This is a genomic window from Natronoarchaeum sp. GCM10025321 (genome assembly GCF_042663585.1).
Classification (GTDB): domain Archaea; phylum Halobacteriota; class Halobacteria; order Halobacteriales; family Natronoarchaeaceae; genus Natranaeroarchaeum.
On the sequence record NZ_JBHTAN010000001.1, the window covers coordinates 57,672 to 115,342 of the forward strand.

At 59.2% G+C, this 57,671-nt stretch carries 48 protein-coding genes (1 of these 48 only partly in view); 23 read left to right on the forward strand and 25 right to left on the reverse strand.

What is annotated here, in order from left to right:
• The 3 genes from ACFQL3_RS00290 to ACFQL3_RS00300 all read left to right on the forward strand — a co-directional run.
• Positions 1-281, forward strand: partial view of a DUF7344 domain-containing protein gene (locus ACFQL3_RS00290; protein WP_377050339.1) — the 3' portion only. 79 nt of this gene lie to the left of the window's left edge; only the last 281 of its 360 coding nucleotides appear in the window; the start codon falls outside the window, past its left edge; its stop codon occupies positions 279-281.
• A 187-nt stretch (positions 282-468) separates the two neighbouring features.
• Positions 469-1,911, forward strand: a complete 1,443-nt coding sequence (locus ACFQL3_RS00295) for a carotenoid oxygenase family protein (RefSeq protein WP_377050341.1) — start codon at positions 469-471, stop codon at positions 1,909-1,911.
• A 153-nt stretch (positions 1,912-2,064) separates the two neighbouring features.
• Positions 2,065-3,150 (forward strand): guanosine monophosphate reductase, encoded by a 1,086-nt coding sequence (locus ACFQL3_RS00300; RefSeq protein ID WP_377050343.1) that lies wholly within the window; start codon positions 2,065-2,067, stop codon positions 3,148-3,150.
• 56 nt (positions 3,151-3,206) lie between these two features.
• Here the strand turns inward: ACFQL3_RS00300 and ACFQL3_RS00305 are convergent, their stop codons facing one another.
• Positions 3,207-4,511 carry a PQQ-dependent sugar dehydrogenase gene (locus ACFQL3_RS00305; protein WP_377050345.1) on the reverse strand — a complete coding sequence of 435 codons (1,305 nt, stop codon included), beginning with the start codon at positions 4,509-4,511 and terminating at the stop codon, positions 3,207-3,209.
• A 221-nt stretch (positions 4,512-4,732) separates the two neighbouring features.
• On the opposite strand from ACFQL3_RS00305, the gene ACFQL3_RS00310 reads away from it, so the two are divergent.
• The gene (locus ACFQL3_RS00310; protein ID WP_377050347.1) at positions 4,733-6,016 is read left to right on the forward strand and encodes an MFS transporter; all 1,284 of its coding nucleotides are present in this window, start codon (positions 4,733-4,735) and stop codon (positions 6,014-6,016) included.
• Between the two features lie 152 nt (positions 6,017-6,168).
• Here the strand turns inward: ACFQL3_RS00310 and ACFQL3_RS00315 are convergent, their stop codons facing one another.
• From ACFQL3_RS00315 to ACFQL3_RS00335, 5 genes are all read right to left on the reverse strand, one after another.
• Positions 6,169-7,506 carry an RNase J family beta-CASP ribonuclease gene (locus ACFQL3_RS00315; protein ID WP_377050349.1) on the reverse strand — a complete coding sequence of 446 codons (1,338 nt, stop codon included), beginning with the start codon at positions 7,504-7,506 and terminating at the stop codon, positions 6,169-6,171.
• An 820-nt stretch (positions 7,507-8,326) separates the two neighbouring features.
• Entirely contained in the window at positions 8,327-10,477 is a 2,151-nt protein-coding gene (locus ACFQL3_RS00320) for a plastocyanin/azurin family copper-binding protein (protein ID WP_377050351.1), read from the reverse strand.
• A 296-nt stretch (positions 10,478-10,773) separates the two neighbouring features.
• Positions 10,774-12,000 (reverse strand): Tm-1-like ATP-binding domain-containing protein, encoded by a 1,227-nt coding sequence (locus ACFQL3_RS00325; protein ID WP_377050353.1) that lies wholly within the window; start codon positions 11,998-12,000, stop codon positions 10,774-10,776.
• On the reverse strand, positions 11,997-12,428 hold the full coding sequence (locus ACFQL3_RS00330) for a cupin domain-containing protein (protein WP_377050355.1): 432 nt from the start codon (positions 12,426-12,428) through the stop codon (positions 11,997-11,999). The genes ACFQL3_RS00325 and ACFQL3_RS00330 overlap by 4 nt, the downstream gene beginning before the upstream one ends.
• A complete protein-coding gene (locus ACFQL3_RS00335) occupies positions 12,428-13,261 on the reverse strand; it encodes a phosphoenolpyruvate hydrolase family protein (RefSeq protein ID WP_377050357.1) in 834 nt (277 codons plus the stop codon). Before ACFQL3_RS00335 ends, ACFQL3_RS00330 begins: the two co-directional genes overlap by 1 nt.
• Positions 13,262-13,379: 118 nt before the next feature.
• On the opposite strand from ACFQL3_RS00335, the gene ACFQL3_RS00340 reads away from it, so the two are divergent.
• On the forward strand, positions 13,380-14,018 hold the full coding sequence (locus ACFQL3_RS00340) for a histidine phosphatase family protein (protein WP_377050359.1): 639 nt from the start codon (positions 13,380-13,382) through the stop codon (positions 14,016-14,018).
• An 861-nt stretch (positions 14,019-14,879) separates the two neighbouring features.
• Here ACFQL3_RS00340 and ACFQL3_RS00345 read toward each other — a convergent pair.
• Complete coding sequence (locus ACFQL3_RS00345; RefSeq protein ID WP_377050361.1) at positions 14,880-15,122, reverse strand: hypothetical protein; 243 nt, start codon at positions 15,120-15,122, stop codon at positions 14,880-14,882.
• A gap of 1,832 nt (positions 15,123-16,954) precedes the next feature.
• Between ACFQL3_RS00345 and ACFQL3_RS00350 the strand changes: the two genes are divergently transcribed.
• Positions 16,955-18,217 (forward strand): RNA-guided endonuclease InsQ/TnpB family protein, encoded by a 1,263-nt coding sequence (locus ACFQL3_RS00350; RefSeq protein ID WP_377050363.1) that lies wholly within the window; start codon positions 16,955-16,957, stop codon positions 18,215-18,217.
• A 47-nt stretch (positions 18,218-18,264) separates the two neighbouring features.
• On the opposite strand, the gene ACFQL3_RS00355 is transcribed toward ACFQL3_RS00350, so the two are convergent.
• Positions 18,265-18,687 carry a hypothetical protein gene (locus ACFQL3_RS00355; RefSeq protein WP_377050365.1) on the reverse strand — a complete coding sequence of 141 codons (423 nt, stop codon included), beginning with the start codon at positions 18,685-18,687 and terminating at the stop codon, positions 18,265-18,267.
• Positions 18,688-19,036: 349 nt separating this feature from the next.
• Between ACFQL3_RS00355 and ACFQL3_RS00360 the strand changes: the two genes are divergently transcribed.
• From ACFQL3_RS00360 to ACFQL3_RS00375, 4 genes are all read left to right on the forward strand, one after another.
• On the forward strand, positions 19,037-19,507 hold the full coding sequence (locus tag ACFQL3_RS00360; protein ID WP_377050367.1) for a hypothetical protein: 471 nt from the start codon (positions 19,037-19,039) through the stop codon (positions 19,505-19,507).
• Between the two features lie 142 nt (positions 19,508-19,649).
• On the forward strand, positions 19,650-19,865 hold the full coding sequence (locus ACFQL3_RS00365; RefSeq protein ID WP_377050369.1) for a hypothetical protein: 216 nt from the start codon (positions 19,650-19,652) through the stop codon (positions 19,863-19,865).
• A 41-nt stretch (positions 19,866-19,906) separates the two neighbouring features.
• Positions 19,907-20,239: a DUF5789 family protein gene (locus tag ACFQL3_RS00370; RefSeq protein ID WP_377050371.1), complete on the forward strand. Its 333-nt coding sequence runs from the start codon at positions 19,907-19,909 to the stop codon at positions 20,237-20,239.
• Positions 20,240-20,497: 258 nt separating this feature from the next.
• Entirely contained in the window at positions 20,498-21,901 is a 1,404-nt protein-coding gene (locus ACFQL3_RS00375) for a transposase (protein WP_377050373.1), read from the forward strand.
• Here the strand turns inward: ACFQL3_RS00375 and ACFQL3_RS00380 are convergent.
• From ACFQL3_RS00380 to ACFQL3_RS00390, 3 genes are all read right to left on the reverse strand, one after another.
• A complete protein-coding gene (locus ACFQL3_RS00380; protein WP_377050375.1) occupies positions 21,825-22,463 on the reverse strand; it encodes an IS6 family transposase in 639 nt (212 codons plus the stop codon). The genes ACFQL3_RS00375 and ACFQL3_RS00380 overlap by 77 nt on opposite strands.
• Positions 22,464-22,636: 173 nt before the next feature.
• Positions 22,637-23,662 carry a PrsW family intramembrane metalloprotease gene (locus ACFQL3_RS00385; RefSeq protein WP_377050377.1) on the reverse strand — a complete coding sequence of 342 codons (1,026 nt, stop codon included), beginning with the start codon at positions 23,660-23,662 and terminating at the stop codon, positions 22,637-22,639.
• Between the two features lie 101 nt (positions 23,663-23,763).
• Positions 23,764-23,982, reverse strand: a complete 219-nt coding sequence (locus ACFQL3_RS00390) for a hypothetical protein (protein WP_377050379.1) — start codon at positions 23,980-23,982, stop codon at positions 23,764-23,766.
• Between the two features lie 313 nt (positions 23,983-24,295).
• Between ACFQL3_RS00390 and ACFQL3_RS00395 the strand changes: the two genes are divergently transcribed.
• Positions 24,296-25,159 (forward strand): DUF2250 domain-containing protein, encoded by an 864-nt coding sequence (locus ACFQL3_RS00395; RefSeq protein ID WP_377050381.1) that lies wholly within the window; start codon positions 24,296-24,298, stop codon positions 25,157-25,159.
• A 565-nt stretch (positions 25,160-25,724) separates the two neighbouring features.
• Here the strand turns inward: ACFQL3_RS00395 and ACFQL3_RS00400 are convergent.
• Together ACFQL3_RS00400 and ACFQL3_RS00405 are read right to left on the reverse strand one after the other, a co-directional pair.
• Entirely contained in the window at positions 25,725-26,303 is a 579-nt protein-coding gene (locus tag ACFQL3_RS00400) for a hypothetical protein (protein WP_377050383.1), read from the reverse strand.
• An 86-nt stretch (positions 26,304-26,389) separates the two neighbouring features.
• Positions 26,390-26,545 carry a hypothetical protein gene (locus ACFQL3_RS00405; RefSeq protein WP_377050385.1) on the reverse strand — a complete coding sequence of 52 codons (156 nt, stop codon included), beginning with the start codon at positions 26,543-26,545 and terminating at the stop codon, positions 26,390-26,392.
• A 137-nt stretch (positions 26,546-26,682) separates the two neighbouring features.
• On the opposite strand from ACFQL3_RS00405, the gene msrB reads away from it, so the two are divergent.
• Together msrB and ACFQL3_RS00415 are read left to right on the forward strand one after the other, a co-directional pair.
• Complete coding sequence (msrB, locus tag ACFQL3_RS00410; protein WP_377050387.1) at positions 26,683-27,117, forward strand: peptide-methionine (R)-S-oxide reductase MsrB; 435 nt, start codon at positions 26,683-26,685, stop codon at positions 27,115-27,117.
• Positions 27,114-27,332: a YgaP-like transmembrane domain gene (locus tag ACFQL3_RS00415; protein WP_377050389.1), complete on the forward strand. Its 219-nt coding sequence runs from the start codon at positions 27,114-27,116 to the stop codon at positions 27,330-27,332. Before msrB ends, ACFQL3_RS00415 begins: the two co-directional genes overlap by 4 nt.
• Before the next feature lie 17 nt (positions 27,333-27,349).
• Here ACFQL3_RS00415 and ACFQL3_RS00420 read toward each other — a convergent pair whose 3' ends face one another.
• From ACFQL3_RS00420 to ACFQL3_RS00430, 3 genes are all read right to left on the reverse strand, one after another.
• The gene (locus ACFQL3_RS00420; protein WP_377050391.1) at positions 27,350-28,618 is read right to left on the reverse strand and encodes a saccharopine dehydrogenase family protein; all 1,269 of its coding nucleotides are present in this window, start codon (positions 28,616-28,618) and stop codon (positions 27,350-27,352) included.
• A 118-nt stretch (positions 28,619-28,736) separates the two neighbouring features.
• Entirely contained in the window at positions 28,737-29,669 is a 933-nt protein-coding gene (locus ACFQL3_RS00425; protein ID WP_377050393.1) for an NAD-dependent epimerase/dehydratase family protein, read from the reverse strand.
• A 73-nt stretch (positions 29,670-29,742) separates the two neighbouring features.
• Positions 29,743-31,353: an ABC transporter permease gene (locus tag ACFQL3_RS00430; protein WP_377050395.1), complete on the reverse strand. Its 1,611-nt coding sequence runs from the start codon at positions 31,351-31,353 to the stop codon at positions 29,743-29,745.
• Between the two features lie 115 nt (positions 31,354-31,468).
• Between ACFQL3_RS00430 and ACFQL3_RS00435 the strand changes: the two genes are divergently transcribed.
• The 3 genes from ACFQL3_RS00435 to ACFQL3_RS00445 all read left to right on the forward strand — a co-directional run bounded on the left by ACFQL3_RS00435 (position 31,469) and on the right by ACFQL3_RS00445 (position 34,538).
• Positions 31,469-32,017, forward strand: a complete 549-nt coding sequence (locus ACFQL3_RS00435; protein WP_377050397.1) for a gluconate 2-dehydrogenase subunit 3 family protein — start codon at positions 31,469-31,471, stop codon at positions 32,015-32,017.
• 11 nt (positions 32,018-32,028) lie between these two features.
• Positions 32,029-33,672, forward strand: a complete 1,644-nt coding sequence (locus tag ACFQL3_RS00440) for a GMC family oxidoreductase (protein WP_377050837.1) — start codon at positions 32,029-32,031, stop codon at positions 33,670-33,672.
• A gap of 173 nt (positions 33,673-33,845) precedes the next feature.
• The gene (locus ACFQL3_RS00445) at positions 33,846-34,538 is read left to right on the forward strand and encodes a dolichyl-phosphate hexose transferase (RefSeq protein WP_377050839.1); all 693 of its coding nucleotides are present in this window, start codon (positions 33,846-33,848) and stop codon (positions 34,536-34,538) included.
• A gap of 75 nt (positions 34,539-34,613) precedes the next feature.
• Here the strand turns inward: ACFQL3_RS00445 and ACFQL3_RS00450 are convergent, their stop codons facing one another.
• From ACFQL3_RS00450 to ACFQL3_RS00475, 6 genes are all read right to left on the reverse strand, one after another.
• Positions 34,614-36,896: an ArnT family glycosyltransferase gene (locus tag ACFQL3_RS00450; RefSeq protein WP_377050399.1), complete on the reverse strand. Its 2,283-nt coding sequence runs from the start codon at positions 36,894-36,896 to the stop codon at positions 34,614-34,616.
• Between the two features lie 19 nt (positions 36,897-36,915).
• On the reverse strand, positions 36,916-38,037 hold the full coding sequence (locus ACFQL3_RS00455) for an extracellular solute-binding protein (RefSeq protein ID WP_377050401.1): 1,122 nt from the start codon (positions 38,035-38,037) through the stop codon (positions 36,916-36,918).
• 39 nt (positions 38,038-38,076) lie between these two features.
• Positions 38,077-39,258: an alpha-1 4-glucan-protein synthase gene (locus tag ACFQL3_RS00460; protein ID WP_377050403.1), complete on the reverse strand. Its 1,182-nt coding sequence runs from the start codon at positions 39,256-39,258 to the stop codon at positions 38,077-38,079.
• Positions 39,259-39,280: 22 nt separating this feature from the next.
• Complete coding sequence (locus ACFQL3_RS00465; protein ID WP_377050405.1) at positions 39,281-40,399, reverse strand: lysylphosphatidylglycerol synthase transmembrane domain-containing protein; 1,119 nt, start codon at positions 40,397-40,399, stop codon at positions 39,281-39,283.
• 367 nt (positions 40,400-40,766) lie between these two features.
• A complete protein-coding gene (locus tag ACFQL3_RS00470; RefSeq protein ID WP_377050407.1) occupies positions 40,767-42,500 on the reverse strand; it encodes an RNA-guided endonuclease InsQ/TnpB family protein in 1,734 nt (577 codons plus the stop codon).
• On the reverse strand, positions 42,500-42,658 hold the full coding sequence (locus ACFQL3_RS00475) for a DUF2080 family transposase-associated protein (protein ID WP_377050409.1): 159 nt from the start codon (positions 42,656-42,658) through the stop codon (positions 42,500-42,502). Before ACFQL3_RS00475 ends, ACFQL3_RS00470 begins: the two co-directional genes overlap by 1 nt.
• Before the next feature lie 205 nt (positions 42,659-42,863).
• Here ACFQL3_RS00475 and ACFQL3_RS00480 point away from each other — a divergent pair, with 205 nt between their 5' ends.
• Positions 42,864-43,814, forward strand: a complete 951-nt coding sequence (locus ACFQL3_RS00480) for an AAA family ATPase (protein WP_377050411.1) — start codon at positions 42,864-42,866, stop codon at positions 43,812-43,814.
• Here the strand turns inward: ACFQL3_RS00480 and ACFQL3_RS00485 are convergent.
• The 3 genes from ACFQL3_RS00485 to ACFQL3_RS00495 are packed head-to-tail and all read right to left on the reverse strand — an operon-like array spanning position 43,811 to position 47,168.
• Positions 43,811-44,305 (reverse strand): DUF7519 family protein, encoded by a 495-nt coding sequence (locus ACFQL3_RS00485; protein WP_377050413.1) that lies wholly within the window; start codon positions 44,303-44,305, stop codon positions 43,811-43,813. The two genes, ACFQL3_RS00480 and ACFQL3_RS00485, sit on opposite strands and share 4 nt — an antisense overlap.
• Positions 44,302-46,263, reverse strand: coding sequence for a DUF58 domain-containing protein (locus ACFQL3_RS00490; RefSeq protein WP_377050415.1), 1,962 nt, complete (start codon positions 46,261-46,263; stop codon positions 44,302-44,304). The genes ACFQL3_RS00485 and ACFQL3_RS00490 overlap by 4 nt, the downstream gene beginning before the upstream one ends.
• Positions 46,260-47,168 carry a DUF4129 domain-containing protein gene (locus ACFQL3_RS00495; protein WP_377050417.1) on the reverse strand — a complete coding sequence of 303 codons (909 nt, stop codon included), beginning with the start codon at positions 47,166-47,168 and terminating at the stop codon, positions 46,260-46,262. Before ACFQL3_RS00495 ends, ACFQL3_RS00490 begins: the two co-directional genes overlap by 4 nt.
• Positions 47,169-47,538: 370 nt before the next feature.
• Between ACFQL3_RS00495 and ACFQL3_RS00500 the strand changes: the two genes are divergently transcribed.
• From ACFQL3_RS00500 to ACFQL3_RS00525, 6 genes are all read left to right on the forward strand, one after another.
• Positions 47,539-51,507, forward strand: a complete 3,969-nt coding sequence (locus ACFQL3_RS00500; RefSeq protein WP_377050419.1) for a PAS domain S-box protein — start codon at positions 47,539-47,541, stop codon at positions 51,505-51,507.
• 61 nt (positions 51,508-51,568) lie between these two features.
• Positions 51,569-52,411: an ion transporter gene (locus ACFQL3_RS00505; protein ID WP_377050421.1), complete on the forward strand. Its 843-nt coding sequence runs from the start codon at positions 51,569-51,571 to the stop codon at positions 52,409-52,411.
• Positions 52,412-52,811: 400 nt separating this feature from the next.
• Positions 52,812-53,528, forward strand: coding sequence for a DUF5518 domain-containing protein (locus ACFQL3_RS00510; protein WP_377050423.1), 717 nt, complete (start codon positions 52,812-52,814; stop codon positions 53,526-53,528).
• A gap of 123 nt (positions 53,529-53,651) precedes the next feature.
• The gene (locus ACFQL3_RS00515) at positions 53,652-54,056 is read left to right on the forward strand and encodes a DUF5518 domain-containing protein (RefSeq protein ID WP_377050425.1); all 405 of its coding nucleotides are present in this window, start codon (positions 53,652-53,654) and stop codon (positions 54,054-54,056) included.
• 1,804 nt (positions 54,057-55,860) lie between these two features.
• Complete coding sequence (locus ACFQL3_RS00520; protein WP_377050427.1) at positions 55,861-56,298, forward strand: ArsR/SmtB family transcription factor; 438 nt, start codon at positions 55,861-55,863, stop codon at positions 56,296-56,298.
• A gap of 188 nt (positions 56,299-56,486) precedes the next feature.
• A complete protein-coding gene (locus ACFQL3_RS00525; RefSeq protein ID WP_377050429.1) occupies positions 56,487-56,861 on the forward strand; it encodes a winged helix-turn-helix domain-containing protein in 375 nt (124 codons plus the stop codon).
• Positions 56,862-57,671: the final 810 nt, after the last annotated feature.

Sequence of the window (57,671 nt, forward strand, 5' to 3'; positions counted from 1 at the left end):
ATCATCTGCGAACCCAGGCCGGGGAAGTTAGCATCGAGGCGCTTGCAGCCGCAATCGCCAATTGGGACGAGGCACACTCAGGGAAGGAAAAGCCTCTCAGTACCGACGATATCAAAACAATGCTGCATCACAACCACATCCCGAAGCTTGCGGACGCCGGCTTGATCACTGTTGGGCCTGCCATGGATTCCATTGGCCTCGCAGGAACGGACGGACTTGACCGTTTTCTCGTCGACGCGGCCCCTATTGACGGACCCGACCAGGTCACCGCTGACGACTGACCGACAGTACCTGGATTGAGTACAATCCATTATGCTCTAGCTATTGTCCATACTGACCGATCCTGATTGGTCGAAGACAGGTCTGTGAACTATTGAATGACACCCTTATCCCAAAACGAACTGCCCAATCACTGCTAGCTACTGCCGGGACCAATGGTAACACAGCCATGCAGGCCCAATTATACTTATGACTCTGTCCGCCGATTACCGCGCAGGGTTCCGCACACAGACCGAGGAAGTGGTGAACGCCCAGCTACCCGTCGAAGGATCGTTCCCGGACTGGCTCCGGGGCGACCTCATCGGGAACGGCCCCGGCCAGTTTGAGGCCGGTGAGACGCAGTTGCGTCACTGGTTTGATCCGCTGGCGATGCTTCGCCGGTTCCGAATCGACGACGGGGCGGTGACGTACGCGAACCGGTTTATCAGAAGTCGAGATTACGAGTATGCGGCGGGCGGTGGTGGCGTCCGGACCCCGTTCCCCGGCACGCCACCGGACCGTCCTGTTTGGACGCGACTCGCACAGGCCCTCGGCGGGACCTTCCCGGACAATCCGGTCATCGGCATTCAGCAGTTTGGCGAGGACGTTGCGGCGGTGACGGAGTCGCCAACCGCGCTGTTGTTCGACCCCGACACTCTAGAAACGACGGGGCGAACGGACCTCACTGCGGGCCTCGATAGTGATCTCACGCTCGCTCACGTTCATTACGATCATGACGAAGCGGCGTTTTTCAACCTCGGCGTCTCATACGGCCGGGACACGACGTACACGCTGTTCCGCCGGCCAGCCAACGGTGGAGCGCCAACCCCGCTGACGCGACTCCGCTTCGACGAGGCACCGTATATCCACTCGTTCGCGCTGACTGAGCAGTACGCCGTCGTCACGGTGAACGCGTTCGGTCTCGACATCGCGAGACTACTCCGTGGTGCGGTTACGCGAGAGACGTTCCTGGATGCGTTCCAGGCGCTGGACGCACCTACGCGGTTCATCGTTCTCGACCGCCAGACGGGCGAACACGAGACGACAGTTACTGCCCCGCCCGCGTTTGTCTACCACCACGCGAATGCGTACGAGCGTGATGACGAACTCGTGGTCGACCTGGTGGCCTTCGAGGACGAACGGGCAGTCACCGGGCTAGCACTGTCGAACCTCCGGAGCGAGGATCCCGACCTGCCGGTGGGCGACCTCTACCGATATCGGCTCCCGCTGTCCGGCGGTGAAGCGGATCGGGAATGCCTCCACCGGGGTCCCGTCGAGTTCCCGATGGTGAACTACCGGCAGGTGAACGGTGAGCGACACCGATACGTCTATCTCGCGGAGACGGATACCGGATCGAGTCTCCCGACGGACCTCACGAAGGTCGACGTCGAGAGCGGGACTGTTCGGCGGTGGCGCGAATCGGGAACTCACCCGGGAGAGCCGGTGTTCGTGTCAGCGCCGGACTCCGCGGCCGAGGACGATGGCGTCCTCCTCTCGATAGTTCTGAATCCGGAGGCCGATCGGTCCGAGTTGGTCTGTCTCGATGCTGAAACGCTCAGAGAGTGTGGTCGTGCTCGCCTTCCTCACCGCCTCCCATACGGGTTCCACGGCCAGTTCTATGGCCCGTCGTCGCCGGGTCAAAGCATGGCCTGACCCGCCCGCCCGGGATCAGCTACCCATCGTCAAATCGGTGGCTTCCGCGCTGGCGCCGCTCTCGAGCGTCTCTTCTCTCTCCCTGCGATTGATGCTGTTCCTGAGTACGAACCAAGGGATTTATGTTTTGGACTGGCCTGTTGTATTTCGGTTATGAACGATATACGTACGGGTCTGAGCTACGGCGACGTATTGCTCGTGCCACAGCGCTCGCAGGTCGACAGTCGGAGCGATGTCGACATCTCGACGCATCTGACGCCCAGTATCGAACTCGATACCCCGCTTGTATCTGCCGCGATGGACACCGTCACCGAGGCTGACCTCGCTATCGCGCTCGGCAAGGCCGGCGGTGTCGGGACGATTCACCGTTTCCTTACCGTCGAAGATCAGGCCGAGGAGGTGGCGGCAGTCGCCGACGCCGGGGTTCCGGCCACGGCTGCGGTGGGTATCGATGAGGACTATCTCGCCCGGACAGCCGCCCTTGTGGACGCTGGTGTCGACGCTGTCGTCGTGGACGTAGCCCACGGCCACATGGAACTGACACTCGACGCAGTCTCGGACCTCCGCGAGGCGTACCCGGACCTCGATATCGTCGCCGGTAATATCGCGACTCCGGCGGGTGTCGAGGACCTCGCGGCAGTCGGAGCCGATTGTGTGAAGGTCGGCATCGGCCCGGGATCACACTGTACGACACGGAAAGTCGCCGGGGCGGGCGTCCCGCAGTTGACTGCTGTCGACGACTGTGCCGATGCGGCGGCGGATCTCGATGTAACGATCTGTGCTGACGGCGGTATCCGGACCTCCGGCGACGCGGTCAAGGCGCTGATGGCTGGGGCGGATACAGTAATGATGGGCAGTCTCTTCGCAGGGACGGCCGAAGCCCCCGGCGATGTGGTGGAGGCCGACGGGATGCGCTACAAGCGCTCACGCGGGATGGCGACGACGGCGGCCGCCGAAGAGCGCTCGGATAAGCCAGCGGACGTAACTACGGACGAAGGCGTCGAAGGGCTGACCCCATACAAAGGAGCCGTTGCAGATGTCGTGGGGGAGTTCTGTGCAGGTATCCGCTCAGGGCTGTCCTACTGTGGTGGCCACGATATCGAAGCGGCTCGCGAGAAAGCAACGTTCATCGGCGTCGCAGCCAGCGCCAAGAAGCGTGAAGGTGCCCACTCCGACAGCGAGTGGGAGACAGTCAGCGTCGATAGCACGACACACGCCGAAGCCAACGCGGACGACTGATTCGATTCGCCCCGAAGTCGAACCACGGTGATTCAGAGCGAAGACAGTGGGGACGTTCACGTCTCCGGATCGAGTCGGAGTATGATGTCGTCTTGCTCCGTCGGCTCAGCCCTTCCGCCCCGATTCGAGGTCAGCAGGTAGATTGCTCCCTCCGGCCCCTGAGCAACGTGGCGGATACGACCGTACTCTTCGACCAGTAGCTCGTGTCGAACCGCGAGATACCGATCATCGTACCAGTCCTCGCCGTAGACGGCAGTCGCGTCGTCCGGTGGCTCGGTTTCCTGGTCCAACAGGGTGAGGACGTGCAACTGCCTCGACCGGAGGCCACCGAACAGAAACCGGTTCCGGAGGTATGGGAGGGCATCGTCACCGTACCAGGACCCTCCTGAGGGTGCCCAGGTTACCTCGGTTCCGGAGGATGCGATCGGCGGCGCGAACTCCGGGGTCTCCCCGTAGGCGCCGTACTCGGAATCGTCAGGCCCGCCGCGGGCTGTCGGCCAGCCGTAGTTGTTGCCCGGCGAGAGGAGTTGCACCTCGTCCCGTGCATCGGGTCCGTGCTCGGTTGCGATCGGCGTTCCGTCGGGTAGCCAGTCGAGTCCCTGCATGTTCCGGTGGCCATGGGTGACCACGCGGGGATCGGCGTCCGGCGGCGCTTCGTCACTGCCCCTCGGCTCGCCGTCCTCCGACACTCGCAGGAGTGTCCCGACGGGTGTATCCGGATTCTGGGCCTGATCCGGTTCGTGTGTATCTCCTCGCGTAATCCACAGCAGACCGTCCGGCCCGAAACGGATTCGGCCGCCGTTATGATACCCTTCCCCCGGAAGGCCATCGACGATGATCTCGACGTCATCTTGAGTGGTTGCATCGTACCGGGCGACCCTGTCGACCCGTTCCTCCAGCATGGCAGTATAAAAAACGTAGACGTAGGCCGGCTCCGGATACTCGGGGTGAACGGCGATTCCGAGCGTTCCTCCTTCACTGTCAGTAACTACTCCGGGAAGGTCGATCTGGTCGGTGTCGATCTCGGATTCGTCCGTTGGCGAATCGCCGGAGAGGACCTCTATGGTCGTGTGCCGTATACGTCCCGATCGTTCGGTGAAGAACACGTCACCGGTGGGTGCAAACGCGATATCCCACGGCAGTTCGAGGTTCGAGACTGCGACGACCTCCTCGAAAGACGCTTCGAGTGGGGAGCCCTCCACCTCCATATCTGCGGGGTCGGTTTCGTCTTCGCCAGTCTCGGTCTCGTTGGTCGGTTCGTCTGTTGGTCCGTCTTCCTCCGGCGTGCCATCAGTATCGTTGGTGTCGTTAGTGTCATCTGTGTCGTCGCCGTCGCTGTCGAGACACCCGGCCAGTGTCATACCACTCGCTCCCGCCAGCGTGAGCACTGACCGACGTGTATGATGATCTACCATTGCTATATACTCAGGTCGTTTGACAGCAAGTACTCATGGGGTGTTCACGATGTGGTTCTTCCAGCAACAAACGCTCTGAGAAGTCCACCGCCTATCGAGCTACAACCGGTCAGCAGGTAGTTTTCTCGAATCGATACCTTTTTTGAATCTGTCAGTAGCGTTTGGATGTGAACAACGCCGACCGACGGATCCAGTTCTGGGCACTCTATCTGACACGGTTTGCCGAGGGATTCGGTTTTGTCACTCTCTTGACGTTGTTGCCGACGTACATCAACACGCTCAATCCCGAAGCAACCACTATCCTTGGAATCACCGTTTCTGCTGGTGTTATTATCGGGATGTATACGACCGGATTTACGCTGGCCCAGACCGTGGCGGTAATCCCGCTCGCGTGGGCCGGTGATCGGTTCGATAAGCGGACAATCCTGTTGCTCGTGCTCGGAGTCGGCGCCGGGGTGTACGCGCTGTTCCCGCTCGTCGACTCCTCGGCCTCGTTCATCGGGATCCGCGCCCTCCAGGGTGTTGTGGTCACTGGTACCGGGCTGATGTCGCTCTCGCTGGTCGGGCAGGTAGCCGACGTGGGCACTCGCGCAGACAAGATCGGCAAGGCAAACGCCGCTTCGTTCGCCGCCTCGATCGTCGGGTCGCTGTCAGCCGGGGCCATCTACGACGAGGTCGGTTTCGGTCCGATCTTCACGATTATCACGGTAATGATGATCCTCGCATGGGTCGTGCTCTGGTGGTTTCTCGACGACGATCCCACTCGTGTCAAGGGGTTCCCGTTCTCTGATCTTGCGGTCAACCGCAAGCTCCTCACGATCACGAGCTTTCGGTTCCAGTATGCGTTCGCGGTAACGATGGTCAGGACGTGGGTGCCGATCTACGCGGGAACAGCCGTCGCGGGTGGCGGCCTCGCGGTCGGTGCGACCGCTGTCGCCGTCACCGTCACCGCCGAGAAGGCGACAAATATGGTCGGTCAACTGTTTACCGGGCGACTCTCCGACCGCGTCGGCCGTTCGCTGTTCGTCTTTGCTGGCGGGGGCGCGTACGGAGTGATCGCGATCTGCATCCCCTTCTCACGAGCCATTGGCGACGTCCTCGGTGCAAGCGCTACGGTACCGTTGCTCGGGACGCTCCCACCGGCGTACCTGCCGCTTGTCGCGTTCTCGGGACTGCTCGGCGTCGCAGATTCGTTTCGTGAGCCCGCCAGCATGGCGCTGTTTGCGGATGAGGGCACCGACGAAGGCGGTGTTGCCTCTAGTTTCGGGATCCGCGAACTCGTCTGGCGGCCCGGCTCCGTCGCCGGCCCCCTCATCGCCGGGTGGTTGATGATCGAAGTAAGCATGGGCTCGGTCTTTTATGTCGGTGGAGCCTTCGCCGTGACCGGCGTACTCGCGTTCGGTGGCATTCTGGTGTACGATTACGGAACACGCGCACTCACTGCGTGGTGACCGGTCTCGGGACGTGAGTTCGGCTCACGCTGTTAGACGTGCACTTCTGAAACGATCTCACGACAAGATGTCGTGAGAAGACCTCGTCGAACCAAAGTGCTATACTCGCAACATCGAATGGAATCACGGATAAAAAAGCCGCTAGCAGCGCCCTAACTCAACTGGATCGTATTCCCGTTCTGCATGATATGAAGGTTCTGCCCGACTTCGTAGCCCTGTCCCTTCGCGAGGTCGACGTATCCAGAGACACCCTCGATATCCTGATGAGCGGGGATGATGTGCTCAGGCTGAACGGCGTCTAACATCTCGTAGTGTCCCTCTTTCCGAAGGTGACCGGAGACGTGAACGTCGTCGTAGATTCGTGCCCCTTGCATCTGGAGGAGCTGCTCGGACTGGTACCGCTGCCCCTCGTTTGTCGGCTCCGGGATGACCCCCGCGGAGAAGATGACTTTGTCCCCGTCAGTCAGTTCGTACGGTGTCTCGCCGCGACCCATCCGGGTGAGTATCGCTCTCGGTTCGCCCTGATGACCGGTCACGATCGGGAAGAAGTTCTCTTTGCCCTCGTTCATGATCCGCGTAAGCGCCTGATCGATGCTGCCTCGGTGACCGTGCATCTCCAGCGTATCCGGGAAGGAGACTGCACCGATACGCTCTGCAGCCCCGGAGTATTTTTTCATCGACCGCCCAATGAGGACCGGTTTTCGGCCGATATCCTCGGCGAACTCGACGAGACTCTTGACACGAGCGATGTGGCTTGCGAACGTCGTCGCCACGATCCCGCCGTCGTAGTCTTCCATGCTGTGCATAACGTCTTGAAGCTGCTCTCTCGCGACCGCTTCACTCGGGGTCCGACCCTTCCGATTGGCGTTCGTACAGTCTTCAATGTAACAGAGAACGCCCTCACGACCGATCTCACGGAAGCGCTCCATATCGATCGGGTCGCCGACGACCGGCGTGTGATCGATCCGCTTGTCGAGTCCGTAGACGACTGCCCCCTCGGGTGTGTGAAGTACGGGGTTGATCGCACCGATCACAGAGTGGGTGACGTTGAGGAATTCGAGTTCGCAATCGTCACCGATATCCATCGTTTCGCCCGCATCCATCTCGACGAGATCGTTGTCCACCGCGAATTTGCCTTCGTCGTCGATCTCCTCACGGACCAGTTCGAGGGTATAGGGAGAGGCGACGATCGGTGCGTCGTATCTATGTGCGAGCTTTCCGATTGCTCCGATATGATCGAGATGGCCGTGAGTCGGGACGATGGCCTGGACGTCGCCGTCGAGCTCGGTCATGATGCGGTCGTCCGGAATCGCACCCATATCGATCAAATCGAGTGAGTGCATTCGTTCGGTCTGGACATCGTCGTGAATCAGTACTTTCGAGAGATTGAGTCCCATGTCGAAGATGACGATGTCATCCCCGGCACGGACAGCAGTCATTTGGCGACCGACTTCTTCGTAGCCGCCGATTGTTGCGATTTCTATTTCCATAGGTGGAGTCCGATCAGAGCAGTCCCAGAACTGCGAACAGTCCGCCTGATAAAGGAAAGCTGGTGTGCATCTCGTATCGAGAGCCGATATCGAGAGTACACAACCCGCTCGGGGAATACGCGCGTTTCGGTTATCTAAACCACGATGCTCACGACATAAGTACCCGCGTATTTGAGCGGCAAGAGACTTTCTGGAGTAGTTCAGAGAATGATAGCTATGTTGAGACCCCTCTTAACTGACACAAACCGCGTACTGAATCCAGAGAATAGATACAGTATGACGGCTTCGCTTATTCCAGCCTGGAATCAGTGAACTATCTGTTCAGTAGAGATCATCTGTTGATCACTGAGTCTCGTTACGAATAAGTAACATAACCTTTAATATATGCCTATGGATGAAACTCTTTATCAAAGCGTCATTGGGTTGTATATTGTGTGGCTCCTGTTGGTCGTCTTGATGATTGCAGGGCGATATACCTCGTTCCCACTGTTCGATGAAGTTCACTCAGGTGTCGTGTTTGGTGCCGCTGTTCTGGCTGTGCTGGGAGTTACGCGACTGATCCAGACCGGGTATCAACGAATCGTAGAATGATCTATATTCAGCACTGTCCGATGGGTGGCATCAACCTATCTCCTGCTGAGAAGTTCAATACTGCGAGGATGATCGACTTCTTCCGAATCATCTGCTCAATGCCCTTCACGATTGATCCCTGACGCACCGTTCCCGCCGAACGGCATCTCTCCGAGTCCGGCACCAACAAAAAGAATATTGTATTAGATCGCTTTGGAGCGCTCGATTGGATTCGAGCGATCCAGATCAGCTACGGGGGACTGTCACTCTCTCCAGGCACACCGCGCCCCTGGTAGAAGTCACCGCCCCACTGGCTGATCCAGATGTCCTGATTCGCCAGATACATCGCCGCCTCGGCATCGAACGTGTCGTCGACGACACTCCAGTCATCGCTCGTCGTGTCGTATTCGACAGCGCTGTTGTAGACCGTGGCCTGCCCGAACTCGCCGCCAGCCATCGGCGGCAGCGGCAGTGTAAACTCCGCGTTTTCGTCGCGCGATGGCGGTCGTTCTGCACGCTGCAGTTGACCACGGTTGACCGTCTGGTTGAAGAACTCCGCGTACTGGGCCTGAACCTCGGACCGGCCCAACACGGCGTCGGCGGCGTTGAGTCCTCCCGTGATATCGCCCGCGTCACGGGCGGTGATCCGATAGGTGGTGTCCTCGGCACCGGATGCGAAGGTTCCTGCATCCTCGTCGAACAGTTCATCCGTCAGGTAGCCCAGCACGTCACCAGCCGTATCCGTGTAATCGACACCGTCGATCTGTGAGGCCCAGAGGAGTCCCTGCCCGACGACTCCCTGTGTCGCAGCCTGGTTTTCGGTTCCGCTGGCGACCCGCCCGTTACCGTCGAGATTCGTCTCGATCCGTCCAGCGAGACCATCTGCGTACTCTATGGCACTGTTCTGGAGAGGATCCTGGTTCGTCTGCGTGCCGAACCAGCCGATTGCACCGAGCAACTCACCCACCAGTCGGGTATCGTCGAGTTCGGCGGGGTCGATGGCGTTCATCGTCGTCTGCCCCATCCCGTTGGTCAGCATCTGGATGTTCTCGGCGGGAATCAGCGGTTCTGGGTTCTCGTAGCCAAACCACCCACCCTGGGCGAAGCTATTGAGATTCGAGAGGAACCACAGCATCGCCGAGTGATGTCGGGGACGTGGCGTCTCGTCGACGAGGCCTTCGCCGGGGCTGAACGCCGATCCGAGCAGCAGGTTCTCCTCGTTCAATCGGAAGTTGCCACCACCCTCCTCGGTGACGAGTCCGAACACCGTCCCGACCTGTGCCATCGTCGAGAGCAGCATCGAGCGAAACAGCGGTGCGAGATCCGGCGGGAGAATCTCTGCATGCTTCTGGAAGTTTTTCGCCCAGGTGATACCCTTGAGGTGGGTCCACCCGAGAGAGGACGGACTGACAGTCATCGATGACGCCGACTGATCCCAGGTTAACGTCGAGGCGTCCGGTCGCCCGTCGCCAGCGTCTAACGCCGGTTGCTCGGTGAAACTCGGAGCACCCGAGGTGAACGGAGCCATATTCAGATTGGGTTCGATGACCGGTGGTTCGTCGGCGTCGGCAGCCTGGATGATCTGTGGCAACCGCTGCTGGAACTGTTCCTCTTGTTGCTGGTTCGCGGGGAAGGTGATCCCGTTACCGGAGAGCGTAATGACTGTACTCATGTTGTACAGCGAGTACCAGTACGAGTCCCACGTGGCGTCGATCCAGTCGTAGCCGGCTTCAGACTGTTCGATCTCGACTCCCGCGAGTTCGAGCAGATCTGTCAGCCCGGTCGCTTCCGCACCGTCGACCTCCTCCAGTGGACTCGTTCCGGGACCCGCTGCTACCTCCTCGACGATGACGAGGCCCACCATTCCAAGCCCTCTGTGCGGTTGACAGTAGTAGTTGTACACCCCGGGTGTCTCAAAGGTGTGTTCGAAGCTATCTCCCTCGACCATGATCCCCGAATCGAACGGGCTGGCGTCCTGCGGGATCCGCAATGGCCCGTCAGTATCCGGGTGATACGACGTTGCCGAGTGGCTTCCGCTGGCGCTGTCCCACGTCACTGTGGCTCCCGTTTCGACCCAGACAACCGCCGGCGAGAACACGTTCTGGCCGGCACCCTGATCCGAATCGAGTATCAGTGCTTCGACTGTCGGCGTCGATTGGAGGTCGTCCGGTCCACCGAGGACATCGGCCCCTGGAACTTGCCCGTCCTCACCGGTCTCTTCCGTTCCGTTCTCCTCCTCTTCCGCTGTTCCGTTCTCCTCTTCGTCGTCCGTATCGGTCCCGTCACTGGGTTCATCTGTTGGTTCGTCCTCACTGGCTCCGCACCCTGCCAGTGCGACCATTGTTCCTGCGCCAAGGGTTTTCAGAATCGTTCGTCGATGCGAGTTACGGGTTGGATCCATTCTTCTACACGGCACGATTCGATACGTCAGGATATGAGTCCGTGTCAGATGTGCACATCTACCGTCTTGCCCCGAAGGTTTTATATACTTGTTTAAAAACATCCGATTCTCGGACGCTCGTCTGCCTCTGGTCTTACAAGCGAAAGCCCACGGCTTTAGCCGTGGATGAAGCCGTCACCTGATGTGGCTTGAGAGAGAGAAAATACGCGATATCTGTTCTCAGTGCGCGAGAATACGGACGGGTGGGGATCCCACTCGAGATTAGCCCTCTCCACGATGGCCAACGCCGGGATGGCCTAGGAGTTCGGTGCCTCTCCCGCCGCCCGCATGTACTCGTCGAGTTTCATAGCCATCGCTGCCGCGAACGCGTCGTCGTTGATATCGGTCTCCCGTTCGATTAGTTCCATGGACTCGTCGAGATGCTTGCGAAGCGCATCAAACAGGGCCGAATCTGCCTCGGGGTCGTGGAAATCCTCCCCTTCGACGTCGAGCATTGAAACGCCTTCTAACGGGAGGAACAGCGCGGTCGGGCCCCTCGCAGTGTTGAGTTTCTCGGCGATGATCTCCCCGAGTTCTGCTGTCTCCTCGGGCGTGGTCCGCATCAGCGTCACCTGGGGGTTGTGAATGTGGAACTCTCGTCCCTCGAACTCCTCGGGGACGGAGTCACGGGGGCCGAAATTGACCATATCCAGCGCACCTGTGGAGACCACCTGAGGCGTGCCTGTCTCGGCAGCAGCGTCGAGTCGCTCGGGACCGGCAGCGAGGACCCCGCCGACCAGTTCGTCGGCCCACTCTGTCGTCGTCACATCCAGCACGCCGTCGATGACCCCCTGTCGGATCAGGTCTTCCATCGCACGACCGCCCGTTCCCGTGGCGTGGAAGACGATGGTCTCGTAGCCGCGTTCTTCGAGATACTCGCGGGCGGTCTGCACGCAGGGCGTCGTAACGCCGAACATCGTGACCCCGATGGTGGGTTTTTCCTCTATCTCGACGCCAGAATCGTTGGTAACCATCCCGACCATCGCGAGCGCGGCGTTGGCGATGACTTTGCGTGACAGTTGGTTGAGCCCCTCGATATCGGCGACCGAATACAGCATCATCACGTCTTTCGCGCCGACGTAGGGCTCCGTATCTCCCGAGGCCATCGTCGAGACCATCACCTTGGGAACCCCGACAGGCAGCGCACGCATCGCCGTGGTTGCAATCGAGGTGTTGCCCGAACCGCCGAGTCCGAGCACCCCGTTCACGGTACCGTCGTCGTGCATTCGCGTAACGAGGGTGGCGGCACCCTCTCCCATCGTTTCCATCGCTTCCCCGCGGTCGGCATCCTCGCGGAGCTGATTGAGGGTGCTGTCGGCGGCCTCGGCGACCTCATTCGCGCCCGTGTCGGGCTCGAACTCCGGTTCGCCCATCACGCCAACGTCGACGACGTGAGTGTCGACTCCCTGTGCCTGGAGGACATCGCGTGCGAAGCCGATCTCCTCGCCTTTGGTGTCGAGGGTTCCGACGATGACGACGCTCATTCCTCTCCCTCCACGTTCTCGGGGGTCGGTAACTCACCTGGCGGAACGATCTCACACCCGGGAAGCTCTCGAAGGACGTCCTCCGGCCCGGGTGGCGCGTACACTGCAAGCAGGAGCAACGGCTCCCAGCCGGTGTTGACTGTTCCGTGTTCGACTCCCTCCGGGACGAACACCATATCGCCAGCCTCGATCTCTCGAGTCTGCTCGGCGACTTCTTGTTCGCCTTCGCCACGGATCACGAAGAGGATCTCATCGCTGTCGGGATGCGTGTGGCGCTCGTGGCCTTTCCCTGGTTCCAGCTTGACGACGCCCGCGCTGAAGCGCTCGCCACCGGTCACCTCGGGCGTACTCATCCACTTCAGGACGCCCCAGTCGAATAGCTGGCTCTCGACGTCGTCCGGGGTGATAAAGTACTCTTCGTCGGCCATCAGAAATCCATCTCCTTGAACTCGCGGGCCTGGTCCTCGATAGCCTCCTCTGTTGGGAGGCGCTCGATGCTGGACGCGCCGAAGAACCCGACCACGCCCTCGGTGTGCTCCAGCACGTACTGTGCGTCGTCAGGCCAGGCGATGGGACCGCCGTGGCAGATGACGAGGACGTCCTCGTTTACCGCTTTCGCGGCATCGTGGTGGCTCTGGACCCGTTCGGCTGCAGTTTCGAGGTCGAGTGCGGTTTCGGCACCGATATCGCCGGAGGTGGTCAAGCCCATGTGCGAGACGATTACGTCGGCCCCTGCCTCGGCCATCTCCCGGGCCTGTTCCTCGGAGAACACGTACGGACAGGTCAGCATGTCCTGGTCGGCCGCCTCCCGGATCATATCGACCTCTTTGTCGTAGCCCATCCCCGTCTCTTCGAGGTTCTGTCTGAAACCGCTGTCCTCGTCGATTAGTCCGACCGTCGGGAAGTTCTGGACGCCGGAGAACCCTCGTCGCTTGAGATCCTCGATAAACACGTCCATCTCCCGGAAAGGATCGGTCCCGTTGACTCCTGCCAGCACTGGCGTATCCTCGACGACCGGAATTACCTCGTGCCCCATTTCGACGACGATCTCGTTGGCATCGCCGTACGGGAGCAGGCCGGCTAGCGATCCGCGGCCGTTCATCCGGTAGCGCCCGGAGTTGTAAATGATCAACAGGTCGACGCCACCACGCTCGGCGAACTTCGCCGAAATACCGGTGCCTGCACCCGCACCGATGACTGGCTCGCCGCTCGATACCGCTTCACGAAGTCTATCTAAGGACTCCTGGCGTGTGAACTTCATGGCTCATGCATACTGTTCGATAAATCATTACATAGTACTGTGTATAACCAGAGGACATACAATCTGTGACCACGGGGTCGCCGATGAGGTCAAAAGTCTAGAGTCAAATACCTGCGATATGGATTCGTCCGTCTGGGTAGTGAGACATGGCCAACGGCGGGATACCGTCGACCCCGAGTTCGAATCGTACGCCGACCGGATCCACGACCCCGATCTGACGGAGTTCGGTCGCTGGCAGGCATGGCGGGTCGGCCGCCGGTTCGCTGAGAACGGTGTCGCATTCGACGCCGTCTACGCCTCTCCGTTTCTTCGGGCGGTCCAGACGGCCGACGAGATCTGTCGGGAGATCAATCGGACCGTCCGACTCGAACCCGGACTCGGCGAACACCGCAACCCCGAGTGGTTTGACAGCGACCCCGAAACTGCCTCTTACGACGACCTCGCGGACTGGTTCGATACCGTCCGGCTCGATCATGATCCAGTCGTGATCCCCGAGTTCCCGGAACACCACGAGGAGGCCGAGCGCCGAGCGGGGGAGGCCGCCCGGAGACTCGTCGAGACGACGCGAAAGGACGGGTCAGACACCGGAAACGTGCTTCTGGTTGGTCATGGCATGACCGTCGGCGGTGTCGCCAGTGGACTCGTCGGGTCGACTGACCGGGTTGAGGCACCGCTCTGTGGGATTACCCGCATCGACCGGGATGGCGACGGGTGGGAACTCGCCTTTTCGGGCGACACTGATCACCTCTCGGAGTAACGCGAAAATCGGCGGTCGGTGATCCAGCCAACCGTCTCTCACGGGGTGCCCGGCCGGAGGAATGCTGAGCAATGCGTCCTGCTTCCGGCCGGTGAGTCTGCTACGTCTGTCCGCCCGCAATCTGCCGAGTAAGTAGTATACGGGGCTCTGGTCGAATCCTGCGTTTGGCCGAACTGTGGTCTCCGTGACGGGTGTCTATGGCGCTCGTGATATTCTGAAAAACAACGGTGAAGACGGTCGGACGCCGCGATTAAGACCCGGACGGGAGACCTTTTCCATGCGCCGTACGACCCTTCCAGCCTTGTATGGCGGTAGCCGGTTTCTCCCGGCATTGCCCTTCCGGGCTTTTGCTGGACTCACACCAGCGGTTGCCAGCAGCCGGTTTCCCGAGTATTGGTCACCCAACACCCGATAGTTGGTCTTCGCACCAGTCCAGCCGGCTGGACTGGTACTGGCACACTTCGGTTCTCCTTCGAGGCGTTCATCTCGCTGCCCTGTTACGGGCACTTTGATTTTACCTCTAATCTGAGCAAGCCCACCGTGAAGGGCGCACCCACTCAGATCGTCCGGTTTGTCCTCGCCGCGTCCGCACTTGTGTGATACGGTAGCAAGGGTAATGAAAGTTTTCATATGACGGGAAGATGACTATAATGAATCAGTTGGTGGATGGGCGTTACGTCGGTGTTGAGTGCCCTTAAATGCCCCTAGAGAGAAATAGAACGACGAGGGATTGCCTAATATATCACAAATACGTCTTATCGGCAGTAGCCTCACAGCGGTGTCCGTGAATCCACTTAGTGAAGCGATATGTCGCTCGGATCCGAGGCAATATCACCGGTGAGTCTGTATTTAAGCCAGTCTTTACAAAAAGACGATGTCCGCAGCCATTATCGTCTCCGTCTCGTGTTCGCGCAACCACTGCAGGAGTGCCAGACTCGTTCCGAGGAACTGGCCCCTCACACAGACGTCGTACAGGCGGTTGTTGATGTCGGACTCCTGCCTCTCGCCGATGCTATCGCTCGCATGCTCGTCGTACCAGAATGCATCCCGGGCCGGCTTCCCCTCGTCGTCGATGACCCACTCACCATCCACCTGTGCTGTCACCCCGAGACCGTGCTCCCGGCATCGAATCTGAACGGGACACGGACGGACGCTGGTCACTCTCGAAGGCCTTCTCGACGCGCTCGAATCGGTTCGTGTGCAGGACTTGGCAGTTGAGCCTAAAAAGTAGTAGCTGACACGCCGGCGTATTACGATATCTGGAGCGCTCTCGGTCAGTTAAAAGACGGTTACTGTATTTTGTGTTTTACCAGATTGGTCAAATCGGCAAACGAAGCGAATACTGACTGCCGTTGGCCTTGTACTCGTGTCTGCTGGTACTTGCTTGATCAACAATTCTGGCACCTGGTCGAAGAGACATTACAACCATATGTGCGTAAAAATAGCCTATAAGACGAGAAAGGAGTTTGTGCATACGATCCATTCGTGTACCACGTCGAGATGGTACCATTCGGCGTCGAGACGTTGTCTGACCTGCAAGGACTGTGTTGAGCCAGTGACGTCGGTAGTCTGCACGCCGACGTATACCCACCCAACGGGACCTGATCGACCCTGACGAGTTCGCCACGCGGAGCACGCATACCTCTGCAACGCCGCCCAGCCAGCGTGTCTCCGGGAGAGCGCACTCATAGAACCCCTCGAAAACAGTGAGATCTGGCGATCGGGGACGTATGTCTAGCACCGCGAACAGATTGCCGAAGACGACCCACTGCTTGAGCTGGAAAACGTCGTTACGACACCCCCATATCGTTTCGGCCTTACAGGACGTTATCAACCGATATAGTGGACTCAGTTCTGGATATCGAGGCCGACCTCAATGATGAGGTTCCGATGCACGTCAAAAACCCCGAAACGCCCGAACACTTCGAATTATAAGACAAATATACAATAGAACAGTTTATTGATAATAATATTTATGTTTCTTTCGATGGATTGTGATTTAGCTCCGGTCGTTGTCAGGCTATCAGTTTTCAGTAGCCGTCAAGACGGTCGCAGTGGACCCGTCCAAACATTACAGCACAGTAAACTCTACAATCCAGGTATACCCGTCGACGTCGCGTTTATTCATAACAAAAACTGGGACGTGAGGACTTTCTGGCGCTTCTTGCCAGATGTAACGCTCCTCAGCGGTAGTGACAACTGAATGAAAGTGGCCCTTGAGAGTGCGAGAAGACACGGATGGATCTGATCATGTTGGGGAACCGTCCGTAACTAGTTGATCGTTTAAAATACAGCTTTTGAAATTGATATGATCGAGCTTTTATCGCTCCAATGTGGCGATATAGAACCGAACTCACACGTTATCCGAGAATCAGTATCTCCTGGTTCGTCGACGCTGCTCATCCTGACATACAACACATCGTCGTTGTCTAGTTGGCATCTTCCGCCGACCCGCATCTTCGTCTTGTAGTTCCCCAGCAAAAATCGCCTTAGTCTGTGACTACTCAGCATACTCGGTACCGAATCCTCACAGAGCCACCCTGGTGAGTTCGCTCGTTCCGGTAGCTGCAGAGTGTCTAACGGCCCTTCTCTCGATTCGATCGTAGCACCAGAACCGTCGTGGCGTCATAGTCGACGACAAGATTAGCTGAATACAGGCGCTAAGCCCCCGTCCTCAAAGAGCGACCAACGGGAGCGAGTAGGTCGGGGATACAGCGCCGTCATCATCTCACATACACTGTCCTGTTGCAGTCCCACAGGCCAACGCGAACCACAACATTCAAATGCATAAGTTACGTAAAGTGTGAAGTGGCAAAGCGCAAAACAATTTCCATCCGCGAAGACCAAGAAGAGTGGATTCAGGAAAATCACTTGAATCTCTCCTCGTTCGTCCAAGAGAAACTAGACGAACTGATTGAAGAGAGAAATCAGTAACAATGCACTATACCAACAGGTATCGGCTCCACCCAACAGAAGACCAGCGCGAGACACTGGACTACCACCGCGATACCTGTCGGCAACTATACAACCACGCCCTCAACAAGTTCGAGCAAATCCCTGACTCAGCAGGCACCCTCAACCAACGAGTTCGCCAAGTCCGCGACCAACTCACCGACCTCAAAGACTGGTGGGATGAGTTGACCGACCTGTACTCGACAGTGGCACAAGCCGCTGTTATGCGAATCGAGGCCAGTATCAAAGCACTTTCACAACTCAAACAGGACGGCTACAACGTCGGGAGTCTCAACTGGAAGGCACCGAGCGAGTTTCGGAGTTTCAAATACGTTCAGTCTGGCTTCGAGTTCGACAAGAAGAACGGCCAGACCGTCCTCTCACTCTCGAAACTTGCTGACATTCCAATCAGTTACCACAGAGATATTCCCGATGATGTCACAATCAAAGAGGTCTGTGTTAAGAAAGAACGGACTGGTGAATGGTACGCTTCCTTCGCTGTTGAAGGCAAAAAAGAGCCACCGATCCCAGAGAATCCAGACCGCTGTGTCGGAATTGATGTTGGCATCCTCAAATACGCTCACGACACGGATGGACGCGCTGTCGGCTCACTCGACCTGCAAGATGAACGAGACCGCCTCACGCGTGAACAGCGGTCGCTCTCTCGGAAACAGCACGGGTCGAACAACTGGGAGAAACAACGGCTGAGAGTTGCTGAGTGCCACCAGCGAGTCAGGCGGAAACGCCACGACTTCTTGCACAAACTCTCGAACTATTACGCCACGGAGTACGACTTGGTGGCCGTCGAGGATTTGAACGTGAAGTCAATGCTGGAGTCGGCTGGAAACAGTCGGAATACTGCATCGGCGGCGTGGGATACGTTCACCACAATGCTCGAATACAAGTGCAAACGAGAAGGCACGCATTTTGTTGAGGTGGAGCCAGCGGGCACGACCAAAGAATGCGCGTCGTGCGGCGTCGGGTCAGACAAACCATTGTGGGTGCGCGAACACTCTTGCCCCGCCTGTGGGTTCGAGATGGATAGAGATGCAAACGCTGCGATTAACATTTTGTCTCGCGGTTTCGAGAAGCTAGGACTGGGACAGTCCGAAGACACAACGCCTGTGGAGACTGCGCTCCCTATGTTCACGTCATCGGGTGCTACCGATGTCGTGGATGTAAAGCGCGTCGTAGAAACAGGAAGCCCCACCCTCAAGGAGCGAACGGCGAAAGCCGTGAGCGAGTAGGGTGGGGTAGTTCACATGAAACTGATAAAGGTTTGAGTATCCCGATGTTACGTCCTGCTTGTCGCGACCCAGGTTGCACTTGCCTCAACAGCGTTTTCGAACGCGAGTTGGGCCACTTCTGGCGGCGAATCGGTGTCGCCGCCTGCGGGGAGAAACTGGAAACTTAGTTTATCCCCAGTCTCGCCGAGTTGCGCTTCGAGAGTTACGATATCACCCTTCTCAGCGGTGACGAACTCACGACGAACGATCATCTCCCCGCCGGCGACTTCAGTATCGAGTGAGGCGTCATATCGGTCTAATTTTGTGTTCACAGAGACTCCTACAGGGCGGTCACCTGTGTTCTCAACGATCAGTGTGCCTCCCGGATACTCAGGATCTTGATTATAACCCGGGAGGATTTCTGCGCACCCGGATACTGAGATCGCACCGAAACAACCTCCGATGCCACGTAGATATCGTCTTCTTATCATACTGTACGTTGAACCGACTTTTTGACGAACTTCATTGTCTGAATTTATTGTTGGTGCTGTTTCTTTTGCTTTGTGGTATGTCCTCCAGCGTCCCTTGCCTGATTCTGGCGATATAGCTATCAGATGTGTGATATTGTTACATGTTGGCGTGCAAGACGTAGGGCGCGAATCTTTCATGAGAGTCCGTTGGCGGGCCAGGCAAGTCACGTTAACTGTCCGTCCCGGGACTGGGAGGATGTGTCCGCAGAGCGTGTCGGGGAGGAGCGACCTATCGCTTACCACTTCATCCGGATTACCTTCTCGTGGAATCGCTACTGGGCTTTATTATCGTGCTTATTCTACTATTCGTATGACACTCGACGTAGCCGTCCCGGAGCCACCCGATCTCTCGAACCGGGGACGACCGCGAGGTTTCGACTGGGAAGAATCGGAAACCCTCGGATCCGAGGAATTCTACCGCGAGGACCTCGAAGACCTCCTCCAAGAAGGCGCGTGGCGTGAGGGGTTCGAGGAGTGGGCGGAGTACACGGACCTCGACGAGGAGAAGGTCCGAGTCGTCGACGACCTTGACCTGTTCCAGGACTTCGACTTCTACCGTGATCCAACGGACGAACACCTCCGCTTCGATGCGCCGACGGTGCCTGAGGACTGGAGCGAGCACGACGTGACCGAATCGCTCGATTCGAGTTCGGTCTCGGCCATCAACGGCGAGTTACATGACCTCGGCCGGTCCGTCCACGAGACGCTCCAGAACTACCTCCAGCGGACCCGCGACACCTCCGACTGGGGTGAGGAAGCCTTTGGCGAGCGCGAAGAGTAGAGCGAGATAACGGAGGAACGCGGACGCTGGTGGGCCGGGCGGTGGATTGGCGGGTGTTGGTGGGGGTCAAGAAGCTCCAGAAGGTGGCTCGATATGACACCCTAAGCTTAGCTAAATCCACCGAATGCTGCGCGCGAACTGCATGAGTCGGGGTCCCGAGCCATTGGCGACTCAGGAGGACCTTTCGATCCAAGAGGTCTACACCCAGCGGTGGGAACCGAAGACCAGCAACAGCGCCAGGGGTGCCGGGATCGCGTTCGTCGGCGACGGGGCCGTATTCCTGGTCCTGAACTTCCTGGGGAGTGGCTTCGAGATCCGGGTCAGTCGGGAAGGGAAGTTCGACCCGTATCTCCGATAGGCAGCCCTACTGTTATCCGCCTGAATCCCCTACCATGGTATATGGCAGATGATAAACAGGGCCGAGACGAGCAGGCGGATGATGAAAAACGTCGCCAGCGAGAGCGGATGCAAGAGGAGGTAAGTACCCGCACCGATGAAGAAGAGCCGGTGCGCGTCGACCCTGGTGAGGGCCTTGGTGATCTTGATGAAGCGCTCAAATCGCACGACTATCCAGCCACGACAGATGAGTTAGTTGAGGCCTATGGCGATTATGAACTTGAAACTCAGGGCGGCAAGAAATCCCTGGAGGACGTACTTCCTTCAACTGATGATCAAATATATGACTCAGCTGAGGACGTTCGCAGACGGATACTGGGACTCATAGGCCGATAGCACAACGGACCAACACACTCATTTCGCGAATTGGACCGCCTGTGCCGAGATCAACTCCGTCTGTGGTTCCCTCTCTGCTGAATCCACTCTCTATATTCAGCAGCCGATTTGTCACAGCCTCTGGGTGAGTCTTACATAATAATAGGAGAAAGCTCGCTACTTTAGTCGTGGGATGAATCCATCACTTTTGAAACAACTACGGCCCCGTAGCCCGACTGCAATCCTAACGTGTACAATCTATAATCTGATATTTACCGTGTGAGCGACCGACCGCGACGTACGAACGAGTACACTGCCGAACCCGCTACCGAGCGGTACAAGCAGTGTTTGTTCGAATGGTTGATCGCCCACGCCCCCTTGTGGAACCAAATCAACTACCGACGCCGACAGAAATACTTCGCCGAGAACGGCGACGTCTGGGATACCGAGTACGCTGACCTGTACGACGAATACGCTCCAATACTCGGCAAGGCAGCGTGCCAGCAAGTCGCCCACAAGAACGCTGAAGCATGGCGGAGTCACTTCGACCTCCTCGACAAACACTCCGACGATTCGGACTCTTCGGTCACCGAAAAACCCAGTCCACCGGGGTACTGGGGCAGCCGTGAGGACGGGTACGAACTACACAGTCTCGTCCGCAACGACCTGTATACATTCGACTGGGCCGAAGACAAGAGTACGCTGGAGTTTGGCGTCGGTGAAGCACTCGAAGAGGAATACGACTTCGAGCATAACGAACGCGTCACGCTCGAAATCCGCGGGAATCCACAGTGGGATGGTGACGACGCGCGGTTAGAACTCGTCTACGACGAGCCAGCAGACGTGCTTCGTGTCAAGCATCCAGTTCGCATTCGGCCAGACACATTGCAAGAACAGCGACTAGATGCCTTCACTCACACACTCGACACCGAGAACACAACATACTCTGCCGCCATCGACGTGGGCGCGAACAACACACTCGCAATCGTCACCACCACTGGAGAAACCGCCGTCTATCACGCTCGTCCAGAATTCGACCGCTTCCAAGTCTTGTCCGGGCTAATCGCCGAGTTGCAATCGGAGCTGCCCGACGACCAGTACACGAGCAAGCGTATTCAACGAGTGTATGATGACCGCGGACGGAAGCGCGACCACAGCCGTGATGCTGCGGTGAAACATGCGGCAGACTGGCTGCTCGAATGTAACGTGGGCACCGTGTACGTTGGAGACCTGACCGACGTGTTGGACGCGCACTGGTCCGCGACCGTGAACGAGAAGACGCACGCGTTCTGGTCGCACCGACAACTTGTTGAACGACTCTACCTCACACTCGGCGATGTTGGCATCAGTATCGAGCAGATGAGCGAAGCTGATTCGAGCAGTGAGTGTCCGAAGCGCGGAAGCCAGCATACGTCGAGGAATGTAGATTCGTTCCGGTGTCACGACTGCAAGTTTGACGCGCACAGTGACATTGCAGGGGCGTGGAATCTGCTACAAACCACGGTTGGGCCGATGGCGCGGCCTGCCGCCCTATCTGCTGAACGCGATAGGGACGCACCCACCGATGGGACGTACTGGGAGTGGAATGGAGACGACTGGGGCGGTGTTAACTTAGCCATTGATTCCACCAGACGGCGTGAGCTTGTAGCCATGATTCTGCGGTGTCTGGATCAACGTGGCTGAAGCAGTTTGAAAACGAAGATGTTCGTCGTTCTACCTCACAAAAGACACGTTCGACGGCGTTTCGAAAGCCGTGTTGCTGGACGCGGTAGCTGAGATTTTCTCGTCGAAGGCCGGCGATGAGGTCATCTGCGTCATCGACGAGAAACACGGCGTCTGTGACGGCGTGTTTCTCGGTCAGTTCAGTGAGAAACTCTCGTGCAATCGGCACCGTATACGTTGGGAACAGTCGTGAATGGAGAATTTTGTTGGATTCAGGATCAACCGCGGTGTACAGCCAGTATTGCTCGTCGTTGATCCGGATCGATTTTTGATCGACCGCAACTCGATCCAGATTCTCACCGCCGCTCGGCTGTAAATCCGCTTTTTGAACCCAGTTGTGAACCGCAGTGCGACTGCGTTTGACACCCGACTCCTCAAGTAACACAACTGTATTCGAGAGTGATAGGCCCGCAAGATGGTGGCGAATACCCTTTTTAATGAGCTGCGGGGGTGTCCTCTCACGCTGCACAAACTCCAAGTCGATCCAGTCTGTAGATTCGTTGAGGCGGTCGGTTTCGGCCATGAACATCCGAATCTTCGACCGCCTCGTTCCTAACTTAACACGACCGACGACTGGAGACCCAGCAGTTTTGGGAAACAGTCGAGCCCGCTCAACCAAACCAGAATCGGCGAACCCGGAAGTTCACAGCCGGGGTAATCTGCTGGCCGGATTGCCCACGGAGGAATCCCACGACTTCAGTCGTGTGGAGGACGTCGATCCATCTCGGCATCAATCACTGGTTCTTCGCTGTCGTCAGTCTCGTTCGAATGTGCCGCCCGGTAGGCATTTTTATACTGCTGGATTTTTCGGTAGAGCAGGTAGCCAAAGCCCCCTACATACAGCAACACGTAGATGAAGAAGGCGGTAAGTTGGGGGAGGCCCGTCCCGGCCTGAATCAGTCCGCTTCCGATTCCCACTGTGGTGTTGTAGGTTGCGTGGATTACCGCGGCGATGACGAGCCCTTTTACGATGATTGGACCGCGGTTCTCAGGATTAAATTTCGCTAACCCGAGGTAATAGCCCGCGAACGACGAGTAGATGACGTGCCCGGGCCCGGCTAACGCGCGAGTTGCAGTGATATCACCGCCGATACCGATCAGATCTAGGCCGAGAGACAGACCGCCGACTTCTCCAACTGCTCCACTGATGTAGATGGCATTTTCGATGGTAGCGAATCCGAGTCCGGCGACAGCGCCGTACACTGCCCCGTCGATAACTGCGGCGAACCGAGTGTCGTTATACGCATAGAGCCGTACAGCGAGCAGTTTCACCGTTTCTTCCACGGGGCCTACGATGAGGTAGAAAAACAGAATCATTCCGATACCACCGAGCATCGTGAAAACCGGCTGAAACAAGCTATTGACAACGGCAGCAAACCCTGCCGTGAGCACGCCTAACATGAAGGTAACCGCGAGCAGCGATAGCGGCTCACTGGTCGTTACATCGCTGTACCAGACGTACCCCGCCAATGCCAGCGCAGGAAGGGCAGAGAGGGCCGTTAGCACGCCGATTGAGGGCTCTCTCAGAATACTGAGTCCGCCGACGGCCAGGAAAATCAACAGTGCGAGCAGGATCAAGAGAATCTGGCCGGTACGAACCGCCAACCAGTAGATCGCGACCGAGGCGCTATCGAGGAGGGACCGCCGTTCCCACGATGAGATCCCGTAGAGATCTCGCTCGTCGTCCGCGGCCTCGACAGGATCCGTCTTATCTGAACCCATGGTTTGTTGAAATCCTTAAAAACTGATAGAACTTGCGTACTGAATGCAGAGATTACAGTCTGCTGAGCGAGAGCCACTCACAATGAGACACATCGTCCCGTCTAGTACCCACCTCCTTCTTCGAAGCACTGTCCACACTTGCTCGTGTTGTCTTGCTTGGTAACGTCTGGGACTCCGATTATCCGTAATTTTTCCTGTCCAACGTGGTTGAGGTGTCCACATACAGTCTGGAACTTGCCGAGTCCCAGCTCCTGTTTGTGAAGCGTCATCGTTGTCTCGTTCAAAATCAGGCTTTCCCCCGTGTTCTGGGCGATTCCCATAGTGTGTTATAATGTACCACACCTAAAATTCTATAGCATGGTGCACAATGATCTTTGAGCCGTGGTACTGAGCTGGGTAATAATTCACAACATCACCTGAATGTCTTCATACATTTTAACGAATATCGATTCCGTATCTCCCAGCTATTCAGCACGTCGCCCCCCAGAACTCGGATCTGCTGAGAGTGACCTGTGAATATGTGTTTAGTACTCATCAAGCAGTTCCTGGTAGCTCTTGAGGGTTTCACCAGAGCCTCACAGGACCAACGGACACGATGGATTCAAACAGACAGGGCGGTACCACACGGCTAGAATGGTCTCCCAGGCCGAGATCGAGCGCCTCCGTCTGGAAGCCGATACGATCATGACGCGCTACCAGCAGGTCGAGCAGGCACTGGATACAGCTCGCACCGAGTCCGGCGCCCACTGGGAGTCCGGGGAGCTCAGCGTCATGCTCGACACGCCACGCGGTGAGTCGATCGACGTCACGCTTGATCTCGATGCGGATACTGCAAGCAATGCTCAATCCCGGTACGAACGAGCGAAAGAACTCGAAGCCGAACTCGATCGCAAACAACGGGTCGTCGGACAGTTGGCGCCGCTCCCGGCAGATCCCGTCGCATACCTGATCTGTTACCATCTCGACGCCGTCGAAGGAAACTATCCCCGCTCGATGGCGGGACACCTCGATGCAGAGCGCGGCCACGTCGAAACGCTGTGCAAAGAAATGGAAACAGCGGGACTACTCGAACGCATCGAATCTGGCACCGTCAAACAACGCCGCGTCAAAGCCAAGCAGGCGGACGAGGTCCGCCAGCACCACACATACTATCGGCTCTCCCGGGATGGTGACCATCTCCTCCGGTTCCTCTCCGAAGACGAGGGACGAGTGAACGTCCTCCGGCACCTGCCCGATGGACAAACGCTCGTCGAGCGTCTGGCACGCGCCGGCCCGGATTACGCCCGCATGACCGCCGACGAACTGGACATTGAGTTCGAACGTGTCCGCCACCTCTACCGTGCGCTCCGACAGACGGGCCTCGTCACAGAGTACGAGGGCAGCACGATCAAGCAGAGCGAGCGGAAACTGAAGCCCAAAGACGAAACCCATCGCAAGCACACGTACTACGTGGCAACCGACCGTGCTGAGGAGGCGCTTCGGACGATGATGAGCTAGAAATTCACTCTGCGGTATTTGGATCTCTGTAGACCTGCCAATTAGTCATCGCTGATGATTTCTCCGCTCCATACCGAAGTGGGATGTCAATCAGTCGATTATGAATCCAACGACAGATCTCTTTTTGATTGTCCCTGCGGTGGAGAGCCCGCTGGCTCCTCGAGAAACCGTCCAGTCGGACTGTACCGCCAGCGAGCATACTCTCGACCGTAGGGGTGTCTGATCAGCCCCCAGTAAACGAAAATCCCGGTAGTTCGTTTCAAGATGCGTCTCCGAATGTGCATGCTGGTTCTGTCGGAACTACGGGAATCACAGATATAATTGTCAGATAACTATATAGTAACGGAGTAACCGTTCTACCAGCGGGATGGCTTCCGGTCTCCCAACACCCGGTTCGCATAGCATTTCCTGGGAGAGATGGCACCGCTATCCGCCGAACGACACCGTCGGCGTCATCTGGAGCGTGCGAACCGGGAACGCCGCGGCGACGCCCAAACCGGTCCGTTGCACTCGAAAACACACCGCGCTTTCGAGGACGAGGACTCCTGCGGTCGGCTTCTGAGGTTCAATCGTCTTCCTGACCACGCCAGGGGCCGCCGATCATCTCACGTTCGACCGTCTCGTACTCCCCATCCTGAAAGACAGTGATACGCCCTGACTCTTCGCTTAACGTGATGGTCGTTATCACGTCCGGTCGGAGCGAAGTCTCGTACGCACTCATATGTCGCGCTCCCATCCAGTCGGCGTAGTTGAGGCTGTCGAGACTCAGTCCCTCCGCTATTTCGTCGTTACTGATGTTCTTGAACCGGACCATCTGTTCGAGGATCCTTCCATCGACTCCGATACATACTCCGCCATCGCAGGAGTGTGCAACCTGCTTGGTGGCATCGTAGAAGGCGTCGATATCCGCGGACGCTCTCCGACAGGTATCTACTGGCCACGTGTTCGAACCCATCGGCTCTGCGAACTCGCCGACAGAATGATTCGAAACGATGGCATAGTAGAGCCCTGGCCCGCGGAGATGGTCCTCGTCGTAGCCGTCGAATTCGAGGCTCAGCGTCTCGACGCAGTCACGAATCCGATTGGAGAGGTCCGTGACAGTCGTTGCTTGTTCGTACTGGAAGTCCAACGAGTGTGATGTCATGTTTTTGTGAGGCTTTTGCTTTGGGTGCTTTGCGAGTTGGAGACCGATGGGATACGTATCGGTCATTGGTCCATCTTGGACTCGTATCACGACGCTGGTTCATTATCACCGATTGTCACTGTCCGGTCGCTAGTGAAAAGCGCAAAGAGTGCAAAGAGAGCGTACAGTGCTGGTTCGTTCGTCCAGACACCGAGGACGCCCAATACGCCGATGACACCCAGCTTGTTGACCCGGATCTCCATATGAAATCTTACGTTCACTATCAAGAAGTACCTTCGGCCCAAATCAAATTCTCTGGAACCGATTCATCATTACAACTGCGGAGCGAGCCGTTCTGTGGACGCATAACGTTCATACTGTCGAGGACCTATGGATACGTATGAGCAACCGGGTTGCAGACGACGGGCAACCGGAGACCGAATCCGACTGGCGAGAAGTGCTTTCCGACGAGGAGTACCGCGTGCTTCGCGAGGCTAAGACGGAGCCTGCTGGCACCTCTGCACTCCTCCACGTCGACGATGACGGTGTATTCGAGTGCGCTGGCTGTAGAACCAAGCTGTTTCACACCGACCAGAAGTACACGTCGGGGACTGGCTGGCCGAGTTTCTGGGACCCCATCGACGACGATGCCGTCACCACCCAGCGCGAGACGGGCTTGCTAGACAGACGAATCGAGGTCTGCTGTGCCGAATGTGGTGGACACCTCGGACACGTCTTTGACGATGGGCCTGAACCAACCGGGAAGCGATACTGTCTCAACGGCGTCGCGCTCGAGTTCGCCCCGACGAGTGACGAAGAGCAGCCTGGAGAATGAACCGTAACGTCGGACGCCTCGACGCGATTGCTCGGGTTGTAGCCGGGGGTGCACTGGCGGTGCTCGCTGCACTCGCCGCATTCGGTGTGGTGACCGTGCCGGTCTTCTCGGCGCTCGGGGTAGGAATCGTCGCAGTTGTATTGGTCGTTGAGGGGGCGACACAGCGATGTCTGTTGTATCGCGTGCTCGGTATCGATCGCTGTCCGGTCGATTGAGGTCGGCGCTGAGGAGGTCAAGGACGCTGGTTCTCGGTCGCTACACCGACGGTTGCAGTGAATCCGACGTCACGGAGTCTGTCGATGAGGGGGTCACCGATCGCCGAGACTGGGGTTAACACGCCACCGTCCAGTGGCGAGTCGGTATCGTCCTGGACGAGACACATCGCGGATTCGCCGAGCATGCGTGCGGTGGCGCCGTAGCCCGGGTCCCGGTCAGCCCCGAACTCGGCTTCCACGGTAAAGGGGCCGTCTACGGTCGTTCCCTGCCCGAGTATACGTACGGTGAAGTGACCGTTCTCTACCTGTTCGTCCGTCGGGCCCTCGCCGGGGTCCGGGAACACGTACTCACGGATCGCTGAACGGAGCGGCCCGACAGACATCGCGGCCGTGAACAGGCCGAGTCCGCCGGTGATAAGGCTCGCACCGGCTACGCCTGTGAGTCCACGTCCGGTCGGGATGACCTCCGTACAGCGGAACTCCCGGCCCCAGGGGTATCCGAGGAGTGCGTTACTCCGCCGGACTACGCGTTCGTTGACCTGGGCCATCGGTGAGGGTGCGGTCCACGCTGATCGCAACCGATCCCTTCGCGGACCGCGTTGTGTGCCCGGGTCGACGCCGGTCCGTTCTCCCGGCGGAGCCAGCGAATACGGATTCCGGAGTGTCTGCCGGGCAACCGGGTCGGTCGATGCGGCCTCGAACTGCTCGGCCATGCTGGCCAGCGTGCCGCCGCTGACGCCGCCACTGGCGTCTTCGACGTAGATCCGAACCATGTCACAGGGCGTGTCGAACTTGTCAGTCGCGTACGACTGGACGAGCATGGTCCCGAGGTCCGCAGGGACGGAGTCGAAGCCGCAACTGTGCACGATACGCGTGTCGGCATCGACCGCCGCGTCGTGATAGCGGTCGATCATCTCACGGACCCAGGTTACCTCCCCAGTCAGGTCGCAGTAGTCCGTTTCGGCGTCGATACACGCCTCGACGAGCGGCGTTCCGTACGCCGTATACGGCCCGACAGTCGTGCAGACGACGCGTGTGCTGTGAGCGATATCCTGAAGGCTCTCAGGATCCGTCGCGTCGCCGAGTAGTATCGGGATCTCACCCCATTCGCTCCGACGAGCGAGATCCGAAGCAAGCGCTTCGAGTCGGTCCGCGTCCCGCCCGCCGAGAGCCAACGAGAGCGTGTCCGGCGAATACTGTTCCGTGAGGTACTCAGCCACGAAGCTCCCTGCGACGCCAGTCGCGCCCCACACCACCAGATCGTACTGTCGGTCTGTATCTGACACGTCTATCACGGTCCAGTACGCTGTCGAGCGGCTAAATTGTCAGGGTTACCACAACGATACCGGTGAGGCCCCCTGGCTCGTCGGGACGTCCGACTCGAAGCGGCATCCAGCGACCCGGTCAGTCGACAATCTCCGCGACGAGTTCACGCGCGCTCCGGCGGACGGCTTCGTCGCTCGATAGCGACGGCTCCCAGCCCAGGTCCACGAGGCGCTCGATCGAAAGCCGCATGCGCGGGACGTCGCCGGTCCAGCCGCGGTCCCCGCCGGTGTACTCGTAGGTCGGATCCACGCCGAGTTCGTCGCTGACGACGTCGGCGATGCTCGTGACCGAGGTTGTCGTGTGGGTGCCGAGGTTGTAGACGTTCAGGTCCTCGTCGGCGTGTTCGACGACGTGACAGATGGCATCGACGCACTCCGTAACGTGCATGTAGGATTTCTCCTGCCGGCCGTCACCGAGGATAGTTAGCTCGGTCGGGTCCGCGTCAAGCTTCTGGATGAAGTCGGGGATCACGGTGCCGCGCTGATTGGGCCCGACGATGTTTGCGAACCGGAACACCCAGGCGGTGAGATCGTAGGAGTGGGCGTGCGTCGAGATCAGCGCCTCGTCGGCGAGCTTCGAGGAGCCGTAGATAGAGATGGGTTCCAGCGGGCCGTGGTCTTCCGGCGTGGGGCGTGGTGCCTCGCCGTAGACGGTCGAGGAGGAAGTGAACGCGAACTGATCGACGCCGACCTCGCGCATCCGTTCGAGCACGTTGTAGGTCATGGCCGTATTCGCCTCGAACAGTTCGCGGTCGTCGTCGTAGTTCGTGTCGGTGTACGCGGCGAAATGGAAAACGATGTCCAGTTCGTCAGTGACGGCTCTGGCGACGTCAGCGGTGTCGGTGAGATCCGCCTCGACGAACTCCGCGCCGTCGGGCACCCTGTCGGGGTCACCCTTCGAGAGGTCGTCGGCGACGCGGACAGTTGCACCGCGGTCGAGAAGCTCTGCGACGAGATGGCTCCCGACGAGCCCTGCACCGCCAGTAACGAGAACGTTCGAATCGGGAAACATGCGCGGTGCTCTGTTCGGCGGCCACAAGTACATGTGGGATTCGAAGGACCGGGGGCAGTCCGGCCGCCCGCCGTCAGAGCCCTCGGTTGCTCCCTTCGCCTGCGAGAATGACGACCATCGAGAGCCCGGAAATCACGAGCAGGATGAGCGTTGGTACGACCGCGTACTGGTAGAGCTGGGTCTTCTGAGCGCGCCAGATCTGTGTGACGATGGTCTCGAAGCCGGACGGGCGAAGAATGAGGGTAACGGGAAGCTCTTTCATCGTCGTGAGGAAGACGAGGGCGGCGCCAGCTACGATCCCCGAGCGGGTGAGCGGGAACGTCACGCGGCGGAACGCGCCCACCGAGGACTCCCCGAGTGTGCGACTCGCCTCGGCCAGTCTGGGATCGACCCCCAGGATCGAGGTTCGGGTCGACCCGACGACCTGCGGCAGGAACCGGACGACGTACGCGAACACGAGCAGTGGGATCGTCTGGTAGATCCACGGGAGATAGCCGGAGCCGAAGTAGACCAGCGCGAGCGCTAACACGATCCCGGGCACAGCAAAGCCGACGTAGGTGGCCCGCTCGAACAGGGTCGACAACGGCGAGTCGCTTGTCGCGGCGAAATAGGCGACAGGGATGGCCACCAGCGCGGCGGCGATGGCGGCCGCCGCGGCGACGGAGACCGAGTTGATTACCTGGACCCACTCGAACGCCATCGAGGGGCGACGCCCGGCATCGGAGCGGCGCAGCCACAACAGGAGGATCCAGATGGGGACGACGAGCGCGATTGTAGCCACCGACGCGGGCAGCAGGGTTGCCGGCCAGCGCCAGCGTCCCAGACTCACGAGTCGGTCGGTGCTGCCGGTGTCGTCGCCGTGGGCGTCCCGGTCAGACCGGACCAGCCACTCCAGCGCGAGGACCACGAGCACGATACCGAGCAATTGCAAGGAGAGCAACGCGGCGTAATCGCGGCCGAACGCGTTGTACTCGACGTAGATCTGTCGCGTGAACACCGGCAGTTGCATGATCGACGGCGTACCGAAGTCGGACACGGCGTACAGCGCCGACAGGAGTGATCCAGCGGCGATCGCCGGTCGGATTATCGGAAGCGTCACCCGGCGGAACGCCTCGATGCGGCCGTGGTTCAGCGTCCGAGCCGCCTCGATCAGCGTGGTATCGAGCGAGCGGAGGGCTGCTCGAGTGGTGAGATACACATACGGGTACGTGTACAGGGTGATCACGAAAATCGTCCCCGGAAGCCCGTAGATCTCCGGGAGCTGTTCGATCCCGAGTGGGGCGAGCACGTCCTGAAACTCGCCTCGGGGGCCAAACGCGGAGACGAACGCGAACGCGCCGACATAGCTCGGAACGACCAACGGGAGCGCGATGATAACCGACCAGAACCGGCGGAATGGGAGATCGGTCCGCACCGTCAGGTACGCCAGTGGTACCCCGAGGATGATCGACAGCGTCGTCACGCCAGCCATCAACAGTAGGCTGTTTTCTATTACCTCGGCAGTGCCACGGCTGAAAAGCAGCTCAGTCGCCCGCGAGGGATCGACGGTGACGGCCTCTATCACCAGCCACGCGAGTGGGAAGACCATCGTTCCGGCGATGGCCGCGGAGAGCAGCGTCAGCCCCAGCGGTAGTTGGTCGTCGCCGTCGGTCAGGACGTCGCGTATCCGTCGTGTCCAACTCATAATCCAGGAAACGGCTGTGCTTGAGGGAGAGAGGCTGCACCGACTGTTAACGATTCCGATCCCGTCATCGAACGAGTCCGATGGATATAATTGTTTAGGGGGGCCTAAAACGATTATGAAACTGACGAGGCGCGACGCGGTGGCCGCCCTGGCCGCAGTCGGAGCGACCGGCGGCGTCGCCCTCGCCGCTCGACGGCGGGCTGAGAACTCGACCGACAGCGACGGAGAATGGGATGACGGGCTTCCGGACGAAGAGACCGTCCGGGCGTCGATGACCGCGATTGCAACCGTCGTCTATCCGGACGAGGTGTCCGGCGTGGAGGCGTTCGTCGACCGGTTCCTCGACGGTCGGCTCGATAGATCGGCTCACGCCGAGGGTGTTCATACGGCGGTTGCCGATCTCGACGAGGTGGCCCGTTCGTGGCACGGCGCACCGATCACCGAACTCCCCCCGGAGGACCGGGATACACTCCTCAGAGAGACCGGCGCCGATACCGCAGAGGAAGATTCCGAGGGCTCGCTCGCCGAGCGGGTGCGGTACTACGTCATCAACGAGTTGCTTCTGGCGCTGTACACTTCGCCCACGGGCGGCGAGTTGGTTGGTCTGGAGAACCCGCAGGGCCACCCCGGCGGGGCCGAGAGCTATCAGGAGGGACCGCAATGACTGGCGCTGAGATGGATGCGAACGAGGCTGTTGACGGCAACGGGCCGGCCGTCCGCGACATCGATCGGTCACCGGTCACGAACGCGGACGTTTGCGTCGTCGGCGCGGGCCCGGCGGGAGCGATGATCGCGGACCGTCTAGCTGCCGACCACGACGTGGTGGTTCTCGACGCCGGTCCTCGATTCGATCCTGCGGACCGCCTCGACCGACAGGAACGGGCGATCCGACCGAGCTACAATCGACCGGACGTCTGGGACGTCGGCGGCGAGCGCGACGCCCACGCCAACTCCGGCGAATGGTTCTACCCGTTGAATCACGCTCGTGTCAAGGGGATCGGCGGGTCGACACTCCACTGGCAGGGAATGGTGATGCGGCTTCACGAGGCCGATTTCAACTCCGGGGAACAGCGGGGTGTCGGTCCGGACTGGCCAATCGACTACGCCGACCTCCAGCCGTACTACGCCGAGGCCGAACGCGAACTGGGCGTCGCCGGAGCCTCGGACAATCCGTACGCGCCGCCGCGCGAGGAACCCCACCCGATGCCGGCGTTTGAGCCGTCATACAGCGACTCCCTGTTTGCGGAGGCTTGCGAGGAGTTGGAGATAGACATGCATTCGGTGCCGAACGCACGCAACTCCGAGCCGTACGACGATCGGTCCTCGTGTGTCGGTTACGGGACGTGTCAGCCGGTCTGTCCCTCCGGAGCGAAGTACGACGCGACCGTCCACATCGAACGGGCGGAAGAGAAGGGAGTATCCGTGATCGACCGCGCGCCGGTCCAGCGGCTGGAACACGAGGCCGATCGCGTGTCCGCCGCGGTGTACGCGACCCCTGACGGGGAAGAACACAGACAGGAGGCGGACGCCTTCGTCGTCGCCTGTGGCGGCGTGGAGACGCCGCGGCTCCTGCTCCTGTCCGATTCCGAGACGTATCCGGACGGCCTGGCGAACTCCAGCGGTCACGTCGGGGAGTTCTTCATGGACCACCTGTTTGCGGGCGCTGGCGGCGTCCTCGACGAACCCACCCGCCAGAACCACATCGGGTTTTACACGAGTGCCTCCGACCAGTTCTACGACGACGCCGACGAGGAGTTCGCCCCGTTCAAACTGGAGTTCTTCAATTCCATTCAGAACAACTACGCCGGTCCGTCCCCCGTTGGCATGGCGCTGACAGGCGATGACTGGGGGAACGAACTGCTCGACCGCCTTCGTGAGGGCTACGGCACTCGCGTGGCGATGGGTGGGCTGGTCGAACAGCTTCCTCGATCGGACAGCTACGTGACGTTGGACCCCGACCGCACCGATGACCACGGTAACCCAGTGCCCGATGTTCACTGGAACGTCGGTGACCGGGCGCTCAGGACCATCGAACGGGCGAACGAGATCCAGCAGGCGGTACTGGAGGAACTCGGCGCGGATATCGAGTGGGTCGCCGGCCCCGATGCGACTGGCCCTGCATACCATCACATGGGGACGACACGGATGAGCGCGGACGCCGAGAACGGCGTCGTCGACCCGGACTGCCGGACCCACGACCTCGACAACTGCTGGATCGCGTCTAGTTCCGTGTTCCCCACTGGCGGTGCGATGAACCCCACGCTCACCATCGCCGCGCTGGCGTTACGGGTCGCTGACGACATCGCAACACGGCTCTGAGTATTTTTAGGTAAACCTAAAAACTAAAGTGGGTGCGGGAGCACCTATCGGTAATGAGTGGATCACTCACGCCGCCCGCCGACGAGTCGGGGTCGGATGCGACTGACGAAAGTACGACGGCAACAGACGATACAGCCACGGACACCACGAGCGATACCGAGAACGCTTCAGGCATGACCGACCAGGACCGATACACCTTCGACGACGTCAGCGTCGTAATGGGGACGTACAACGAGGAGGCGGCAATCGCAACCGTACTCTCCGACATCGACGACGTCACCGGTGGGCGCGCCGAGGTCGTCTGCGTCGACGGCTCCTCCGACCGGACGCCCGAGATTGCCCGCAAACACGGTGCGACCGTGATCGAACAGGAGCCCCAGGGGTACGGCGTCGCCGTCCGCGAGGCGATACTCACGCCCGACCGCCCAGTCGTCGTTACGACCGACTGCGACGATACGTATCCGATGGAACAGCTTCCGGAGTTCCTCGACGCAATCAACGACGGGGCCGACGTCGTCAGCGGCGACCGGCTATACTACGGCGCGGACACCATGCCCGCGTTCAACCGTCTCGGAAACCACTCGTTCGCGGCAATCGCGAGCCTCCTGATGGGCAAGCGCGTACACGACACCACTACCGGGATGCGCGCATACCGACGGGACGTGATCGAGAACATCGAATGGACAGAGAACACCGGGCTCTCCGCCGAACTCCTGATCCGCCCGCTGATGCGCGGCTACGACGTCCGCGAGCATCCCATCGACTACGCCGAGCGCCTCGGCGAGACGAAACTCGATCCGATCGAGGGCGGCGCCGCAATCGCGAAATCGATCGTCAAGGTCTGCCTGGAAGAACGATTCCGGTAGATCGAGCTCTGACACCTTTTTAATTCAGCTTTACCTTCGAGGCGTCCGCTCCGGTCGGCTCGTTCCGACAGAATCTCACTCCTCGGCTGACTCTGCGCTCGTCTCGAAGACGACCCACTCGGCATGTGCGTTCGGATCGTCAGGGATGTACGTCCCCCTGTTCCCGCAGTCCGTGACGAGCCGGCAGACCGAGCGCTCGGGCGGCCAGACGGCCTCGATGCCCTCGCTGGATGCCCGGACCGTCGTCTCCTGTCGATAGGTGAATGTCGATCCCGACGGATCGACGAGGGTCACCGTCATGGTGACGACGTCGCCGTCCGGGTCGACCGGGATGGAGGCGTTCGGAGCGCCGGCCAACCGTGCCGAATCGCCGTCGAGCGACCAGTCCACCGTGAGCGATTCGTTGGGATCAGTCACGGCGTATCCCACACGGTCGGACCCACCGGCGACTCCGCCATCAGGGCTCTCTCCGCCCGCGGTCTCGAGGCGGATCCGCGCTTGGTCGACGCGGTCCGGGATGCCGACGGTCGTCTCCGCATCGAGCCGTGGTCCTTCCCGGACATCGAGCGTCTCCAGTTTCGGAACGACGCGTTCGTATGGGTTCGGCGTCCACTCGCCCTGATACCCGTACCGATAGAGAGTCCGGTCCGGGTATGCATCCAGCACCGCAAAGTCCTCGCTCGGATCGCGGTCGAGCGCGTACACGACCTCTCCGTCCAGCCCGGGATCGTTCCGGAGCGCCTGGAAGGGGTGGTTCTGCCACTCGCCATACGGTGTTGGGACGAATACGAGCGCGTTATCAAACGATTCCGACTCGATCGGCTCGTAGGCCGCATCGTATTTGTCGGCCTGCACCGAGTGCCGGTCCAGGGGAGCGCCGACCGCAGCCGCAGCCGCGAGAGTCCCGCTGAGGACGACGAGGACGGCCGCCACGGCGACGACCGTCCGCGCCGTCTGCGGGGTGACACGGGTAGCGAGCCGTTGCCGGACCCCGGCGAGCGCCCGGCCACCTGCGACGACGGCGACGCCGCCGAAGACAGACAGCGGGACGAGAAGATCGAAGTGATAGACCGGGCCGAAGCTCGCGACGAATCCGTCAGTTGGGTCCGAGATCGTCGCGAGGAGGTTGTGAGTGCCCCAGAAGAACAGGTTCCCGACCACCACCGTGACGACCACACCGCCGAGGAGGAGCCCGGCAATCCGCTCGAATCGGCGGTCATCAGCGGTGGAGTCGGTGGCCCCGTGGTCGTCGCCCTCCGAATGGTCGGCGGCGAGCGCCCGTTCCCCGAGCAGCCAGTGCCGCGCGGCTAGGCCGCCGCCGACGAGTGCGAGTGCCGCGCCGACGGGACCGGCGACGAGCCAGCGTGTTGCGAGATACCACAGCGCGTAGCCATTCGTGCGGAGCGCCAGCCCGGGCGTGTAGTCGATCGAATGGTCGAGGATCCGTCGCTCACCGAATCCGGGGCCGTCCATCGGGGCGAACGCCTCGTAGGGGAACGTTAGCGGGGAGCCAGTCAGGCGGAGGTTGTACGCGAGGGTGACGCCCACGAACAGCACCCCGAACAGTGCAGTGAGCCCATGGCGGTTGATCGGGTCGGGAAGGCCCCGGAGCCCCCTGTTCACGAGTGGAGTGAGTCCCTCGGCCCGAACCGCCGAAACGACCTGGACGAGCGCGTGGCCGATGAACGGGGCCGCGAACAGCACTGCCGTGAACGGCCGGGCGAAGAACGCAAGCCCGATAGCGACGCCCGCAACCCCTGCAGCCAGAACCGATCGGTCACGGACGCTTCGGAGGTACGCGACCGCGAACAGCAGGTTCAGGAACGTGGTAGGGGCGTACGGGAGGAAGACGGACGAGGTGACGACCGCCATCGGCGAGGCTGCGAACAGGACGGCGGCCGCGAGCCCGACCCGTCGGTCGAAGACCATCGAGCCGAGCAGGTACACGAGCGCCGCGTTACCCGCTGCGATCGCCGCAAGGGTCAGCCGCGGCTCGCCGAACAGTCCCATCGAGACCGCGTACATCGCGGCCGGAACGGGGCTGTACTTCGGATAGAGCCTGCCGCCATCTTCAATGAAGAACCACGGGCGAAAGGCGCCGACTAGCTCGCCAGCATGCAACTCTAGCTGCCCGGACAGAAGCATCGCGGCCTGCGTGAGGTAGACACCTTCGTCGTGGTTAATCGAGTGATGCGCGAAGACGGTCGCGGCAAGAACGAAGGTGAGGATACCCGTCGCACAAGCGACGAAGACGGCCGCGAACGTCAGGCGGTCCGCTCGGGCGACCTGCTCGCGGCCGTAGCTCGCGAGTCGTCGTGCGAACCGGCGTGGACGAAGGAGGGCCGAAAGGGACGACACGGATGTCGGTGGCGGAACTCTATACCTCGACGCCGGCCTCACGCATGAGGTCGACCGTTTTTTCGAGATCGGATAGCTCCGTCAGGTCGATCTCGGGGACGTCGAGTTCGTCAATCGTCGGTAGATCGCCGATCGGCTCGACATCCGGGATCAGCGGGTACTCGAACGTCGTTCGGGCGAAGTAGTCCTGCGCCTCGGCCGACAGCAGGTGTCGGATGAAGTTCTCTGCGAGGGTGGGGTCGTTGGCTGTATCGACTACCGTGGCACCGGCGACGTTGAACACTGCGCCGGCGTCGCCCTCGGTGAACTCGGTGCCGATCGAGGCATCCGGGTTGCCATCCAGGACGCGCTGGATGTAGTAGTGGTTCGTGAACGCGGCGTCGATCTCCTCGTTGGCGATCGCCTCACAGGCGGCGAACTCGCTGGGGTAGCTGCTGATGCCGGAATCGACGACTGCCTCTAGCCAGTCGAGGGTGGCCTCCTCGCCTTCGATGAGCCGCATTGCAGTGACGAATGCCTGACAGGAGCCGTAGGAAGGGGCCCAGCCAAGGTCGCCGGCGAACTCATCAGGGTACGCCATGATGTCCTCTGGCACCTCGTCCTCGGAGAACGTCTCGTTGTCGAACGGTACGGCGCGTGCCCGCCCGGACGTGCCGATCCAGTCGTCGGTGTGGAACTCCGCCCGGACCATCTCGGTGATATCCGACGAAAGTGCCTGTGTGCGCCCCTCGTTGGCGAGCGCACCGAGTGCGCCTGCGTTGACCGAGTAGAAGACGTCGGCCGGGGAGCCGTCTCCCTCGTTTGCGATCTGGTTCACGAGATCAGTAGAGCCGCCGTAGCGCTTCGTCAGATCGAAGTTGTCGTACAGGTTATCGATGTAGTCGAGCAGTTCGCCGACGAGGAACTCCCCCCGACCGGAGTAGACGTGGAGTTCGCCCTCCAGATCCGGCATCTCGTCCATCGAAGTGCCGCCCGGGGCGTCACGCCCCTCCCGTCCCGATCCAATCTGTCCGATATTACTCTCCGGTTCATCGTCGTCGCCGCCCAGACAGCCGGCGAACCCGGCGGCACCGAGCGCGCCCGCCGTTGCCAGGAACCGGCGTCGGTCGACATCGTTCTCGTTTCGTAGGTGTCTCGTCATTGTTTTTAGGTTTACCTAAATCGTTTTAGTGGTGTCGGTTTAGTCGTCGGCAACCGCCGGCGTTCGCCTGAGGGCGTCGAGGCAGTCGAGCCAATCGCGCATGTATTCGCCGACGTGGGTAAAGAACGCACCGTTTCGGTACTCGTCGAACTCGCCGTCTGCAAGCCGGTCAGCCATCGCGGCGTATACCGCGGCGTAGCTTTCGGCATCAGTTCCGGCGTCATCGACGAGTTCCCAGAGGTGCTCGTTGAGTTCGAGCCCGGCGACCTCGTTGTGGAGGTCGTCGAACGTCGATCGAGCGGCCTTGTTGTGCTCACAGAGCGGGCGGCCGTTGTAGATCCGTCCGCCTAGCACATCGCAGGCGCGTTTGAGGAACACCCCGCTCCAGATGTCGTCGAACCGTCCGACGTCCCACTCGTTGTCGTCCATCGGAAGCTGGTAGAACGCGGGGATTACTTCTCGCCGGAAGGCGAGGTTCATCGAACAAACGGTCAGGTAGTTGCCGCGAGCGGCGACGAAATCGTGGTCGAACTCCTCCGCGGTCGTCCGCGTCTGGGCCTGACCCTCCAGGTCCCCGTCCATCAGGATCCGGACCGCATCGAGGTCGGGGACGTTCGTCCAAAGTCCCTGTGAGGCGACGACTTCGCCGCCTTCGATATCGACCGTATCCGTCTCGACTGTCTCATCCATCGCCGAGTAGGGGTAGCCACGCGGGTAGAGCCCGTGCTCGTCGGCGTTCTGGTAGAGAACGTTTACCCAGTTCTTGTCCGACTGGACGCGCTCGACTGACCCCTCGAACGCGAGGTTCTCCATGTGTTGCCCGAAGTAATCCTCGTCCTCGTGCGGGAGCGTATCATCGTCGATGAACAGTCCGTACTCGAAGCTCTCGTCGGCCCACATGTACAACAGCCCAAAGCTCGTCTCGGCGTGGCTTGCGGCTGGCACGACGTGACCGTACTGCTCGATGTCATTCGCATCGTACCATTCCTCGCGCCGACTGCCGTCGAAGACTTCACCGGAAACCCCGAGATCATCGAGCATCGACTGCATCTCGTCGACATCACAGAAATCCTCCGTGACGAGAACGAAGTGGAGCCGCGAGATATCGAACCCGTGCTCGCGGGCGTTCTCCACGTACGAGCGAAGACACTCGTACTCTCGAATCGTCGGGACGATCACGCAGATGTCCCGTTGTACTACCTCTGAACGGTTCCCGGTCATACATTCGAATTCTTAGGCTGACCTAAAAGTCTGATGGTTCGGCATTGGAACTATCGCTGTCCTCGGGCGTGAACGTCGGCGAGACGTTGAACGCGACAGCCACGAGGCCCCCACCGCCGAGCGTGACGGCGTTTTTCAACGCGTGATCGAGGATCGCTGCGGCGAGCGCCGTTTCCACCGGAATCACCGTCGTACTGACGACTAATCCGGTAAAGGCCGCCTCGTAAAGCCCGATCCCGCCCTGTGAGAGCGGGAGCACTTTCGCAAGGTTACCGACGGTAACGGCCAGCGTTCCGACGGTCAAAAGCGTCACTGGGGAGACGAGGCCGCCGACCGGTCCGCCCACGAGTGCGGCGAGTACGAAGACTGCGGTCAAAACGTCCAGCGCCCACACGACCGTGCTCCAGAGATAGACCGTCCCGAGGCTACGGGGATCGGCGGCAACGACGCGAACGGCCGCTCCGAACCGTATCAGAGCGTCGACGACCTTCACCATGCGCGGCCGCCGAACACGGTCGCGGAACACGGGACCAAACTCTCTATCGCTGCTGGCCGCCGCGAGAGTCAGGGCCGAGAGAGCCACGGCCACGGCCGCGATCACTGCTGCGCCCATGACGGCGGTTATCGGTTCGACCGATCCGACTGATTCGGCCGACCTGATCGACCGACCATCCAAAAGCAAGAAGGCGAACGCGACGCCGCCAAGGGTGGCAAGCGCAACGAGATCGAACGTACGCTCGACGGCGAGCGAGGCGACGCCCGTTGGATAGGGCACGTCACGCTGATCGTTGAGCAGATAGGCACGGATCCCGTCGCCGGCGCGCGCCGGAATGACCAGATTCGCGGTCTGACTAGCGAATACGATCGCAGTAAGGAAGCCGGTTCGACAGTGATACTCCATGGCCCCGAGCACGTCGCGATACCGTCGTCCCCTGACCGGCCACGAGAGGAGGTAGGCGACGAGGGCGGCCCCCAGAAGCGCCGGGTTGGCCTCGACCACTGCCGTGATCACCGCGCCTATGTCGGCGTTTCGGGCGAAGAGTACGCCCCCAAGAACGAGAACGAGCACCGTGCCAAGGACTGTGAGGCGCTTGCGCGAGAGGTGGTTGCCCATCCACGCCCGAAAGTTGCGACCGGTCATTTCTGCGTGGTCGCGTGCCTGAAGCGACGCGTGATCGGATGTCGGACGCTCCCTACGCAAGCACACGCTGGAGTGGGCGAGCGTAGATATCCGGGCGTCGCGCCGGTTTGAGGGCGTTCAGGCGACTGTTCGCCGGTCATGCAGTGATTTAGGTCGCCCTAAACATATATCGCTGACGATTTATTCATCTCAAGAGAATCCTCACCATTCCACCAGCGAGGGGGGCGTTGGCCGGGAATCTGGGGAGGATACCGTCCGTTCTTCATCGTTCAGCAACAGTGGTACGTATGGACAAAAACACTCATCAGGGAGTTGCTTGCTGACCACTCGCGGAACCGTTCAGATTATCGGTGGCATTTGGTAGTGTTCAGTCAGATTCGATAGCACTGGCAAGGACGTGCTGAGTGATACTCACACTACCGCTGGGCAACTGCCTGCCCGTGTTGCTACTGTGATTTTGATGCAGCCCACCCATCTCTGACACACCACTCCGCACAGTGGTACAGTATTGAGTCAGTCGGGTCTGACGACTCCTTGCCGAATCCTGTTTCTGCTTGTGAGCCGTGGACTGAACGCCAGTCGAACGGGCACCTGTATCTCCGTCCACAACAGGCGATGGAAAACTGGCGTGATTTCCTGTCTCCGTATAGGCGACAGGTTTCGCCGCTTCCATCTTGCTGTCTGAAAGGTACTTTCGACCGACGTTGATCGCGCCAACCACGTCACGGTCGCACTCGTAGCCGCAACCGGGACAGTGGAAGTGACCACCGTGACGACACTCAGTATGGTCGTCTGGGGCTTTCACCGTCTCACCACGTTCGCCACATCGAGGACAGTATCGGCTTGTGCCCCACGGATTCACCGACTCAACCTCAACACCCACGAGTTCAGCTTTGTATTCGGCTAACTCTAATAGGTCGCCTCTCGCCCACGTCGATATTGAGTGGGCAAGTGTTCCATCTACGTCGGGCGATTCAATCTGTCCGAGCGATTCAAACACGATCGTCTCACACTCATAGTGTATAGCCAGCCAGACCAACTGGTTCGCTACGTCGTGTTGAATCTGGGTTCGCAGGCATGTTTCCTTCCGTCGGAGATGTTCGTATTCACTATGGAGGTGGTTGAATCGGTCAGTATGTGCCTTCCCCTGTTTCCGCAGGGCAGCCAACCGGTCGTTGATTCCCTCGGCCTCTGTCGTCAACCTGAACAGTTTTTGCTTATTCGGATGATCGATAATCTCCGGCGGGGCGACCTGTCCCTTATCGCCATCCACAACCACCGCCGTGGTCTGTTTCTTCACACCGAGATCAACAGATAAAACACGGTTATCGATGGTTTCGGTGTCTTGTTCGGGTATCTCCACCGGCACGTCGAGCGTATAACCGCATTCTGATTTGTGGAGTGTCGGCGCACCCATCGCCCCGTGTTCAAGCATATTGGCCAACCGAGAGTGAACTGGGAAGGTGATTTTGTGGTCACTCCAATCGAGGTATGAGTCGGGGGTGAGTGAGTTTGGGGCGTTCAGAGTAGCTTGCAGGTGTCCATTTTCGATTGTGACTTGGTGGATGTGGTGGTCACCTTTGTCGGGAGCATACGGCAGTGTACCATTCGGCTCCGGCGTTTCTACCATATCGGTATAACAGTCGGGAAACGCACCGTGACAGTCGTAGTAGTTGTTTAACTGTTCAACTACTGACTCAAGGATGCCCCACTGGAGATATGGACTATCCTCGGTGAATAGCCGATCTCGGAGTTTCTCCCAACCAATCGTCTTGATTTTCCGTTGCTCGACTGTTTCGGTAACGAATTGGAACGCCTGATACTCGTCGGCGTGTGCTTCAAGCACGCTCGTCACTCGCTGGTACACGCACCGCTTGAACCGACTATACAGGTATTCATCGACGCCATTAAAAGCATCATACACGTCGTCACGGATGTACGTGTAGGACTGTCCACTGTGACTGGTCACGCCTGCTATGTGGGTTGCTGTCCAATACTCATCTACGAGTAACCGGCCTGCGTGGTGTTCGACCAGTGTAGTGAGTCGGTCACAGGCGTCGGTATATTCGTCGGGGATGTGGAACTGTTCGGTGAGTTGCATTAGTCTGAGTTGTCGGGGTCTGGTTCGGAGACACGCACGAGTTTGACGGTGGCTCCTTCCCATGCAACAGGGGCATAGACGTGTGCGCCGCCACTCCCGAACGCTTTGACCTCTTTTTCGAGGATTTCCTCACCCTCAATTTCGTAGCTGTCAGGCATGAGTCTACATATGTCTTACATATGCAAAATATATTTTGATACGGGATACACCCATATCATACTATATTACCTAACAGTTGGCTACCCCTGAACTCCGATACGGAGTGGAACTCGAGTCATCTCCGGGCAAAAGGGCCCGGCGCTAGTCGATCACAACTGTCAGGAAGGAAACTATGTGTGCGGGGCCGAAAAGAGGGGGTATATGATGAGCATCGACGAGGCGAGTGCACAGTGTGATGCCGTGCTGACCGAGGTCGAAAACGCGGTTATCGCTGACCGATCGTTTCTCGAAACGGTTCTCCTCGGTGTGCTCGCGCGAGGGCACGTGCTCCTCGAGGACGTCCCGGGAACGGGCAAAACACTGACTGCTCGAAGTATGGCCACCGCGTTGGGCCTGTCGTTCTCACGCGTTCAGTTCACTCCTGATCTCCTCCCGTCGGACGTCACGGGCACTCACGTCTTCAACGAGCGTGATCGTACCTTCGAGTTCAACGAGGGCCCGATTTTCGGGAACGTCGTGCTTGCTGACGAGATCAATCGGGCGCCACCGAAAACCCAGAGCGCACTGCTGGAAGCGATGGAAGAACGGCAGGTCACGGCCGATGGGGAAACCCGTGAACTGCCGGATCCGTTCTTCGTGATTGCGACACAGAATCCCGTCGAACAAGAAGGAACGTTCGCACTGCCCGAGGCACAGATCGATCGGTTTGCCGTGAAAGCCAGTATGGGCTATCCGAGTTACGAGGGTGAGGCGGAACTCCTGTTCCGACGGGCCGACCGAGAGGAACGAAGTCCATCCGTCGAGCCTGTGCTCTCCCCTGATCGTGTTCGTGCGGTACAGCGTGTGCCGGAGACCGTCCGCGTCGACGAGGATCTGATTATGTACATGCTCGATATCAGTCGAGCAACGCGCGACGATTCACGAGTGGCCGTCGGGGTGTCACCGCGCGGCGCACAGCGATTGTTCGAAACAGCACGAGCGCAGGCAGTTATCGAGGGGCGTGAGTACGTAACGCCGGATATCGTCAAGACGATTGCCAGACCCGTGCTAGCTCATCGACTTGTGTTGACTGCTGATGCACGCGTGAACGACGTGGAGAAGAGAGAGGTGATCGACAGTGTGCTCGAACGGGTTGAAGTGCCGACTGTCGACTAGCGCAGAGATTCGAGCAAGAGGACTGCGGCGATCAGCAAGAAAAAGAGTGCTGTGATCGGCTGGTTACCGATGCCAGTCACATAGAGACCGTATCCGACACTACTCGTTACGACCCCGACGCCGGTACTCGCAACCACGTGAACGACCTCGATACGTCTGGTGTTAGCATCTCGTCCCAGTTGGCTCCCGATGCTGATCGCATTCGTACCGATATCCCACGCCAGCACTGCTGCGGTGACACTGATCAGCACCGGCGAAACGGCCGCAGTCTGCATACCCGCGAGGATTGCACCCACGAACAGACCGAACGCGCCGAGCGTGACCGCATTATACAGTCCACGAACGAGTCCGACGACGACGAGAACCAGTCCAACCGCTCCGACGACGAGTGCAGGCCACGAGTAGAACGCGCTGACTCCGAACGCTACGACCGCGGCACTCCCAGAGAGCAGGCTGCTAAGCCGTGCTGGATCTCGATCAACGCGGTTCATCTTGACCACCGTTCGTTGAACCGGGCCAGCGTGGCAGCAACCGAGTCGTCCCACGACCAGTCCATGACCGGAATTCCGGTGCCTCGAAGCGTCGAGAGGCGGAGTCGCCGGGCAACCTGTGCGAATCGCTGAGCAGTCGTCCGGCTGGCGGTCGGATCGAGGCTGATAACCGTAACGGGATAGCCGTGCTCGTCGAGTCGTCTGGCGAACTGGCTCCCGTATTCGTCACATAGCGGGGTGAGGAAAATGACCTGAGTGCCTGCGGATAGTCGTTTTCTGAGGTGGTGCTGCTGTCGTATCAACGCTGACTTGGTCTTTGTCGGAACGGGTGAGAACGCCGGATGTGTTGCGAGCAGTTTGCGTGCCGTGTCTCTGTGATCCACACCGGACCCCGGGGCCAGCCAACAGGACTCCTCGCTCAGTGCAGCGATCCCGACCCGATCTCCCGCATCGGCCAGGGTCACGAACAGCTGTCCGGCAGCGTCGACTGCACGATCAACCGCATGCTGTGCATGCGCCTCGGGCGAGAGGTACGCTTCTTCGCGTGTATCGACCACAATGACGACGCTCGCGGCGCGTTCTTTCCGGAATTCGACCGTGGTAAGCTCACCCGTTCGGGCGCGACGGTTCCAATCGATCCGACTCATCTGATCGCCTGGCCGGTACTCTCGGGTTGCATAGAACTCGATCCCGTCTCCGCTGGTCGCCGTCTCGACGCGACCCACCTCCTGGGTGGCCTGTGCTCGAAGGGGGACCGGTTCTGCTAACGCGCGTAGCGCCGGGATACAGGTCAGCGTCGTCTCTGCGCGAAGGATTCGTTCCTGCTCTCTCGCGGACGTAAGATCGCGTGTGATCACTGTCGTTGGACCGAACGTGTGGACGCCTCGACGAGCAGTAATCGAATACGTGAACGACGTACTCTCTCCTGCTCGAAGCGCCGTGCCGATACGCGGTGACGTATCGGTCACAGCCAGCGTTTCTGGCACACCGTCGATGAGACGCAGATCGGCGAGCAACCGATCGCTGTCGTTCGTGATCGTAACAGTTACCTCCACCTCGTCGCCCGGTTCCGGCCGCTCGTCACTGAGCGTCCGGGAGATGGAGACGCTCCCGGGTGGCAACGCTGACGAGCGGGCGTACGCAGCGTAGCCGATGCCGACGACGCCAGCAAGCAGTACCGAAGGCTGCTCGACGAGAATCCCGACGCCGATACCCACGAGCGCAACGCTACTCACGCCGGTCCAGTGTCCCGTCGAGTGTGTTGCACGCATGAGCGCGTCTTTCGCCTTGCCGTCAGATCCGCTGCTGTCGTTGGTCCGTCTCTGAGATGACTCGGTATCGGATTTCGCCTGCAGGTCCTCCTGCTGTCGGGGGTCCTGGGACGTATCGTTGTTCGAGGGAGATGGCACGCCAGCAGCCGCGGCAATCGCGTCGACAGTGTGTCGACCACCGCGCTTGAACGGTGACTCTCGACGAAGCGCGTTCGGAACGCGAACGCGGAGCGGAGGTGTCGGGGCCTGCTCGCCACCGATAAATGCAGCAGCGTACATATCGTCAGTCCACGTTCCTGCCTCGACTGCCGCCTCGGCTTCAGCCGTAGACTGCGACTCGTACTGGCTGAGCACAGTAACGGCAGCCTCACGGAGTCCTTTACGAAGACGAGTCTGGCGATAGTATATCTGTCTGGCGTCGAGAAATCGCTCGAGTTCGCTTTCTAAATCCTCTCCGGGAGGCGGGGTCGCAATCGGGAGTTCCGGGTCAGGAGTCACAGCCTCGTCACGGTCGTCGCGTCTGCGGGCCTGAATAACGCGTACTGCCTGTAGCAGGACCAATCCACCGACCCCCGATACCAGTACCCGATCGAGATTGAACGCTACAAGTCCGGGAGAGACGATTGCAAGTAGACTGAGTCCCAGAGCTACAATCCCGATAGCGAGCGCGAGGCGTCGGTAGTTCACGGATCCTCCTCCGTGTATCGGTTCTCGATCCGTCGGAAGATGCTGATCGCCTGGCGTTCGCGCTCGTCGGACGGCTGTGCGTTTCCGTACCGAACGTCCTCGAACAGACGGGTGAGTTCGGTGACGTCCTCACGGCCGAGACCTGTCTCGACGGCAGCAGCAGCGAACTCTCCGGGCGTGCTCGTTTCGGGGTTGTCGACGTCGGTCAGTTCCACCATCTCACGCCAGGTCTTGTACACCTCATTATCGACGTCCACCTCCCCTTCGAGCCGGTCGGCAGCGCGTCCTGCCGCTCGGCCGATGGCCGCAGCATTCTCACCGCCGCCAGTAGACTCCTCAATAGACTCGTCGGTGTCGCCAGTTTTTCTCCTCGACAGCGCAACGAGACCACCGATGACGGTGAGCCCCAGAACGAGCAGTACGAGTAGTGTTGGTGGGGATGGCTGTGTTGGATCGACGCCGCCACCGTCGCCCCCGCCCTCGCCCCCACCGCCACCGAGTGGAGTTCCGTCTCCTGGCTCCAGTCCCGGGAGCCCCGACGAGATAGTTGCCGTATCCAGAATTCCGGAGAGCAGGTACAATAGTACGAGCGAGGCGACGATTGCGAGGAAGACGCCGATAGCTTGTCGCCGATAGATAATCACGTAGGCAATGACCGCTATCGTCAGGATAATGGCGAGAATCGTGAGTATTTCGCTGAGGTACGGAATCGTCACTGTTTCGCTGGGAGGTGTTTCCGATTGCGGGACTGGTAGTATTCCGCTGCCGCCGTCACCCCCACCGCTACTAGCTCCGTCTCCACCGCCACCTTCGGGGAGGACCGTCGAGTCGAGCGTTGCTGCGGCGTACGCGACTGCAAAAATGGCCAGTCCGGCGATGATCGCCGATCGGGTGGATTCATTCATCGAGTCCGAATCTGGCCCCCCGGTTTGTGACGATACGATCGCATCGTGTGATTACTACCTGTATTGTCAACGTCAAGAACCTTGCTACACAACCGGGGATGGTTCGGTCGGAGGGAGGCCGTGAGCGGCTGAATCACGAAATTCAGGCGCTCGTCGACGTAATCGAGTCGCAGTCTCGCCAGTGTCAGTGTTCGTATCTCTTGTTGTAAAGCTGAGAGTAGTGGTGACTTTGTTGGTTAAGAATGTGCGGTTGTTGGTTAACAGAGCAGGTACAGCCAACCGCTCGCTGGCGCGCCAACAGAAAGCCCCTGAGTATGTTCGAAAGGCGAGTTAGTGAACATTTTTATTCGATGAATCAAACACTATACGTATGTCTCCTTTGGGGGTTTCCTTCGGTCGTTTCCTCGTCCTGGGCGAGGGAAAACGTATTGACGCTTTGTCTGAGTGGGCCCAAGAGGACAACCGGATGGTTGCTGTCGAAGTCGCAACCGCTGAGTCGACGACGGACGAAGAAATCCAGGAGTGGGAGTTAGACTGTCTTGTCGTGGATAGCGGCGCTGTATCGGTGGACAGTACTGCCGTCATCGAGCGATGGCGTCGCGAACGACCGGACGTGCCCGTCGTGTTGCTCACTGACGAGTGGAGTGCCGAACGCGTCACTGGCGCGTTGTCAAGCGGCGCGACAGCAACGCTCCCGCGGCGACTCGTCGACGAGGATCCGGAACTGCTCGCGGATCGACTGCTCGCGGCTGTCGAATTCGAACACGGCTGGCAGAGCGTTCGAGAACTGTACGATACCGTCACGGGGTTTGCCACGGTTCACGACCCGGAGTCCGGCGAGATGGTCCACGCGAATCAATCGTTCTGTGAGCTACTGGGACACGACCGGGACGTGGTCCTCTCGATGGACGTGGGCGATTTCACAGCGGATGTGTCCGGGTACGACAACGAACGCGCGATGACGGTCGTTTCGCAGGTGGCCGAACAGGACGGTCCGAGCGAGGTCGAGTGGCCGGTGACCACCTCTGACGGGTCGGTCCGATGGGTGGATGCGCGTCTCCACACGGTCCGAATCTGCGGAAGGGAAGTCGTTCTCTCGACGTCAGTAGACATCACCGAGCGCAAGCGAAGAGAGCACGAGTACGAACAGATCTTCAACGGGGTCACCGAGGGAATCGCTATTCAGGACCCCGAAACGGGCGATCTTCTCGACGCGAATCAGACGTTCGTGGACAGGCTAGGCTACGACGACGTGGAGACACTCCGAGAAGCAGGTACCGAGGCACTCAGCGTTACCGAGGCTGGGTTTACGAAGGAGAAGGCCCGCCAACTCTGCCAGCGCGTCATGGAGTCCGGAGAGTCCGAGACAGTTGAGTGGCAACAGGAGACGAAAGACGGCGATCGGATCTGGATCGAGGCGACAGTGAATCCGGCGGTTATTGGGGGCGAAGACAGGATCGTTTCGATGCAGCGCGATATCACCAAACGCCGCCGCCGCGAGCGCGAATACGAACAGATTTTCAATAGCGTCAACGACGCAATCGCAATATTCGACCCCGATACCGCCGATATCGTCGATGTCAACGACACCTACCACGAGATGCTGGGTTACGATGACCTCGAGACCCTGCAGGAACTGGGTATCGAGGGGCTCAGCGTGACCGAAGAGGGGTTCACGCGCGAACGCGGGCAAGCGCTCGTCCGGGAGGCAGCTAAAACCGGTCAGCCGAAGATGGTCGAGTGGCGTGGCGAAACGCGTGATGGGGACCAGATCTGGCTGGAGGTGACGCTCGCCCCCGCCGACATCGGCGGCGAAACACGCGTGTTGTCGATGCTACGTGATATTACCGAGCGCAAGCACCGCGAACGCGAGTACGAACAGATCTTCAACGACGTTACTGACGCGATTACCGTTCACGACCCCGAAACGGGTAGGCTCCTCGACGTCAACGACACGATGTGTGAGCTAACGGGCTACGACCGCGAAGCACTGCTCGGCGAAGGGCAAGCAAGCATCAACGTCGCCGAGGAAGGCTACTCCACTGACCGCGCAAAAGAGATCGTTCAGGAGGTCATGGAGCAAAACGAGAAACGGACGCTCGAATGGCTCATGGAGCGAGCGGACGGGGAGCGGCGCTGGCTTGAGGTCAACGCGACGCCAACGACGCTCAACGGGGAGGAACGGTATCTCGCAATCATGCGCGACGTGACCGAGCAACGTCGTACCGAGCGACGACTCCGCGAAATCCTCGAGCGTATCGACGAAGCGATCTATCTCACGCGTGCGGCGGAAATCACGAATCCGACGTTGCGCTCGGACGATCTCGGTGCAGGCTACGAATCGATCTGGGGTGAATCCCTCCAGGGCATTTTTGAGCGCTATGAGAACGGCTTCTTTGATACCCTGCATCCGGACGAAGTCAGCGGCTACAAAGAGTTCATCGATGACCTCGGAGCCGATTTCGACGAGGGAACGTGGGCCGATCGATACAGTCGTGAGTACCGTATCGTTCGGGCGGACCGTGAGATCCGGTGGGTCAGATCGGACTTCTACCCGATCGAGTGGCCCACCGGGTCGCTCCGCATCGTGATCGTCAGCCGCGATATAACTGATCGAAAGGCCCGGGAACGTCGTATCGCCTCGTTCGACGATGCCACGGACGACCTCGCCACGGCTGACACCCGCGCGGAGGCGACGCGGACGGCTGTAACGGCCGCGACTGACTCACTGGAGCTCCCTGCAATCGGTGCGTTCCTCTACGATAGTGACGACGGTGTGTTGCGCCCGGAGGTGCTTGAAGGCCCCTTCCCCTCGGAGGTCGCTACTGATTCGATTGCCCCCGGTGATGGACCGCTGTGGGAAGGCTTTGCGACCGGCACTATCGTCGGCGCGGACAGCACCGGCGACGAATCCGGAACCGTTTCGGAGAGCAACCGAACCCGAGCACTTGCCGAGTTGACGGACTGGCGGGCGATCTCGCTGGGGAACCACGGTATACTGCTGGTGGGGTCACCGGACGACTCACTGGGTTCGGAAACGATTCAGTCGGCCCACGTGCTTGCGGCGACGCTCGAAGCCGCACTCAACCATCAGCGGGGCCAGCAGCAACTTGCTGACCAGGAGGAACAACTACGCACACAGACCGAGCGTGCGGAGCGATTGGATCGGATCGCGCGCCTTGCTCAACAGGTCGAGGCGGCTATCACGGATACATCGAACCCTGGCCAGGTAGAGCGAGCGGTCTGTGACCGACTCGTCAACGCCGGTGCGTACGACCTCGCGTGGATCGGGGGTATGGACGTCGGATCCGTCCGTCTCGCCCCGCGTTCGGTCGTCGGTGCGCCGGAGCAATACGTCGAGGGGATGGACCTGACGACGGCCGAGGACGCCGGTGACCCCCATCCGGCGGTCACGGCCTGGCGGACCGACGAGCCCCGAGTTGCGGACTCTCTCGTCGCGAACGGTCCCGCGGGAGACTGGCGTCAGCGAGCCCTCTCCGAAGGCTATCAGTCCCTGTGTGCAGTCCCACTGACTTACGACGGTGTCACTCACGGCGTGTTGACCGTAGGCACTGACTCGCCGAACACCTTCGGTGACCGCGAGCGCGACGTTCTCGCTCAGCTAGGGGCCTCTATCGCAAACGCCCTGACTGCCATCCAGCGTCGTCGAGCACTCGAATCCGACGAAACCGTCGAACTGGAGTTTCACGGCGCCGGTGATAGCCTCTCGTTCGCACGCGCTGCGGACGCGGCCGACTGCCGTGTCAGGCACGACCGGACCGTGACCCGACAGGAAGGCGGCGTAAACGTGTATTTCAACTTTGAAGATGACGTCCCCGACGACAGACTTGACACCGCAATGGAACGGTTACAGGGGTCGGCTAGCGTCGTCTCCGAGGCGGCGTCGACACTCGTGGAGGTGAAGACGGACGACTGGTTCGGGTCTCCGCTGGCCGAATACGGCGGCGTGTTGCGCGAGGCGACGGCCGAACCCGGCGAGACGACTGTCACCGTGGAAGTCCCCAGACAGGCCGACGTCCGGTCGTTCGTCGAGCGATTGCAGACAGTCGCACCGTCGCTCGAACTCGTAGCCAAGCGCCAACACCAGCGACAGGACTGGACGCCCGCGGAGCTCAACGACCACCTCCGCGCGGAAATGACCGACCGCCAGTTCGAGGTTCTAGAAACTGCCCTGCTGGCGGGGTACTTCGAGTGGCCCCGGGAGAACGACGGCAGCGAGGTGGCGAGCCGACTCGACATCACGCAGCCAACGTTCAACAAACACTTGCGACTCGCAGAAAAGGCGACGTTCACGCTGTTGTTCGATGCCGACGACTAAGAAGTGGTCCGCTGGAATATGAGAATCGACTTATTAGGCTCGGGTAACCACTATGCCGTATATGGGCCGCGACTCATCCGTTTCGAGTGGACGAAATCCGCGGGAAAATATACAGTTCTACCTCCTTGATCACAGGACAGTACCCGGGAAGATCATCGATATCGCCCTGTTGGTGCTGAATCTCGTATTCGTTGCCATTTTTGTCGTCGAAACCTACCCGATTGCGGCCGAGTTGCGATCTTTTCTGTGGAACCTCGAAGTCGGCATCGCGATCGTGTTCTTGGTGGAATATGTCCTGCGGATATACGGGGCTCCCGACCGGAAGGCGGAATTTCTCAACGGATACACAATAGTGGATTTGATCGCTATTCTGCCGACGCTTCTGGTGCTCGTGTTTCCTGTGACCGCTGGCGCGTTGCAAATCGGGTTTTTGCGGGTGATCCGAATCATCCGCGTGTTGCGTTTTTATCGTTTCACCGATGATGCAGAGTTTTTCTTCGGAACAGTTTCGGACAACAGCCTGCGTGCTATGAGGTTGCTGTTGACAGTTGGGGTGCTCCTGTTTATATCCGCCGGGGTATTTTTAAGTGTAGAACGCCCAGCGAATCCCAACGTGACGACGTTCGGTGACGCGTTCTATTACACGGTTATTTCACTTTCAACGACTGGATTTGGCGATATCATCCCCGTCACGACTGCAGGCCGGTGGGTGACCGTTGGCTCGATTCTGGCTGCAATTATAATCATCCCACGACAGGCGAGTAAGATCGTCAGAGAGTGGTCGTCCAGGGACAAGATCAACGTCACATGCCCACAGTGTGGATTGGAGTATCACGATTCGGACGCATCGCATTGTAAGGCCTGCGGGCAGGTCATTTACCAGAAAATCGACTCTCGGGAGTAAGTTTCACAGCTTCACAGGTCAAGATCGGTGACGACAGTCTTTCTAGTCGGCGGAGAACCCTTTTCCTGGATACTGGATGCCCCTAACAGTCAGTGATCGGGCTTTTGTCGACCGGTTTGAGTATATGTGGATGTTGGTACCTGCTACAGTCTAGACCAACCGCGAAAACAATATTAGTCATCGTCCGGTCAACAGGTTCCACCCCTCGAGTGATGGCTGCGCGTCAGATGTAAGTGGGATATGAGATCTCTTTCCAGAGAATCGCCGATCCAGGCCTGTAGCGGTTTGACCTGAGACACTGAACACCAACGCGATTGCCGGGCAAGGTATCTTCCAGCCGAGCCTCTCGGTATGCGGATAGTATTAAGCCCCAGGCAATCAAATGTGTTATCCAAACTGAATGAACGACACTACCAACAGTGAAGGTACGACCACTCCTGAGGTCGGCCCCCAACTCCCCGAATTCGTCGATTGGATAGCCGCTACGGTCATTGCATTGATCGGCGTTGCTCTCACGGTTGGAGGGACTGCCCTCGCCTTCGCCGTCGACCGAGATCTGCTCGAAAGCGGCGTTGAATCCGGCCAAATCACGGTGATCGTCTTCGAACGAGATCTCACGGAGGCGGAGATGCTCGAATTCACTCAAGAAATCGTGACATGGACAGGCTGGGGGCTCTTGGTGACAGGTATCGGCTTGGTCCTCTTTGCGATCGGGTACGTGGTCGTCCGTCACCGCGCGTATCGACAGCTTCCGGATGACGAGTCGGCCGGGTCGTATCTGTCGTCCGCCGTGCTCGGTGCTCTTGTCACCGGGATACTGTCCTTTCTCCCGTTCTCGCCCGTCTTCGGTGGCGGGGCCGCGGGGTATCTCGAACGTTATGGGAGCGGCCGCACGGTCAGTGCTGGTGCGCTCTCAGGGTTCCTGGCGATAATACCTGCTCTCGTAATTCTCGTCTTCGTCACTATCGGACTTTACATTGGTTTGGCCGCTGTTCAATATTCGGGCCTCGGAATCGTGGCAGGAGCAGCCATGCTCTTTGGGGTGCTCTTCACCGGGGCGTATGGTACTGCATTCGGTGCTCTCGGCGGATTCGCAGGTGGTCGGTTAGCAGAGTGATTGATATCTGGCCAATCCGAGCTACCTGTTTGAAACCCTGAATTCTGGCAATAGATTCCTTCTTGTTCTTATATTATAAAATTGATAATCACGGTTTTGACCGTGCTGCTCGAACTATTACACATGAGTGATCAGAACACGCTGCGCAACACAGTCCTCGGTGCTATCGTAACGCTGCTCCTCTCGTTCACGACGGTTTCGCCGGTATTAGGGGGTGCTCTGGCTGGATACCTCGAGGGGGAGTCTCCCGGCCGCGGCATGAAGGTCGGTGCTATATCGGGCGCGCTAGCGAGTATTCCCTTCATCCTAGTGCTCGGTTTCGGGGTGATCCTATTCTTCGGGATACCGGGAGCAGGGTTCGGTGTTCCTGGTGGTCTAGAACTAGCCATCATCGTACTATTCATGTTACCTCTGCTGTTCGCCTGGACTATCGGGCTGAGCGCTATCGGTGGCTACCTCGGGGGCCTCCTTCGGGAGAGTTCGCAGCCAGCAACCGGTGACGCGGCCCCGCCGGAACAGGAAGCCTGATCGAGGGCTCAAAGACCGTGTCGGAAGGTCCAGCCTCCATTATGTCGGCGGACGAGAGGGACAGAGTCTCGGGCCTTGGAGGCGTCATTGTCACATCTGATGTGTCATTTTGTGCTTTTAAAAATCATCGTCAATACTCCAGATGCATAGTGTGCCGGCTGGTGATCCAGCGGCACTGAGACCTACTCGAACGCATCCCACTGTAACGTCGATAGCTCAGACTCGACAAACGGTCCGAGCGTGACTGTCCGGAACAGACTGAGTGTGGCCAACAGTGAGTGCGATTGCGCTGGTGTCGGATAACCGTGATCCCCACGAGCGGTCTCGGCTCCACGAAGCAAAGTGTCATACCGCTGTGCACGGCTATTCGTGTAGCTATCGATGGCCTCTGAGACCGAGCTCTCGTTCCGAGTCAGTTCCAAGACCAACGACAGTGCATCTCCGGTGCCGAATGAGTCGTGAAACCCGCCCGCGGGCGCGACGGGGCAAGAGGCAGGCCCGCAGTGAGCCACGCGACCCGTTCCCCACCAAGACCGGTTGGTCTCTCCTCTCTGTCGTTTGTACTGCCGTATTTTCGTCATTTCGGCGGGGTCCAGTTCATCCACCAGATCGACTGGTGACTGCTCATGCAACCGATCGTAGGCTTCGTCGTGCAGTGACGCTTGTAGATTGGAACGAGTCGTCGTGATTCGAAGCAAACTCCCAGTGTCCGCCCGTGGAAGGCACTGCACAAGACAGTCGGGATACCAACGTTCCTGGATGTGGTTCGTGCTGTTGCTATCCGTTCCGATCACCGTCTCGTGCTGATACAGAACGGTACACTCCGGAGACTCCACTCGGTCAGACTGATGTGACGGATCAACACCACTGCCAGCGTCGACCACAACGTCGAACCACTCGCGCACTCCGTCCTCGAAATCGACGGCGAGCCCATCCGAGTGATGCGTCACCGTGTCGACAGTCCGTCTATCATCGCTCTGACGGTCGGGAAGTTGCTCCGTGAGTGCACGACGAAAGGCCTCTGTCTCCACGACCAGCGGGCGGTTCGGTTCGATACCCGAGTCTGTCGGTAGTTCGAAGGTTCTGTCCTCCCGTGCAGTCGGACCGTAGACGTCGATTCTATCGATGGTGGTGGCATGATCATGCAGCCACTCTCCGACACCGATTGCCTCGAAGACACGACGAACTGGTGGCCATAGATACGTCATTCGGGAGTCGACACTGGGTGTCGTACCCGCTGTGAGCAGTGGATCATACCCGGCGTGATGGAGAACGCAAGCGAGGGTGAGTCCGACTACCGTATCACCAGCCACGAGAACCTGTCGATCCGGACTCCCCCCGAATACGTCATGCTGTGGCAGCCGAACCGACGGTGAAGCCGCTGTAGCCTGGGATTCGTCGTTTGATCCGGGTGACGAACCATCCGGCGATGAGTCAGCAGGTAGTCGGTTCTCTATGGAGTCCGATTGGTCCGCGCTATCGTCTTGTACCGCCTCTTCTCGCCACTCGTGGTCGTCTTGAGGCGGCGCAACTGCACGGTATCTGGACCGGTGCCCACGCCTCTGACTGCGGGTCCGACCGATAGGGCAGGCCTGCCTACCAGCCTGTGAACAGCGCCCGGGGACGCTATCTCTCAAGCACGATAGTAGACGGTTCATGTCCGTATCTACTAGCCGTATCTATCTAAAGTGGTGACACTTGTTTCAAACACAGAAACAGTCGCGGTAGGCCCAGGGACGCTCAGTATCTGCAGTGGTCTGATCAATACACCTAGCCGTCGCGTGTAGCGGTGACAACGTTAGTTGTGAGTAGCTTCGAGGGTGTGGGAAATGAAACAGGAATCGAGTTCAAGATGAGCCAACATATACAGCCTGTACAGGATACGCCCTCGGAGGACTCAACAGTGGTTGACCGTGAGCTCACGTCCGAAACGGTTCTGGAACTGTTGAACGCGTCGTACACACAGACAATACTCGAAGCAGTCAGTTCTGAACCCAAATCTGCCCGAGAGCTCACAGCAGACTGTGGTGCTTCACGGCCGACAATCTATCGACGACTCAACAGACTTCAGGACGCTGACCTCGTCGAAACCAGTATGATGTACGATTCCGATGGTCATCATCGGACGGTGTTCAGCGCGACGTTCGAGAAGGTTTCAGTCAAAATGAACGATGCTGGAGTCTCGGTTTCCGTGAGTATCGGGCCAGGCCAGCAGCAAACAGACCATTTTGTGCCGCAGTAGCATCTCAGGGGCTGAAGCTACGTATTCTGTTCCTTCGACCCAGCACACTTCGAGAGTTGATGCTCCCTCCTGAGGTTCTGTGAGATCAGCGGGCACAATATGTATAGCCCGCCTCCCCCACAGTGACGACTCATATAGACAGTACATTTGGGGGACTCGGATCCCAGGAACATAAACGAGAAAGACGAATGTCACAAACAGCAACCCCTCGAAAGACCTCTGAAGTTCTGGATCACGCGGATGACTCGACGTCCGACGCGGAGACGCTAATCGAACTCCTCAGCGACGAGTATGCCCGTCAATTTCTCTCAGCGATCCGGCACGAAGCGAAACCGGCGCGCACTATTGCCGAAGACTGTGGAGCCTCCCGTCCCACTGTCTATCGACGACTCAATCGACTCCAGGAGGCGGGTCTGGTCACCGAACAGATGGAATGTGAAGAAAACGGCCATCACCGTAGAACGTTCTCTGCGACAGTCGAGAACGTCGAGATAATACTCGGAGATGACGGCTTCGAGGCCGTCGTTACAGAATCCAATTCGCCATCTCCCAACAAGTCGTAATTCAGAGGCCGACAGGGGCTCTGTCGGGGTGAGTCTCTAGCACCCCCTCAATGGTGATGATTGGATTCCTGCGTCTTCAGGCCCAGGAGGATGTCAATAGTTCATCTACTAGCGTATGATCGTCAGTGAAAACCTTCTAACAGCCTTGCCCGGCATGTCTCATCAAACCGGTATTCAAGATAGGTAAGATATGCTAATAATTATGAGGCACATGCCGACGAGTCGATGGAGCCAAATCGCTAAACCAGATGGTTCAGATGGGTCGGAGTCTGTGTCGCGCAAGGAATCAAAGCCGAAGTGGTACACTGCTCTTGGCGTAGCGATATAGGCTATCCCAAGTATTGCAATCACAACCGCGCCAATCTGAACGATCGTGTTCACAACAGACCAGTCCTCTGCATAAACTTCAATGTATATGAATCGCTGTGATTCGCCAGTCTTCGGTTACCGGGTAACCGGCTGGATTGTGTCTGAACACGACGCCAATCTTCTGAATTCTTTACCTCTCAGTGTTGTGTTCAGGGTCTGAACGAGAATAACGAACGGAACAAATAGAACACTCAAAACGAATAAAACGAAGGTAACGAATAAGACGAACAAAATGCGCGCAACGATTCTGTTGCTCTGGGGGTACTCACTGGACTGATTGTTGACCGTGTCGAACAAAACGGGCAAAACGAATGAAACGAACGCAATCATCGTAATTTCCTGCCCTTAGAGAAGAATACTCTCCGTACACCCAGATATAACGAATATAACGAACGAAACGAACCACACGAACCGAATGAACGTGTTTCGTTCATTAACCTC

Excerpts from the sequence above, each read along its gene's own strand:
- ACFQL3_RS00435 (WP_377050397.1), top strand. The coding sequence starts at position 31,469 with ATGAAACTGACGAGGCGCGACGCGGTGGCCGCCCTGGCCGCAGTCGGA.
- ACFQL3_RS00415 (WP_377050389.1), top strand. The coding sequence starts at position 27,114 with ATGAACCGTAACGTCGGACGCCTCGACGCGATTGCTCGGGTTGTAGCC.
- ACFQL3_RS00365 (WP_377050369.1), top strand. The coding sequence starts at position 19,650 with ATGAGTCGGGGTCCCGAGCCATTGGCGACTCAGGAGGACCTTTCGATC.
- ACFQL3_RS00445 (WP_377050839.1), top strand. The coding sequence starts at position 33,846 with ATGACCGACCAGGACCGATACACCTTCGACGACGTCAGCGTCGTAATG.
- ACFQL3_RS00295 (WP_377050341.1), top strand. The coding sequence starts at position 469 with ATGACTCTGTCCGCCGATTACCGCGCAGGGTTCCGCACACAGACCGAG.
- ACFQL3_RS00370 (WP_377050371.1), top strand. The coding sequence starts at position 19,907 with ATGGCAGATGATAAACAGGGCCGAGACGAGCAGGCGGATGATGAAAAA.
- ACFQL3_RS00400 (WP_377050383.1), bottom strand. The coding sequence starts at position 26,303 with ATGACATCACACTCGTTGGACTTCCAGTACGAACAAGCAACGACTGTC.
- ACFQL3_RS00350 (WP_377050363.1), top strand. The coding sequence starts at position 16,955 with ATGCACTATACCAACAGGTATCGGCTCCACCCAACAGAAGACCAGCGC.
- ACFQL3_RS00455 (WP_377050401.1), bottom strand. The coding sequence starts at position 38,037 with ATGACGAGACACCTACGAAACGAGAACGATGTCGACCGACGCCGGTTC.
- ACFQL3_RS00510 (WP_377050423.1), top strand. The coding sequence starts at position 52,812 with ATGAACGACACTACCAACAGTGAAGGTACGACCACTCCTGAGGTCGGC.
- ACFQL3_RS00440 (WP_377050837.1), top strand. The coding sequence starts at position 32,029 with ATGGATGCGAACGAGGCTGTTGACGGCAACGGGCCGGCCGTCCGCGAC.
- ACFQL3_RS00505 (WP_377050421.1), top strand. The coding sequence starts at position 51,569 with ATGGGCCGCGACTCATCCGTTTCGAGTGGACGAAATCCGCGGGAAAAT.
- ACFQL3_RS00335 (WP_377050357.1), bottom strand. The coding sequence starts at position 13,261 with ATGAAGTTCACACGCCAGGAGTCCTTAGATAGACTTCGTGAAGCGGTA.
- msrB (WP_377050387.1), top strand. The coding sequence starts at position 26,683 with ATGAGCAACCGGGTTGCAGACGACGGGCAACCGGAGACCGAATCCGAC.
- ACFQL3_RS00380 (WP_377050375.1), bottom strand. The coding sequence starts at position 22,463 with ATGGCCGAAACCGACCGCCTCAACGAATCTACAGACTGGATCGACTTG.
- ACFQL3_RS00475 (WP_377050409.1), bottom strand. The coding sequence starts at position 42,658 with ATGCCTGACAGCTACGAAATTGAGGGTGAGGAAATCCTCGAAAAAGAG.
- ACFQL3_RS00525 (WP_377050429.1), top strand. The coding sequence starts at position 56,487 with ATGTCACAAACAGCAACCCCTCGAAAGACCTCTGAAGTTCTGGATCAC.
- ACFQL3_RS00320 (WP_377050351.1), bottom strand. The coding sequence starts at position 10,477 with ATGGATCCAACCCGTAACTCGCATCGACGAACGATTCTGAAAACCCTT.
- ACFQL3_RS00305 (WP_377050345.1), bottom strand. The coding sequence starts at position 4,511 with ATGACACTGGCCGGGTGTCTCGACAGCGACGGCGACGACACAGATGAC.
- ACFQL3_RS00395 (WP_377050381.1), top strand. The coding sequence starts at position 24,296 with ATGGTCTCCCAGGCCGAGATCGAGCGCCTCCGTCTGGAAGCCGATACG.
- ACFQL3_RS00390 (WP_377050379.1), bottom strand. The coding sequence starts at position 23,982 with ATGGGAATCGCCCAGAACACGGGGGAAAGCCTGATTTTGAACGAGACA.
- ACFQL3_RS00340 (WP_377050359.1), top strand. The coding sequence starts at position 13,380 with ATGGATTCGTCCGTCTGGGTAGTGAGACATGGCCAACGGCGGGATACC.
- ACFQL3_RS00325 (WP_377050353.1), bottom strand. The coding sequence starts at position 12,000 with ATGAGCGTCGTCATCGTCGGAACCCTCGACACCAAAGGCGAGGAGATC.
- ACFQL3_RS00515 (WP_377050425.1), top strand. The coding sequence starts at position 53,652 with ATGAGTGATCAGAACACGCTGCGCAACACAGTCCTCGGTGCTATCGTA.
- ACFQL3_RS00485 (WP_377050413.1), bottom strand. The coding sequence starts at position 44,305 with ATGAACCGCGTTGATCGAGATCCAGCACGGCTTAGCAGCCTGCTCTCT.
- ACFQL3_RS00480 (WP_377050411.1), top strand. The coding sequence starts at position 42,864 with ATGAGCATCGACGAGGCGAGTGCACAGTGTGATGCCGTGCTGACCGAG.
- ACFQL3_RS00465 (WP_377050405.1), bottom strand. The coding sequence starts at position 40,399 with ATGACCGGTCGCAACTTTCGGGCGTGGATGGGCAACCACCTCTCGCGC.
- ACFQL3_RS00360 (WP_377050367.1), top strand. The coding sequence starts at position 19,037 with ATGACACTCGACGTAGCCGTCCCGGAGCCACCCGATCTCTCGAACCGG.
- ACFQL3_RS00355 (WP_377050365.1), bottom strand. The coding sequence starts at position 18,687 with ATGATAAGAAGACGATATCTACGTGGCATCGGAGGTTGTTTCGGTGCG.
- ACFQL3_RS00430 (WP_377050395.1), bottom strand. The coding sequence starts at position 31,353 with ATGAGTTGGACACGACGGATACGCGACGTCCTGACCGACGGCGACGAC.
- ACFQL3_RS00470 (WP_377050407.1), bottom strand. The coding sequence starts at position 42,500 with ATGCAACTCACCGAACAGTTCCACATCCCCGACGAATATACCGACGCC.
- ACFQL3_RS00315 (WP_377050349.1), bottom strand. The coding sequence starts at position 7,506 with ATGGAAATAGAAATCGCAACAATCGGCGGCTACGAAGAAGTCGGTCGC.
- ACFQL3_RS00495 (WP_377050417.1), bottom strand. The coding sequence starts at position 47,168 with ATGAATGAATCCACCCGATCGGCGATCATCGCCGGACTGGCCATTTTT.
- ACFQL3_RS00300 (WP_377050343.1), top strand. The coding sequence starts at position 2,065 with ATGAACGATATACGTACGGGTCTGAGCTACGGCGACGTATTGCTCGTG.
- ACFQL3_RS00385 (WP_377050377.1), bottom strand. The coding sequence starts at position 23,662 with ATGGGTTCAGATAAGACGGATCCTGTCGAGGCCGCGGACGACGAGCGA.
- ACFQL3_RS00500 (WP_377050419.1), top strand. The coding sequence starts at position 47,539 with ATGTCTCCTTTGGGGGTTTCCTTCGGTCGTTTCCTCGTCCTGGGCGAG.
- ACFQL3_RS00330 (WP_377050355.1), bottom strand. The coding sequence starts at position 12,428 with ATGGCCGACGAAGAGTACTTTATCACCCCGGACGACGTCGAGAGCCAG.
- ACFQL3_RS00425 (WP_377050393.1), bottom strand. The coding sequence starts at position 29,669 with ATGTTTCCCGATTCGAACGTTCTCGTTACTGGCGGTGCAGGGCTCGTC.
- ACFQL3_RS00405 (WP_377050385.1), bottom strand. The coding sequence starts at position 26,545 with ATGGAGATCCGGGTCAACAAGCTGGGTGTCATCGGCGTATTGGGCGTC.
- ACFQL3_RS00460 (WP_377050403.1), bottom strand. The coding sequence starts at position 39,258 with ATGACCGGGAACCGTTCAGAGGTAGTACAACGGGACATCTGCGTGATC.